The organism is Serratia proteamaculans, assembly GCF_949794035.1.
Lineage (GTDB): Bacteria > Pseudomonadota > Gammaproteobacteria > Enterobacterales > Enterobacteriaceae > Serratia > Serratia proteamaculans.
On sequence record NZ_OX461105.1, the window covers coordinates 5,048,709 to 5,106,379 of the forward strand.

Here is a 57,671-nt window from a genome sequence, read left to right on the forward strand (position 1 = left end):
ATGGCGCTATTACCTGGACGCCGAAGAGGTGCATCTGCCGCCGTTCTGGGAGCAGTACATCAGCGCCGATAACCATGTGGAAGTGATTAAAACCCAGACGCTGCCGCTGGTGATCTCGCTCAACGGGCATTCGCTGAAAGACCATATTCACGATCGGCCGCTGCCGCCGATGGTCAAGGCGAGTTCCAGCCAAAACGCCTCTATTCGCAAGGAAGAGAGCGAGCACGTCGAACTGGTGAACATCCGCAAGGAAACGCCGGAAGAACACGCACTCAATCGTCCGAACGGTATCAAGGAAGCCGCCATCATTTCGGCCGCCCTGCTGTTGCTGTTCTTCAGCCTGATCAGCCCGGTGGTGGTGATCCCCTGGATGATTGTCGTCGCCGTGCTGATGATCGCCTGGGGTTGCTGGAACCTGTTCCGCCGCCCGGCCACACGCGAACTGAAAGAAGTGCACTGCCTGCGGGGCACCCCCAAGCGTTGGGGGCTGTTTGGCGAATCCAATCAGGGGCAAATCAGCAACATTTCACTCGGCATCATCGATCTGATTTACCCGCCACACTGGCAGCCTTACGTTACCCAGGATCTGGGTAAAACCACCGACGTGGATATTTACCTTAACCGTCAGGTGCTGCGCCAGGGACGCTTCCTTTCGCTGCACGATGAGGTGAAAAACTTCCCGCTGCAGCAATGGGGTCGAAATGCGGTGCTGATGGCCAGTTCGCTTCTGGTACTGCTGCTGTTGCTGACCTACATCCCACTGAGTCTGCCGCTCAAGCTGAGCATGGCCTGGCTGCAAGGCGCACAAAAAATAGAAGTCACCAACGTGCAGGCATTGGAAGGCACAACGCTGCGCATCGGGGACACGCTGAAGGCTCAGGGCACGGGCATGTGCTATGTGCCGCCGTTAACCAGTGGCACACGCTCTTCCAGCTTTATGCCATTCGACTGCTCAGGCATTTACTGGAACAACGCGGCCCCCCTGCCGCAGCCGGAATCGGAAGTCATCGACAAGGCCTCTGCCCTGCTGGCGACGGTCAATGACCAGTTGCATCCTGACGGCACCGAACAAAAGCTCAACCCGCAGTTGGCCAGCGCGATCGAAAAATCCGGCATGATCCTGCTGGATGATTTTTCGGATATTGTACTGAAAACGCAAGATTTGTGTCAGGCAGACAATGACTGTGTCCGGCTGAAGAACGCACTGGTGAACCTGGGTAACGTCAAAAACTGGGGCACTCTGGTGAAACGCGCCAAATCTGGTTCGCTGCAAGGGGTGAACGTGTTATTGCGCCCGGTAAGTGCCGAATCGCTGGAAAGCCTGACCAAGGTGGCCGCATCCTCATTCGTCTACAGTGAAACCCGGCAGGCCGCCGCCGCACTCAACAGCCCACCGCCCGGCGGATTCCTGATCAGTAGCGATGAAGGTAAACAGCTGGTGAATCACCCGCAGCCCACGGTGCCGCTAAACGAATACAACGCGCTTGACCAATGGAATGAGCTGCAACGCCTTGCCAGTATGCTGCTGCATACGCCGTTCGAAGCGCAGGGAGTGATCACCAATATCAGCGTCGATGCCAACGGCACCCGCCATATTTCGCTGCACAGCGAGCCGGATATCATCACCCTGTGGCGTTATCTCGGCACCAGCCTGTTGCTACTGACGGTCGCCGTGGTTTTGGGTTACAACACCTGGCGACTGGTACAGCGTCGTCGCAGCAATCAGCACCGGATTACCGATATCCAGCGCTACTACGAAAGTTGCTTTAACCCGCAGTTCGCCCCGATGTCATTGCGGCCGATGCCCTGAGTCATTCGCCGGCCTGCGCCCTGTCATTTGCTTATGCTACGCTAACGCTATTATCCTTATCCTGCGGACCGCCGACGGTTCGCCAATGGAGTTTTCATGGTTCCCGAGTTTGACTGGCGTGAGATTGATACCGTACTGCTGGATATGGACGGTACCCTGCTCGATCTGGAGTTCGACAGCCACTTTTGGCTCAGCCTGGTGCCACAGGCCCTGAGCGAGCAGCGTGCCATTCCCTTCGATAAAGCGCGTGAAATTATTCACCAGGAATATCTGGCAGTACAGCACACCATGAACTGGTACTGCTTCGATTACTGGAGTGAACGGCTGGACATGGATATTTACCGCATGACCAGCGAGGTTGGCAGCCGCGCCCGCCTGCGTGAAGATACCGAGCCGTTTTTACAGGCATTACGTGCGGCGGGCCACCGGACTATTTTGTTGACCAACGCCCACCCACACAGCCTGGCGGTAAAAATTGAGCATACCGGTTTGGATCGGCACCTTGATTTATTACTTTCTACCCACACATTTGGTTATCCGAAAGAAGATCAGCGTTTGTGGCAGGCAGTGCAGCAACATACCGGTTTTGATCCGCAGCGCACGCTGTTTGTCGACGACGGTGAACCTATTCTGGATGCCGCCCGTACCTTCGGCATTCGCTACTGCCTGGGCGTGCAGAACCCGGACTCCAGCATGGCGGAGAAAACCTTCCAGCATTACCCATCGATGCGCGATTACCGCCTGTTGATACCGGCGCTGGCCAGGGGGAATTGATGAAAGGGAAAGGAAAAGCAACGGACGACGAAGCCGTTCGGCTGGACAAGTGGCTTTGGGCGGCACGTTTCTATAAGACCCGCGCACTGGCCCGGGACATGATCGACGGTGGCAAGGTGCACTACAACGGACAGCGCGGCAAGCCGAGCAAGATTGTCGAGCTTAACGCCGAGATCAAACTGCGTCAGGGAAATGAAGAACGCACGGTGATCGTGTTGGCTTTGACCAGCCAACGGCGCGGCGCCGACGAGGCGCAGCAAATGTATCAGGAAACTGAGGCCAGCATCGTCAACCGAGAGAAAGTGGCGCTCGCGCGCAAGATGAATGCGCTGACCATGCCGCATCCGGACCGCCGTCCGGACAAGAAAGAGCGGCGCGACCTGATTAAATTTAAATTTGGTGAGCAGGAATAAACCCTCACCGCAATGAGAGAAAACTATGTCTAACCATGACCAATTGCACCGTTACCTGTTTGAAAACTACGCGGTGCGCGGTGAGCTGGTTACCGTCAGCGAAACCTATCAGCAGGTTCTGAACAACCACGACTATCCGGCACCGGTAAAGAAATTGCTGGGTGAACTGCTGGTTGCCACCAGCCTGCTGACCGCAACGTTGAAGTTCGACGGCGACATCACCGTGCAGTTGCAGGGCGACGGTCCGCTGAAGCTGGCGGTGATTAACGGCAACAACCGCCAGGAAATGCGTGGCGTGGCGCGCGTACAGAGCGAAATCGCTGATGACAGCACGCTGCATCAGATGATCGGCAATGGCGTCATGGTGATCACCATCGCCCCCTCCGAAGGCGAGCGCTATCAGGGCGTGGTAGCACTGGAAGGCGAAACGCTGGCCGAGTGCCTCGAGGCTTACTTCCGCCAGTCCGAGCAGTTGCCAACCCGCCTGTTCATCCGTACCGGTGAGTCTGAAGGCCAACCGGCTGCGGGCGGCATGCTGCTGCAGGTCCTGCCGGCGCAGGACGGTAACGCCGATGATTTCGATCATCTGGTGCAACTGACCAATACGGTGAAAAGCGAAGAGCTGTTCGACCTGCCGGCCAACGAAGTGCTGTATCGCCTGTACCACCAGGAAGAAGTCACCCTGTATGAACCGCAGGACGTGATCTTCCGTTGCACCTGTTCACGCCAGCGTTGCGCTGATGCGCTGATCACCCTGCCGGCGGAAGAAGTGGCCCAAATGCTCGAGCAGGATGGCAATATTGATATGCACTGCGATTACTGCGGCAATCACTATGTGTTTGACGCCGTGGATGTTGCCGCCTTATACACGGGTAACACCGACGAAAGCGAGCAGTTGCACTAAGTAGCACCTCATATCGGCGGGCGCGCCCTGCGCCTGCCTGTTTACTCCGTTTGCACGTTTGCTTTTTTCCGTGTGCTATCTCTCAGATCGTAACGAAAAACCGACTAAAACGTTAAATATTTGATACCTATCGCGGTTACTCGCTGCTGAATCCCTACAATTGGCGCCAGAAATTCTGTGACCAAGGAGTAGTGACATGCGTGTTAAAGGTATAACCCCTCAGGATCTGGCCGCTTATGGGATTCATAACGTCGGCGAAATCGTTCACAACCCGAGTTATGACTTGCTGTTTAAGGAAGAAACAGACCCATCTCTGGAAGGTTTTGAGCGTGGGGTCGTAACCAAGCTGGGTGCTGTATCCGTCGACACCGGTATTTTTACCGGCCGTTCCCCGAAAGATAAATATATCGTCCGTGACGACATCACCCGCGACACCGTCTGGTGGGCCGATCAGGGTAAAGGCAAAAACGACAACAAACCCCTCAGCCCGGAAATCTGGGCAGACCTGAAACAGCTGGTCACCACGCAACTCTCCGGCAAACGCCTGTTTGTGGTAGATACCTTCTGCGGCGCCAACGCCGACTCCCGCCTGAAAGTCCGCTTTATTACCGAGGTCGCCTGGCAGGCGCACTTTGTTAAAAACATGTTCATTCGCCCGACCGACGAAGAACTGCAGGATTTCGAACCGGACTTCGTCGTCATGAACGGCGCCAAATGCACCAACCCGAACTGGCAGCAACAGGGCCTGAACTCGGAAAACTTTGTCGCTTTCAACCTGACCGAGCGCATGCAACTGATTGGCGGCACCTGGTACGGCGGCGAAATGAAAAAGGGTATGTTCTCCATCATGAACTACCTGCTGCCGCTGAAAGGCATCGCCTCAATGCACTGCTCGGCCAACGTGGGTGAGAAAGGCGACGTGGCGGTATTCTTCGGCCTGTCCGGCACCGGTAAAACCACCCTGTCCACCGATCCAAAACGCCAGCTGATTGGCGATGACGAGCACGGTTGGGACGACGACGGCGTGTTTAACTTCGAAGGTGGCTGCTACGCCAAAACCATCAAACTGTCTGAAGAAGCCGAGCCGGATATCTATCACGCTATCAAACGCGATGCGCTGCTGGAAAACGTCACCGTGCTGGCTGACGGCACGATAGATTTCAACGACGGTTCGAAAACCGAGAACACCCGCGTTTCCTACCCGATCTATCACATCCAGAATATCGTGAAGCCGGTATCCAAAGCGGGTCACGCCACCAAGGTGATCTTCCTGACCGCAGACGCCTTCGGCGTACTGCCGCCGGTATCTCGCCTGACCGCTAACCAGACCCAGTACCACTTCCTGTCTGGCTTTACCGCCAAACTGGCCGGTACCGAGCGCGGTGTGACCGAGCCAACGCCAACCTTCTCCGCCTGCTTCGGCGCAGCCTTCCTGTCGCTGCACCCAACGCAGTACGCCGAAGTGCTGGTGAAACGTATGCAAGCCGCTGGCGCACAGGCCTATCTGGTGAATACCGGTTGGAACGGCACGGGCAAACGCATCTCCATCAAGGATACCCGCGGTATTATCGACGCGATCCTTAGCGGTGAAATCGATAAGGCGGAAACCATTACTCTGCCGATCTTCGATTTGGCGATGCCAACCTCACTGCCAGGCGTTAACCCGGACATTCTGGATCCACGTGCCACTTATGCCAGCCTTGAGCAATGGCAAGAGAAGGCCCAGGATCTGGCCGAGCGTTTTGTCACCAACTTTGACAAATACACCGACACCCCGGCAGGTGCCGCACTGGTCAGCGCCGGTCCAAAACTGTAATACCTTCTTCTTACAGCTTCAGCTAAGGCGTGGATCCCACGCCTTTTTTTATTTTTATCGGTTGTTTTTTAATCAGCGCAAAGGGATAATAATGCAGTGCAATCATTGATAGCAAAGGAGGTTTCAATGGCTACCATAACCGTCAGAAATCTGGACGACGAAGTAAAGGAGTTGCTGCGCGTCTCGGCAGCAAAAAACGGCCATTCCATGGAGGAGGAAGCTCGAATGATTTTGAAACAGGCATTAGTGAAAAAACCACCGCGTTATGGTTTAGGCACGCGTATGCATCAACACTTTGCCGAATTGGGTGGCGTTGAGCTGGAGATCCCGCCGCGTGATAAAACACCGCCGCGGATTGTCACCTTTGACGACGACGATGACCAGGTATGATTATTCTCGATACCAATGTAGTTTCAGAATTGCTGCGTCCGGCACCCCATTACCACGTTTTAAGGTGGCTGGACCAACAAGACACCTATCAATTCTATCTGAGCGCTGTCGTAGTCGCGGAGCTATATACCGGCATAGCCTGTATGCCCTATGGCAAAAGACAGTCCGAGTTGCAAACCAATCTCGGTGTCATGCTGCATGAGGAGTTTTCGGAAAGAGTTTTGCCCTTTGATACTGGCTGCGCTCTGCAGCATGCGGAATTAATGGGTGCCAACCGCCGCCAAGGCATCGGCGTCAGCTTTCCTGACACCCAAATCGCCGCCACCTGCCTGCATTACGGTGCCACCCTGGCCACGCGCAATACCAAAGACTTTATCCATTGCGGGATTGAATTAATCGACCCCTGGCAAGCCAGCACCGGTCGGCGTCTGCATGAAGAAGCGGCGGAATACTATGTCATGAGCAGAAAACCCTGACAGGGCAATGCCACTGTCAGGGATGTCAGGCGTTATCTTTCACAGTCTGATTCCCGTTGGCCGACTCTTTCTTCTCCATCGGCAACGGAATATAAGCCCTGATCAACAACCCGCCACGTTCGCTGGTGCCAATATCCAAAGCACCGTGATGACCATCGATAATGCGCTGTACAATCGCCAGACCCAGTCCGGTTCCGCTGGTGCTACGCGCGCTGTCGCCACGGACGAACGGTTGCAACAGATGCTTTAACTCTTCCGGTTTAATGCCCGGACCGTCGTCTTCCACCTGGAACCAGCCGCGCTGCAGCTCACGTCCGCTGCTGACTTTGATCCAGCCGTTGCCATAACGCGCCGCATTCACCACCATGTTCGCCGCCGCACGCTTGATCGACAGCGGATGCACATTCATCATCAGTTCACCCGGTGCCAAAGCGGTTTCGATAACCCGCTCATAACCACTCTCGGCAGCCACCACTTCACCCAGGATGCTATTCAGATCGCTTAACTCGGTTTGCATCTCCTGGCCGGTGCGCAGATAGTCAATAAACTGCTCAATGATGGCGTTGCACTCTTCAATATCTTTATTGATCGACTCCGCCAGGTAGCCGTCTTCGGCACTCATCATCTCGGTCGCCAGACGGATGCGCGTCAACGGCGTGCGCAGATCGTGGCTGACGCCGGCCATCAGCAACGTGCGGTCATCCGCCAGTTGCTTAACGCCCGATGCCATCTGATTAAAGGCCCGTGTTACCGAACGCACTTCGGATGCGCCGTACTCACGCAGCGGCGGTGGAATAATACCCTTGCCGACCTGCAGAGCAGCATGCTCCAGCTCCACCAGCGGGCGGTTTTGGATGCGAATAAACAGCCAGGCACCGCCTATCGCCAGCAGCATAATCGCCAGGGTATAGCGGAACAGCGGCGAGAAATCGCCCTGGTGAATTTCAGTCAGCGGGACACGCACCCAGATATCCGGCTGCAGCCAGGTTTTCAGCCACACCACCGGTGAGTTTTTGTTCACTTCAACCCGGACGTCGGTGGGCCCACCAAGCTGCTGAGCCATTTGCTGGCTGAGGAATTGATAGTGCTGAGCCCAGCGCAGACCGCTCTCCTCCGCCGCCGAATTGGTATAGAGAGAAATTCCCAGTTCGCGATAGATTTCACGACGGAACGCTGGCGGCACTTCCAGCAAGGTACCATCCTCCAGTTGCAGCTTATCGGTCATCAGCATACGAACTTCGTAGGCCAATACCTTGTTGAACTGCTGCAAACTGGGCAGGATGGCGAAGTTCAGCACCACCAGATAGGTCGTCACCAAGCTGACGAACAGCAAGGTGACGATCAATAGCAGGGTTCGGGCAAACGAGCTACGCGGTGAAAAGCGCAATCGTCTCATGCCTTGCTGCCGTCCGGAACGAAGACGTAGCCAAGACCCCAAACGGTCTGGATATAACGTGGATGCGCAGGATCTTCCTCAACCATACGGCGCAGACGAGAGATCTGCACGTCGATGGAACGTTCCATTGCACTGTATTCACGGCCGCGAGCCAGGTTCATCAGCTTGTCACGCGAAAGCGGTTCACGCGGATGGCTCACCAACGCCTTCAGTACCGCGAACTCACCGCTGGTCAACGGCATAGGCTCGTCTTCGCGGAACATTTCACGGGTACCCAGGTTCAGTTTGAATTTACCAAAGGCAATTACCGCCTCTTCTTGCGAAGGGGCGCCCGGCAGTTCATTGGCCTGGCGGCGCAATACCGCACGGATACGGGCCAGCAGTTCACGCGGGTTGAACGGTTTTGGGATGTAATCATCAGCGCCGATTTCCAGGCCGACGATACGATCGACTTCTTCACCTTTGGCGGTCACCATGATGATCGGCATTGGGTTGCTTTGGCTACGCAGACGGCGGCAGATAGAAAGCCCATCTTCGCCCGGCAGCATCAGGTCCAGCACCATCAGGTGGAAGGATTCACGTGTCAGCAAGCGATCCATTTGCTCAGCGTTAGCCACGCTGCGAACCTGAAAACCCTGTTCGGTTAAATAACGCTCTAAAAGCGCGCGCAAGCGCATGTCATCATCGACGACCAGAATCTTATGATTCTCTTGCATTGTATTACTCCCAAAGGCTGTATTGCCTGACGTGAATATTGTTAAAAAACCATGCCAATTCGGACAGCGATTATTGGTATATATTCTAGTCTAAATTGTTACAAAGCTTATTCTTTTACCGAGTTATCAATATCTTTCATTCAACAAGCCAATTAATCCACTCGATATTGTCTCGTTTCGCCGGAAAAAGCGCCCTCAGCCACTCGGCAAAATGACATCACCGTCGCGGGCTGCAGGGGACTGTCGCTCAAATTAACGACGTATTTATAAGCTGATTAACCCTGACTCCGGCTATCGTACCGCCAGTCTAAGCCGGGAGTGACAATGCACCTAATGTTCTGCCGCGCATTCATCGGCGGTATTTTCATCATCGCGTTGGAACAAGCCGCGTATTTCCCCCCGTAGCCATTGATTACCGCGATCATGATGAGCGCGTTCATGCCAATACTGCATTACCGGGAAATGCGGTATTGGGAAAGGAACCGGGTAAATATTCACTTTGCCCGCGGCCTGCAGCAATTGCGCCGCTTGATGGGTCACTGTGGCGAGCAGATCCGTTTGGGCGATGATATGGGTCAGACTCAGAAAATGGCTGGTCTGTAGTTTGACGTTGCGCGCAATTCCCTGCTCTCTCATCGCCTGCTCGGCAATTTCCTGACTGCGAATGCGCAAACGGGCAGTCACGTGCTCTGCCTGTAAGAACTGCGGCAAGGACAGCGTTTCACCAATCTGCGGATGCTCCTGCCGCACCGCGCAGCAAAACCCACTGTAAAATAACCGCTGCTGATAAAAAACGGCGCGCCGCAAATCGGGAAAATAGCCGATAGCCAGATCGACCCGTCCGCTTTCCAGCGCCTCCTCCAATTGCGCCGGCGCCAGCTCATGACTGACCACCGCCATCCCTGGCGCCACCCGCGCCAGATGGTTAATCAATGGCGGCAGGAAATACTGCTCCCCGATATCCGGCATACAGAGCGTCAGCGTTCTGCGACTGGCCGCCGGATCAAAGCCCGCCGGTTGCAACACATCGTCGCGGATCATCAGCAGCACCCGTTCGACCGACGGCATCAGTTCACTGGCCCGGTCGGTCGGGCACATCTCATTATTAATTCGCACAAACATCGGATCGTCAAACAGCTGGCGCAAGCGAGCCAACGCATGGCTCACCGCCGGTTGGCTAATACCCAACATCTGCCCCGCCAGACCGACGCTGCGCTGACGAAAGATGGCGTCAAACACCACTAAAAGATTCAAATCGACGCTCTTCAAATTCATTTTTGTTATTCGGCCAATAAACCACATTCGATTGATTGATTGTAAGCAGCAGATATCCTTTCGGTACATGGAAATTTTCATTTCATTAACAAAAATGCATCACAGGAGCGGTTATGCAAACAGGTGACCAGACCCTCTCAGCCAGACCCAAAGCACTGCACTGGATCGATGGCCAATGGCAGGACTCGGCCAAACAAGGCGTCAGCATCAGCCCGGCGGATGGCTCCGAACTGGGCGAGTTTGCCGACGGCGGGGCAGAGGAAGCCGCGATGGCGATAGCCGCCGCCCAACGCGCATTTGTGCCGGCATGGAGCCGCGATCGGCACCTGCGGGCACGCTGCCTGAACCAAATGGCCGATCGGTTTGAACAACACGCGGAAACCCTGGCCCAGATCCTGGCGCAAGACAATGGTAAGCCGCTGAACGAAGCCCGCTTTGAGGTTAAGTTCATTCCCAGCAAACTGCGCTACGCCGCCGCACTGGCCCTGACAACCTATGGGCGCGCCATGGAAATTGAGCCCGGTGCCTTATCCCGGGTGCTGTACGAACCGCTGGGCGTGGTCGGGGTGATCACACCATGGAACTCGCCTGCCATTTTGACTATCCGATCGCTGGCTCCGGCGTTGGCCGCCGGCAACACTGCCGTCATCAAGCTCCCGGCTCAGACCGCCCAGGTTAACGCCGCATTCGCCCGCATTCTGGCCGAAGTCGACAGCCTGCCGCAGGGCGTGGTGAACCTGTTTACCGAAAGTGGCAGCGACGGTGCCATGTTGCTGGTCAGCAGCCCGGCGGTGCCGGCCATCAGCTTTACCGGCAGCACCCGCACCGGGCGCTCCCTGGCGGCCAACGCCATGCAACGGATCAAACGTATCTCACTGGAACTGGGCGGGAAAACGCCACATTTACTGTTCGAAGACGCCGATCTGGACCGTGCCTTGCCGATGATCGTGCGCTCACTCACCACCTTCAGCGGCCAGTTCTGCGTAACCGGCAGCCGTTTACTGGTACAGCGCGCGATCTATCCGCAGGTGCGTGCCCGCATGGCGGCGTTGCTGGAAGCGGTAAAAATCGGGCCGTCGCTGGAACCAGGCGTTGAGCTGGGGCCGTTAATTGACCGACAAAGCGTTCAGCGGGTCGATGCCATGGTCACTGCCGCACTGGCCCAGGGCGCCACTGCCGTGGTTCGCGGTGGGCCGGTAGTGGATGGCCCCTTAGCCAAAGGCGCGTTTTATCGCCCCACCCTGCTGGAAGTGCCCAACAGCGATATGGACATTGTGCAGCAGGAGGTTTTCGGGCCGGTGCTCACGCTGGAGGTGTTTGACGACGAAGCACAAGCGATCGTCTCCGCCAATCATAGCGACTACGGATTGGCCGCCAGTATTTGGTCAATGGACGCTAACCGACCGCACCGGGTCGCGCGGGAAATTCAGGCCGGCAGCGTGTGGATCAACGACTGGGCGCAAATTCACGATGAGTTCGAAGAGGGAGGATACAAGCAGAGCGGCCTGGGCCGTTTGAACGGCATCGCCTCACTGGACAGCTTTATCGAATACAAACACGTCTATCAAAATGTGGGGGTTACTGACCCACAAAGGAAGGACTAAATGAGCATCGATATTCAGCAACTGCAAAAAAAGCATCTGTTCCCGTTATGGGAGTCACTGCATGGTCTGGTTCCCGAACAACCAGAACCTCAGGCTACGCCCTATCAATGGCATTACGCCGAGGTTAAAGACGCGTTGCTGGATATCGGCTCGAAGATCGACATCGAACGTGCCGAGCGCCGCGTGCTGGTCATGGAAAACCCGTCGCTGCCACCGGGTTCATCACGCATCACCGACACGCTGTATGCCGGGATGCAAATGGTGCTGCCGGGGGAAATTGCCCCGCTGCATCGCCACACGCCCACCGCCCTGCGCTTTATTCTGGAAGCCGAGGGCGGCAACACCACGGTAGACGGCGAGCAGACCACGCTGCACCCGGGGGATTTTATCATTACCCCCTCATGGCGTTGGCACCAGCATCAAAATGACACCGATAAACCGATTTTCTGGCTCGATGGTCTGGATGCCCCACTGCTGCACTTTCTCAAGGCCGGGTTTCGGCAAGACCGCCTGCCCGCAGGCCAAACGCTGGACCCGCGCCCGGAGGGCGATGCCCTGGCCCGCTACGGCGCAGGCCTGATGCCGCTGGAGTATCGCCCGACGGGGCAGAGTCAGCCCTCGCCGATATTTAACTACCCGTATCAACGCACGCGTGAAGCATTGGAGCAACTGCAGCGCCATAGCGAGATCGACCCGGCCAATGCCATCAGTCTGCGTTACATCAACCCGGCCAACGGCGATTGGGCCATTCCGACCCTCGGCACCGTCATCACGCTGCTGCCCAAGGGGTTTACCAGCCTTTATCAGCGTGGCAATGCCAGCCAGGTACTGGTGGTGATGGAGGGGGAGCTGGAAATACGGCTGACAGGAGGGATCCACTTCCGGTTAAAACCGAAAGATATCTTTGCGCTGCCTTCATGGCTCAGCTATCGGCTGTCTGCGCCGGATGGCGATACGGTCTGTTTCAGTTTTTCCGATCGCCCGGTGCTGGAAAAACTGGGGATCTGGCGTCATGAAATCATGCCAGAAGGCTGATAACGCCTGTTTTCTCTCTCGGCCCGCTCAGTGGGCAATACCATTCCATTTCACCTTCAGAGGGCCTGTATCATGAAGATCTGCCGTTTCAATCACGACCGGATAGGGATCATCCGGCAGCAGCGGGTGTACGACATCACGCCGATGTTCCACGCCATCCCCCCCGCACACTGGCCCGCGCCGCCCGCCGACTGGATGATTAGTCATTTCCCCAGCATTGCCTCACAGTTGGACGCAAACTGGGAACGGCTGGAGAGTTATTCACTGGCGCAGGTGAACCTGAACTCGCCGGTGGCCAACCCAGGCAAACTTGTCGCCGCGCCGATCAATTACCGTGATCACATCGCCGAAGCCAATGCCGACCACCAAATCAACCATGGCAAGGTCTATACCGATATCAGCGAGTACGGTCTGTTTCTCAAGGCCAACAGCTCATTGTGCGGACCGAACGAGATCATCAACTTGCCTATTCCTGATCGACGTACCGATCCAGAGGTCGAACTGGCAGTGATCATTGGTCAACGCGCCCGGAACCTGCCCGTTGAGCAGGCCCTGGAGGTGGTGTTCGGCTACGCTATTGGCATAGACATGACCGTACGCGGTTCGGAATTTCCCTCTTTTCGTAAATCGGCCGATGGGTTTTCGGTGTTGGGTCCGTGGATTGTCACCCCTGACGAAATCGGCGATCCGAACGCGCTGGATCTCAGTATTCGGGTCAACGGCCAACTCAGGCAGCACTCCAACACCCGCCACCTGATTTATAACGTACAACGCCTGATCGCCTATGCCTCGGCGATGTTTACCCTGTGGCCGGGGGACGTGATTTATACCGGTACGCCGTCCGGCGTCTCGCAGATACAGGCCGGTGACCGTATCGAGGTCAGCATCGAGCGCATCGGTGCGATGTCGGTCACGATAGCCGACAGCACACCCTGACAAGCCCTATTTTCGATGCCTCTGGCCCCGTATCTGTCGTACACTTCGCGCTATAGGTTCCACTATTGCCACGGTAACAGGTTGTATGAGAACACCGCTGATCACCCGTGAAGGGTACGACAAACTTAAACAAGAGCTGGATTACCTCTGGCGGGAAGATCGGCCAGAGGTCACCAAAAAAGTGACCTGGGCCGCCAGCCTTGGCGACAGAAGTGAAAATGCCGATTATCAGTACAACAAGAAACGGCTGCGGGAGATCGATCGCCGCGTGCGCTACCTGACCAAATGCCTCGAGCAGTTGAAAGTCGTCGACCATTCGCCGCAGCAGGAAGGCAAAGTGTTCTTTGGTGCCTGGGTAGAGGTGGAAAACGAAGACGGTGAGATTAAACGCTTTCGCATCGTCGGCTATGACGAGATTTTTGGCCGTCGGGACTACATCTCCATCGATTCACCGATGGCCCGCGCCCTGCTGAAAAAAGAAGTGGGTGATGCCGCCACGGTCAACACCCCAGCGGGAGATGCGCTGTGGTATGTGAATGAGATCGAGTACGTAAAATAGAACTGACGACTGACAAGTCTATTATTAGGGAGAGCGTGCCGAAGGGGTCGTAGCGGGCTTGCCCCGACCAATTTGCCGGGAGCAAATTGGAACGACTTCAAGTCGGCCCGTAGGGTGGGGCACATGGATGTGCCCCATAATGGCCCCTCGGTGCGCTAGGCCCGAGTATCTCGGACTAAAATCAAACTTATAAGATTTCGGCTTTTTCCTAGCGGGCGTCCGCCGCCGCGGTACAGGCCACTTTACGTGCCCTGGCTGCCGAGAGGCGGCCCGCTTCACTGGCATTTTCCGCGCGCAATCCGTATAACTGTCCCCCTGTTTACTCACCATTATCAACAGATACCAGACATATGAATGACCCACTGAGCCGCATTATTGCAACAGAACTGCAGGCCCGGCCGGAGCAAGTTGACTCCGCCATCCGTCTGCTGGATGAAGGTAATACCGTGCCCTTTATTGCACGCTATCGTAAGGAAGTCACCGGGGGTCTGGACGATACCCAACTGCGCCAGCTGGAAACCCGCCTGGGTTATCTGCGTGAACTGGAAGACCGCCGTCAGACCATCCTTAAATCGATCGACGAGCAGGGCAAACTGACCGAACAACTGGCGGGGGCGATCACCGCCACGCAAAGCAAAACCGAACTCGAAGACCTCTACCTGCCTTACAAACCCAAGCGCCGCACCCGTGGACAGATCGCCATCGAAGCCGGTCTGGCCCCATTGGCGGACAGCCTGTGGCAGGATCCTCAGCAGCAGCCGGAAACGCTGGCCGAACGCTACGTTGACGCCGACAAAGGCGTGGCGGACGTGAAAGCCGCCCTCGACGGGGCGCGTTACATCCTGATGGAGCGCTTCGCTGAAGACGCCGCGCTGCTGGCCAAGGTTCGTAATTACCTGTGGAAGCATGCGCATCTGGTCTCCAAAGTGGTGGAAGGCAAAGAAGAAGCCGGCGCGAAATTCCGCGACTACTTCGATCACCATGAACCTATTGCCCAGGTGCCTTCACACCGTGCGCTGGCCATGTTCCGTGGCCGCAACGAAGGCGTGCTGCAACTGGCGCTGAACGCCGATCCACAGTTTGAAGAAGCTCCGCGTGAAAGCCAGGCGGAACAGATCATCATCAGCCATCTCGATCTGCGCCTGAATAACGCCCCGGCAGATGCCTGGCGCAAAGCCGTGGTCAACTGGACCTGGCGCATCAAGGTGCTGCTGCATCTGGAAACCGAACTGATGAGTACCGTGCGCGAGCGTGCGGAAGACGAAGCAATCAACGTCTTCGCCCGTAACATGCACGATCTGATGATGGCCGCACCGGCCGGCATGCGTGCGACCATGGGGCTGGATCCGGGCTTGCGTACCGGGGTGAAAGTGGCGGTGGTGGATGCCACCGGCAAACTGGTCGCCACCGACACCGTCTACCCGCATACCGGACAGACCGCCAAAGCCGCTGCCATCGTCGCGGCACTGTGCATCAAACATAAAGTGGAACTGGTGGCCATCGGCAACGGTACCGCGTCGCGTGAAACCGAGCGTTTTTACCTTGATTTGCAACAGCAGTTCGGCGAAGTCAAAGCGCAGAAAGTGATCGTCAGCGAAGCCGGTGCCTCGGTGTATTCCGCCTCCGAACTGGCGGCACTGGAATTCCCTAACCTCGACGTCTCGCTGCGTGGCGCCGTCTCTATCGCCCGCCGCCTGCAGGATCCGCTGGCCGAGCTGGTGAAAATCGATCCGAAATCCATCGGTGTCGGTCAGTACCAGCACGATGTCAGCCAAAGCCAACTGGCGAAAAAGCTGGACTCGGTGGTTGAAGACTGCGTGAACGCCGTTGGGGTCGATCTGAATACCGCCTCAGTGCCGCTGCTGGCCCGCGTGGCTGGCCTGACGCGCATGATGGCGCAGAATATCGTCACCTGGCGTGATGAGAACGGCCGTTTCAGCAACCGTGAACAGCTATTGAAAGTCAGCCGTCTGGGGCCAAAAGCCTTTGAGCAGTGCGCCGGCTTCCTGCGTATTAACCACGGCGAAAACCCACTGGATGCCTCGACCGTTCACCCGGAAACCTACCCGGTAGTCGAACGCATTCTGGCTGCCACCCACCAGGCACTGCAGGATCTGATGGGTAACCCGGCAGCGGTGCGCAGCCTTAAGGCCAGCGATTTCACCGACGAGAAGTTCGGCATGCCAACGGTGACCGACATCCTGAAGGAGCTGGAGAAACCGGGCCGCGATCCGCGCCCTGAATTCAAAACCGCCACCTTCGCTGAAGGCGTTGAAACCCTCAATGACCTGCAGCCGGGCATGATCCTGGAAGGTTCGGTAACCAACGTGACCAACTTCGGTGCCTTTGTGGATATCGGCGTGCATCAGGACGGCCTGGTACATATCTCCTCGCTGGCGGACAAGTTTGTCGAAGATCCACACACCGTGGTGAAAGCCGGCGACGTCGTCAAAGTGAAGGTGATGGAAGTGGACCTTCAGCGCAAACGCATCGCGCTGAGCATGCGTCTGGACGAGCAACCGGGGGAAGGTTCGCCGCGCCGTGGCAGCAATTCCGCCCCGGCCAAGGACAATACAAACCGGGCACCGGCCAATAAGGGTAAACCGCGCGGCGGCAACAACAACACCTCGGCAGGTAACAGCGCCATGGGTGATGCGCTGGCGGCGGCATTCGGCAAAAAATCTTAATCAGACCCTAACCCGGCTAATGGGATGCAGGGCGGAGTTCACTCCGCCCTTTCCTGACGAAATATCCCCGCGATTTTTGACCCGCCTCAATAAACCTGCATTTTTCTCTAATCTTACCAACGGCTATAACGACCCAATGTTTTAGGCCTGAAAATAGCGTTGTATCGCCATCGATTAACACCGTTATTAACATCATGTTCCCATTTCGCCATTTCCCAGAGAAACACAAATAGTTACCGCTCGTATTCAGTCGACGAGATGTTGCCAAATAAATACCAATATGGATGCTAACCGATCAAAGCTGCCGAATTTGTCGCTAATTTTTTCAAACTGGAAAAAATCACTACAATCACGTAACTGATTTAACTCACCATTCTCATTTGCGCCCCGCCAAACCGGGTGATAAAAGTAGTCCTGTCAGGCGGTCTCGATGATTAAATGTGATCGCCACAACTTTTGGTTACCAATACCCCTATTTTTTGTATTGAATACGATAATGATTCTCACTATTATTATTGTGCGTGTTCACTGCATTACCTCATGGATTGAAAACGTCGGCAGCCCGTCATATTTACCGCGGCGCTTCCTTTGGAACGTTCTTTTATCATCATCGGCCCAATAAGCTGGGCTCAGGGAAGGTTACATGCATCTTCTGCCTAAACGGTCGTATAAGATCGCCGGCTTCGCCAATGAAATCGGCCCAGCCTACCGCCAGAAACTGTTATCACTCGGCATGCTGCCGGGTTCGTCGTTTGAAGTGGTGCGCGTCGCACCACTGGGTGATCCCATAGAAATTAAAACCCGCCGCGTCAGCCTGGTGCTGCGCAGGAAAGATCTGGCCCTGATCCTGCTCGACGACCCATCCTGACGCGGAGTCGCCTTGCCTTGGCCACGCGCATCGCCTGGCCCCATTTCCCTTGACTGATATCACGCAAAATTATGAAAAAACTCACTATTGGCTTAATAGGAAATCCTAATTCCGGTAAGACTACGCTGTTTAACCAGCTGACCGGGGCGCGCCAGCGGGTCGGTAACTGGGCGGGCGTGACGGTGGAGCGTAAAGAAGGCCTGTTCACCACGCCGCAATCCCAGGTCAAACTGGTCGATCTGCCCGGCACCTACTCCCTGACCACCATCTCGGAGCAAACCTCACTCGACGAGCAGATCGCCTGCCACTACATTCTGAGCGGCGACGCCGATCTGCTGATCAACGTGGTCGACGCTTCCAACCTGGAACGCAATCTGTACCTGACGCTGCAACTGCTGGAGCTGGGTATTCCCTGCATCGTCGCGCTGAACATGCTGGATATCGCCAGAAGTCAAAAAATTGATATTGATATCGCCGCCCTGTCCGCACGCCTCGGCTGTCCGGTGGTACCGCTGATCTCCACCAAGGCCGATGGTATTGGTGTACTCAAGCAGATGATCGACAATCATCAGTTCAACGAATTGAAAGCGCTGGTGCTCTACCCGCCGGTGCTGCTGAAAGAAATGACCACGTTGAGCGATGCCATGCCACAGAACCTGCCGAGTGAGCAGCGCCGCTGGCTGGCACTGCAGATGCTGGAAGGCGATATCTACAGCCATACTCTAGCCGGCCCGGCGGCGGCCCTGCTGCCGGCAGCCAGAGAGGCACTGCGACAACAGCAACAGGAAGACCCGGCATTAGTCATCGCCGATGCGCGCTATCAGTCGATCGCCACTCTGTGTGACGCCGTCAGCAATTCGCAGCAGGCGATACCAAACCGCCTTACCGAAGCCCTGGATAAAGTGATCCTCAACCGCTGGCTGGGAGTGCCGATCTTCCTGCTGGTGATGTATCTGATGTTCCTGCTGGCAATCAACCTTGGTGGTGCGCTGCAGCCAATTTTCGATATCGGTTCTGCGGCCATCTTTATCCAGGGCATTCAATGGCTGGGTTACACCCTGCATTTCCCTGAATGGCTGACTATTTTCCTGGCACAGGGGGTCGGTGGCGGTATCAACACCGTACTGCCACTGGTGCCGCAAATCGGCATGATGTACCTGTTCCTGTCGTTCCTCGAAGACTCGGGCTACATGGCCAGGGCAGCCTTCGTGATGGATCGCCTGATGCAGGCACTCGGGTTGCCCGGGAAATCTTTCGTGCCGCTGATTGTCGGCTTTGGCTGCAACGTGCCCTCTATCATGGGCGCACGCACCCTGGATGCGCAGCGCGAACGCCTGATTACCATCATGATGGCTCCCTTCATGTCCTGCGGTGCCCGGTTGGCCATCTTCGCCGTCTTTGCCGCCGCCTTCTTCGGCCAGGATGGGGCGGGCGTGGTGTTCTCTTTGTATATGCTCGGCATTGTGGTGGCGATCCTCACCGGGTTGGTGCTGAAGTACACCATCATGCGCGGCGAAGCCTCACCCTTCGTTATGGAACTGCCGGTCTACCACGTGCCACATCTGAAAAGCCTGCTGCTGCAAACCTGGCAGCGACTGAAAGGCTTTGTCCTGCGTGCCGGTAAGGTGATCGTGATTGCCAGCATCTTCATTGGCGGCCTGAACAGCTTTTCGTTCAGCGGCAAACCGGTAGATAACATCAATGATTCCGCACTGGCGTCGGTATCCAAGGTTCTGACACCGCTGCTGCAACCGATGGGCGTGCACAATGATAACTGGCAGGCCACCGTCGGTCTGGTGACCGGCGCCATGGCGAAGGAAGTGGTGGTCGGCACCCTGAACACGCTGTACACCGCCGAACATATCAATAATACCGAATTTGATGCCGCCAACTTTAACCTGCTGGACGAACTGGGCGGAGCACTGAATACCACCTGGCAGGGGCTGAAAGACACCTTCAGCCTGAGCGTGCTGTCCAACCCGATTGAGGCCAGCAAGGGCGATGGGGAAATGGACGTCGGCTCAATGGGCGTGATGAGCAGTAAATTCGGCTCCGGGGTTTCCGCCTACAGCTACCTGATCTTCGTGTTGCTTTACGTCCCTTGCGTCTCGGTCATGGGGGCTATCGCCCGTGAATCCAGCCGCGGCTGGATGACCTTCTCCATTCTCTGGGGGCTGAATGTCGCTTACTCCCTGGCCACGCTGTTTTATCAGGTCGCCACCTTCAGCCAGCATCCGCAGTACAGCCTGACGGCAATCGCCATTGTGGTGCTGTTCAATCTGTTGATCCTGTTCGGCCTGCGTCGGGCGCGCAGCCGGGTAACAGTGCGGCTGGGCAATGCTACACCAGCAACCTGTTGCCAGGGAGCCAAGGGGGACTGTCACTGATGGCCGGCCTGCTGCAGATCCGTGATGCATTGGCGCTGCACGGCAACGTGCAGGCGCTTCAACTCAGCCGTCAGTTGGCGGCCCCGCTGCCGTTAGTGCAGGCCATGCTGGAGCGTTTAATCGCGATGGGGAAAGTGGAGCGTATCGAGCAGGATAACAGCGCCTGCCTGAGTGGCAGTTGTAAAAGCTGCCCAGAGGGCCAGGGATGCAGTACGGTGGTCTATCGTTTGAAGTCGTAAGGATCGGGGCGCGGCACAGGCGCGCCCCTGTTCAATCAATCGTTATTGCTTGTCTTTATACACGTCAGCGATAGCACTGAACTTGCCGTGCTCACGGCCAGCCAGAATTACGTAGTATTGCCCGCCTTTTTCATCAGCCAGTTTGGACAGCTCTTCTTTTGCATCCATTGGCGACGTGGTTTGTGCGGTAGTGGTTACTGTACCCACTTTCTCGTATTTACCCGGATTCTTGTCCAGATCTTCCTTGGTCAGCAGAGTCGCTGCCAGGGTGCTGAAAGACACTGAACCTACAACTAACGCGGCAATAATCATTTTCAAAGATTTCATTACAATACCTCTCAATGGATAATTTATTTATTATGAAAACTGTCCAGGGTAAGTGCGCCATAATACCGGCTGCCGTGACATCTTCTGACCTCGTTGCTTTCCCTGACGAGAGCCGTTTTCCCAGAGACGAAACGCCAAAGTAAAAAAACCGTGAACGGTTTTTTCATTTCCCAGCCAACGCAGTTACCCCCCTAAGTATCGGACAGGTTTATTTTTTATCCACTAAGCAGCTCTTTTTTTAACGCTTTATTGTGCGTTTTGGCAGCGGATCCCACTTTCGGCCACAAAGGTGCAGATAATTTCAGCGAATTCATCAGGCTGGGAAATAAATGGCGCGTGGGCCGCTTTGGCAATGATGATTGAAGACGAGTGTGGCCAACTGACGTCGAGTAACCCGGCCACCTTACGCGGCACCAATCCGTCCAGATAACCATAAACCCGCAACAAGGGCAGCGACAACTGCGTCAACGCTTGACGCAAGTCAGCCGTCCGCAATATTTCAAGCCCACCGTTCAGGACTTCAACACTTGGCGTCGGCTGGTTAAGCACCACCGACTTCAGCAAGCGGGCGTCCTGCCGTGCGCTTTCAGTTCCCAGCGTCTGTAATGCCAGAAAACGCTCTACGGTACGCTGAAAATCCTGACTCAACTGATGCTGAAAACCGCTCAGTACTTCTGGGCGGATCCCCGGCCAGTCACCCTGTGCCGTAAAGCAGGGTGAAGAGGCCACGGTGATCAGCCCACGTACCCGCTGCGGCTGCATCAGCGCTATCTGGCTGGCCACCAGCCCGCCGAGCGACCAACCCAGCCACCATGCCTGGGCCGGCGCGGCATCCAGCACGATTTCCGCCATTTGCTCGAGCGACATGGCAGCAAACCCCTGGCTGCGGCCATAACCCGGCAAATCGACCAAATGCAGGCGAAAATGCGGCGTCAGTCGCTCAAGCATGCAACTCCACACTTCTGCATTCAGTCCCCAGCCATGCAGCAGCACAAGATCGCGATCGCCTTCACCTATTGTTTGCCAGTACAACGCAGTCATCAGTTATTGTCCTTTCATTCTCATCCGTCAGGGAGGACGGCTATGCTATCAATCTGCAGCCGCTGTTGGCTATGCCGACAGCCATTACATCTTAGTCGTCAGGGTATCTGCAGCTACTGCCTGCGCCAAATGGCCGCCAAACCGCTGTGCTGTCCCCGCTGCGGGCTGCCCGCCGGCGATACGGTATTGCCCTGTGGCCGCTGCCTGCAACAGCCGCCCCCCTGGCAGGCGTTGGTGTTCGTCAGCGACTACCAGGCCCCGTTGCGCCAACTGATCAAAAAATTCAAGTTTCAGCACACGCCGGAGCTGGCACCGCTGCTGGCACGGTTAATTTTGCTAAACTGGCAACGGGCGCATCGAGAGCAATATCTGAACAGACCCGATGTGATTTTAGCAGTACCCTTACAGGCTAAACGTTGCTGGCGTCGCGGCTATAACCAGAGCGATTTGCTGGCGCGGCCGCTGGCGTACTGGCTGGGCTGCGACTATCGCCCCGCCGCCCTGAGCCGGGTGCGTAAAACCGCCCCACAGCAACGGTTGCCGGCCCGTATGCGGCGGCGTAATCTACGCGGTGCATTTCGCTGCCATGAATCTTTGGCGGGTCGACACGTCGCCCTGCTGGACGATGTGGTGACGACGGGCAGTACGGTGGCAGAAATTTCCAGGTTGTTGCAGCGGCAGGGAGTCGCATCAATACAGATTTGGTGCGTTTGCCGCACGTTGTAGTGCCAAGGCAATGGGCGTATTATAACCTAGTATAGAAGTCAACTATTTGAACTAACGAGCTAATGCCATGATTCGTATAACAGATACTGCACAGGAACACTTTGCCAAACTGCTGGCAAATCAAGAGGAAGGCACCCAAATCCGCGTATTCGTGATCAACCCGGGTACGCCTACGGCCGAATGCGGTGTCTCTTATTGCCCGCCGGACGCGGTTGAAGCGACAGACACCGAGCTGAAGTTCGAAAAGCTGTCTGCCTATATCGACGAACTGAGCAAACCTTATCTGGACGATGCCGAGATCGACTTCGTCACCGACCAACTGGGCTCGCAGCTGACGCTGAAAGCGCCAAACGCCAAAATGCGTAAAGTGGACGACAACGCACCGCTGATGGAGCGTGTTGAATACGTACTGCAGTCACAGATCAACCCACAGCTGGCAGGCCACGGCGGCCGTGTTACGCTGATGGAAATCACTGATGACAGCCTGGCGATCCTGCAGTTTGGTGGCGGCTGTAACGGGTGTTCAATGGTCGATGTGACCCTGAAGGAAGGCATCGAGAAAGAGCTGCTGCAGAAGTTCCCTGAACTGAAAGGCGTGCGCGATTTGACCGAGCACCAGCGCGGTGAGCACTCCTACTATTAATCCTCTGTTCCAGGGCCCGATGCCCCACAGCGGATAAAAAAATGCCGGATTTGGTGTGCCCAATCCGGCATTTTTACGTCAATTACCCTACCGAGACCTTGCGTCGCCGCTTGTCCAAATCCTTCAGTAACCGGTTGACCTGCTGATCGGCAAACATCTCCTCCAGCGTGTGGGTCAGTTTACGTCGCCAGTTCGGGTACTGATCGCTGGTACCGGGAATATTGACCGGATCCGCCATGTCCAGCCAGTCTTCCGGCTGCAGACCCAGCAACGCGCTGGCGCTGTCGGCGACATAACGCTGTAAGCCCCGATTAAGCAACGGGCTCATATTCAACAACGCCGCCTTTTTTCCTACCTTCTGCGGCACACAACCATAGTGGTGCAGCCCGTCCAGCAACCCCTGCTTGGCTCGCTCACGGTCGGCAAACAGCCCTTTCAGGATCTCCGCATCCGGATACAATCCCAGTTGGTTGCCCAACTGCAGGTCACCGCTTTGCCAATAACCGCGCAGCGTCGGCAGATCGTGGGTGGTGATAGTCGCCATGGCCTGCACCGGATAGGCCTGCGGTGCGCGGAAATGGTTCTCCCCGTCACGTTCGAAATACAGCACCTTATAGGAGTAGACGCCGCTGTCGCGAAGCTTGCCAACAATCTCGACCGGAACGGTACCGAGGTCTTCACCAATCACCATACAACGGTGGCGTTGGCTTTCCAGCGCCAGCACCGCTAACAGATCGTCCACCGGGTATTTCACATAGGCACCGTGAACCGCGGTTTCACCGTAGGGTATCCACCACAGACGCAGTAACGCCATCACGTGGTCAATGCGCAGTGCGCCGCAACTGGTCATATTGGCACGCAGCAGATCGATAAACGGCTGGTAGCCCCGCGCCGCCATCACATGGGGATCCATCGGCGGCAGGCCCCAGTTTTGCCCCAACGGGCCCAGAATATCCGGCGGTGCACCCACCGAGGCTTTCAGACAATAAAGCTCGCGCTCGCACCAGGTTTCCGAGCCCCCTTCCGCCACGCCGACCGCCAAATCGCGGTACAGGCCGATCGGCATCTGTTGTTGCTGGCTCTGGCGGAAACAATCGGCGAACTGGCTGGCCGCCAACCATTGCAGCCACAGGTAAAACGTCACCTGATCCTGCTGTTGCTGACAAAATTGCTTCACCGCAGCGCTGTCGCCCTGTTGATATTGCTCAGGCCAGGCCGGCCAGCCCCACAGGCTGCTGTCTTTGGCAGCCAGATGGGCATGCAGCGCATCAAAAGCAGCCTGCTGATACAGGCTGTCGCCACCGTCGAGAACAAACTGCTCAAATGCCTGACGTTGCTCGTCACCCGCTTTACGTGCCTGGAACAGCGGGAATGCCAGCTTTAGCGCCGCCAGCTTTAGCTGCGTCACCGTGCTGTAATCCACCTGCTCGCTGCTACGCGCCGCGGCCAGCTTCTTTTGCGTGGCCGGTTTCAGCCACCATTGCTGCGCGGCGTCGTTGCGTTGGAAATCCTCCACCGCGTTCACATCGATATAAATCACGTTCAGCCAACGCCGCGATGACGGGCTGTAGGGGCTGGCGCTTTCCGGATTGGCCGGATACAGCGCGTGGATCGGGTTCAGCCCGACAAAAGCGCCCCCTCGCTCACCGACCTGCTCCACCATCTGACGCAGATCGCCAAAATCACCGATACCCCAGTTACGATCGGATCGCAGGGTGTAAAGCTGGACGCAAGCGCCCCACAGCTTCTTTCCGGTCAGCAAGGCATCCGGTTCATAACAGCGTTTCGGCGCCACGATCAGTCGACACTGCCACTGCTGCTCGCCCTGCTTCAGCGTCAGTTGGTGATAACCCGGCGGTAACTCGCCCGGCAGGGTAAAGGTTTTACGCGCGCTGGCACGCCCTTGTTGCTGGCCGCCATCCTCACGCTGCAACGTCCACAGATACTCACCGCTGCCCGCCAATGGCAACGCCACCGGCGCACCCTGATAGAAGACCTTCACCGCCGGTAGCGGCGTCATTGCAGTCTCCTGTGGGGTCGTAGTGCGTCCCATGGCATCCAGCAGTCGGCGCTTGGTGTCCTCAGCGATCGCCTGCTGTTGACCGTGGGCATTAATATAATCGGCAGCGATACCCGCCTGAGCGGCCGCTTGATCGATGACCTTGCGATCCATTCGCTCTCCTTAACGCTTGGCTTGCCAGATGCGCTGCTGGTAGTCGCGGATCGAGCGATCCGAACTGAACATACCGACACGCGCGGTGTTAAGAATAGTACGACGCGTCCATTCATCACGGTCACGATAGAGTTCGTCTACCTGCTGTTGAGCTTTGCAGTAAGAAGCAAAGTCCGCCAGCACCAGGTAAGGGTCGCCCCCTTCCAGCAGACTGTGCAGCATCATGTCGAAGGCATGCTTGTCGCCATGGCTGAATGCACCACTTGCCAGTTCGTCCAGGATCGCCTTCAGGTGCTTGTCTTTCTTGCGGTAGCTGAGCGGATCATAGCCTTTCGCCAACAGCGCCTTTACCTGATCCACGGTATTGCCGAAGATAAAGATATTGTCTTCGCCCACCTGCTCGGCGATCTCCACGTTAGCACCATCCAGGGTGCCGACGGTCAGCGCGCCGTTCAACGCCAGCTTCATGTTGCCGGTGCCGGAGGCCTCTTTGCCTGCGGTCGAGATCTGCTCAGAAATATCCGCCGCCGGGATCATCAGTTCAGCGACGGACACACGGTAGTCGGGAATAAACGCCACTTTCAGTCGATCCTTCACCAGCGGATCGTTGTTGATCTTTTCCGCGGCCTGGTTGATCGCATAAATGATGTTCTTCGCCAGATAGTAGCCCGGTGCCGCTTTGGCGCCGAACAGGAAAACCCGCGGCACGATATCCAGCTGCGGGTTATCGCGCAGTTGGCGATACAGCGACAGAATGTGCAGCAGGTTCAAATGCTGGCGTTTGTATTCGTGCAGGCGTTTGATCTGCACGTCGAAAATCGCGTCCGGGTTCAGCGTCAGCCCCATCACGTCGTGCACGTAGTTGGCTAATATGACTTTGTTATCGCGTTTAATTTGCTGATAACGCTGGCGGAACGCCGCATCATCGGCATATTTCTCCAGCCCTTTCAGCGCGTCGAGATCGTTCGCCCACTCCACCTTCAGCGTTTCATCAATCAGCCCTGACAGCGCCGGGTTGCATTGCTTCAGCCAGCGACGTGGCGTGATGCCGTTGGTGACGTTATGGAATTTGTTTGGCCACAGTTGGTGGTATTCCGGGAACAGGTCCTTCACCACCAGATCGGAGTGCAACTGAGCCACGCCGTTGACCGCAAAGCCGCTGACCACGCACAGGTTAGCCATGCGCACCTGTTTGTCATGGTGCACCGCCAGTTTGGCCCATACTGCGTCGTCGCCCGGCCAGTGTTTATCCACCAGCTTTTTGAAGTTGGCGTTGATCTGCTTGATGATGGAGAAATGACGTGGCAGCAGGCTGCGCACCAGTTTCTCATCCCAGCACTCCAGCGCTTCCGGCATCAGGGTATGGTTGGTGTAGGCGAAAGTTTTGCTGGTGATCGCCCAGGCGGCATCCCAGTCCAACTGATGTTCATCCAGCAGAATGCGCAGCATTTCCGGAATGGCGATGGTCGGATGGGTGTCATTCAACTGGATCACTTCGTACTTCGGCAGGTCTTCAATTTTGCGCCCCGCCAGATGGTGCTTACGCAGAATATCGGCCACCGAACAGGCGCACTGGAAGTATTGCTGCATCAGGCGCAGGCGCTTGCCCGCCTGGTGGTTGTCATTCGGGTACAGCACCTTGGTCAACCTGGCCGCTTCTACGCCCTGCTTCTCCGCCTGCAGGAATTTGCCGTCGTTGAAATCGCTCAGGTCAAACGGATGCTGATGGGTCGCCTGCCACAGGCGCAGCGGCTGGGTCACGCCATTACGGAAGCCCAATACCGGCAGATCCCAGGCTTCGCCGCGCAGGGTAAACTCAGGACGCCACAGTTCGCGGCCATCGGCCAGTTTTTCCAGCTTCCCACCGATGCCGACATCCACCGACAGCGCCGCATTGTGACGGAACCACGGGTAGCTCTCGCGCTGCCAGTTATCCGGGGCCTCTTGCTGCTGGCCGCCGCTAAACGACTGGCGGAACAGCCCATACTGGTAATTCAGCCCGTAGCCGGTGGCCGGTTGTTCCACCGTCGCCATCGAATCCAGGAAGCAGGCCGCCAAGCGCCCCAGCCCGCCATTGCCCAACGCCGGATCGGTTTCCTGCTCCAGCAGGTCTGCCAGCTTGATATCCTGTTCCGCCAATGCCTGCTCGACGGTGTCGTACCAGCCCAGGTTAATCAGGTTGTTGGCCGTCAGGCGACCAATCAGAAACTCCATCGAAATGTAGTTCACATGGCGCAGCGGCTTACTGCTTTTGGGTGGTGCAGGCTGTGCAGCAAGCTGTTCGGCCAGTGCGCGGCTTACCGCTTCCCACCATTGGTGCTGGGTCATCTGTTGTGCAGAACTGAGGCCAAACTGTTGCCACTGACGGGTCAGTGCCGCCAGAAAAGCATCCTTTTTAAGCGTAGGCTGTGACATAAGGAAAACTCTCTATCCAGTAAGTGGGTCAAATTACCGTTATCGTGCCGGGGAGAAACAGTGAAGGCATCATCCCGCCTGGGGATTAGCTGGGGAGGAGGATTGGGGCGTAGCTAAAATTGTGATCTCAGGCACTTTTTGACTCCCTTGCATCATGCAAAAAAGCCCACCGACGAAGGCAGCGAGCACTGAGAATACGCTGAAAACTTGTGCAATGACGTTAGCATAGTTATTGCGCCGGCTATAGTGGCGCAGATTGCCAGAAATGCTTTTCTGTATCTGCGTCACCAAACCGTGCCACACCACGGCTATTCCACAAGGAATTGCCTGCAAACGTAAAAAAGTGTGATCAATAGCAATTTAACTCCAAGCCAATGCTGAACCTTGTTGCAATACGTTTAACGTTGTCAGAAGTTAGGAGGGGGATTAATTACGAGCCATAAAATAATTAGCCTCACTCCGATCCCGGCAGGCGTCACGATGAAAAAAACGCCATCGGGCAGGCCTACGGCAGCGGGAACCGCGCTTTTCACTCTGGAATACTATGCTGATCCCATCAAAACTGAGCCGCCCGGTACGGCTGCAAAATACCGTGATCCGCGATCGCCTGTTGGCCAAATTGGCCAGCGCGGCCAACTATCGTCTGACATTGGTCAATTGCCCTGCGGGATACGGAAAAACGACGCTGGTCGCACAGTGGGCGGCCGGCAAATCAGACTTAGGCTGGTACTCGCTGGATGAGAGCGACAACCAGCCCGAGCGTTTCGCCAGCTATTTGATCGCCGCCTTGCAACTCGCCAGCGGCGGCCACTGCGTGAAGAGCGAAGCGCTGAGCCAAAAGCATCAGTACGCCAGCCTGTCGGCGCTGTTTGCCCAGTTGTTTATCGAACTGTCTGACTGGCACCAGCCGCTGTACCTGGTGATTGATGACTACCACCTGATCACCAATGATGTCATTCACGAAGCCATGCGCTTTTTCCTGCGTCACCAGCCGGAAAATCTGACGCTGATCCTGCTGTCCCGTACCCTGCCCCCGCTGGGTATCGCCAACCTGCGCGTGCGCGACCAGTTACTGGAAATGGGCACGCAACAACTGGCGTTTACCCATCAGGAAGCCAAACAGTTCTTCGACTGCCGCCTGGTCGCACCAATGGAGCAACAAGACAGCAGCCGCCTGTGCGATGAGGTCGAAGGTTGGGCCACCGCGCTGCAGCTGATCGCCCTGTCTGCCCGGCAGTCTACCTCTTCCGCCCAACAGTCGGCCAAACGCCTGGCCGGGCTGAACGCCAGCCACCTGTCGGATTATCTGGTGGACGAAGTGCTGGATCACGTCGACGCCGAGGCACGCGCCTTCCTGCTGCGCTGTTCGGTATTGCGCTCCATGAACGATGCGCTGATCGTACGCCTGACCGGCGAAGACAATGGCCAGCAACGGCTGGAAGAGCTGGAGCGCCAGGGGTTGTTTATCCATCGCATGGACGACAGTGGCGAGTGGTTCTGCTTCCACCCGCTGTTCGCCACTTTCCTGCGTCAACGCTGCCAATGGGAGCTGGCCCTGGAACTGCCCGGCTTGCACCGTGCCGCCGCCGAAGGCTGGCTGGCATTGGGTTACCCGGCAGAGGCGATTCACCACGCACTGGCGGCCAGCGACGTCAGCATGCTGCGCGATATCCTGCTGCAGCACGCCTGGTCACTGTTCCATCACAGCGAATTGGCCCTGCTGGAAGAGTGTCTGAATGCACTCCCCTATGAACGGCTGATTCAAAATCCCAAGCTGGCACTGCTGCAGGCCTGGCTGGCACAGAGTCAACACCGCTACAGCGAAGTGAACACCCTGCTGGAGCGGGCCGAACAGGCGATGCGCGAGCAAAAAATTGAGGTTGACCGCACCTTGCAGGCCGAATTTGACGCCCTGCGCGCCCAGGTGGCGATCAACGCCGGTAAACCGGAAGAAGCCGAGCGCCTGGCCACCGAAGCGCTGAAGTTCCTGCCACTTTCCAGCTATTACAGCCGCATTGTCGCCACTTCGGTGACCGGCGAAGTCCATCATTGCAAGGGCGAACTGGCCCGGGCGCTGCCGATGATGCAGCAAACCGAGCAAATGGCCCGGCGTCATCAGGCATACCACTATGCGCTGTGGGCGCTGTTGCAGCAGAGCGAAATTCTGATTGCACAGGGTTTCCTGCAGGCCGCCTACGAAACACAGGACAAAGCTTTTGAGTTGGTGCGTGAACAGCATCTGGAACAGTTGCCGATGCATGAGTTCCTGCTGCGTATCCGTTCGCAGATCCTGTGGTCATGGTCACGGCTGGACGAAGCGGAAGATGCGGCCCGGGAGGGCCTGAAAATCCTGGCCAACTACCAGCCTCAGCAGCAGTTGCAATGCATCGCCATGCTGGCCAAATGTTCGCTGGCGCGTGGCGATTTGGATAACGCCAATGCGCACATGCAACGTTGCGAAGTGCTGTTGCACGGCACCCAGTACCACCGTGACTGGCTAACCAACGCCGATAAACCGCGGGTGATCCACTGGCAGATGACCGGTGATACCGCGGCGGCGGCCCAATGGTTGCGTCAGACCGAAAAACCCGGCATGGCGGACAACCACTTTATGCAGGGCCAGTGGCGCAACATTGCCCGGGTGCAAATCATGCTGGGCCAGTATGAAGAGGCCGGAGTGGTGTTGGACGAACTCAACGAAAACGCCCGCCGTCTGCGACTGGTCAGCGATCTGAACCGTAACCTGCTGCTCAGCAACCAACTTTACTGGCAGATGGAACGCAAAAGCGACGCACAAAAAGTATTGATGGAGGCGCTGTCACTGGCCAGCCGCACCGGATTTATCAGCCACTTTGTCATTGAAGGCGAAGCGATGGCGCAGCAGTTGCGCCAACTGATCCAGCTCAATACGCTGCCGGAGCTGGAAAACCACCGCGCCCAACGTATTCTGCGCGACATCAACCAACATCATCGGCATAAGTTCGCGCATTTTGACGAGAACTTCGTCGATAAGCTGTTAACGCACCCGCAGGTGCCGGAACTGATCCGCACCAGCCCGCTGACGCAGCGCGAATGGCAGGTGCTGGGGCTGATTTACTCCGGTTACAGCAACGACCAGATCGCCGGCGAGCTGGCGGTGGCGGCCACCACCATCAAAACCCACATCCGCAACCTGTACCAGAAGCTGGGCGTCGCCCACCGACAGGAAGCGGTACAGCAGGCTCAGCAATTGCTGAAGATGATGGGCTACGGCGCTTAATTTCAGGGTTCAGCCTACTGAACCCTGAGCGTTTTAACCCAGGGCTATCCTTGGCCGTAATAGGCGGCCACTCCATGTTTGCGGCTAAAATGCTTTGCCATCAAATGGTCATCAATGCGGCTAATGTCAGGGTTTATGCCACGGCTGATCCAGGCCATTTTCGCCACCTCTTCCAGCACTACGGCGTTATGCACTGCTTCATTCGGCGAGCAACCCCAACTGAATGGGCCATGCTGAAATACTATAATGCCCGGAATATGCAGCGGCTCATCACTTCCCAGGGTTTCCACAATCACCCGCCCGGTGTTCAGTTCGTACTCCCTGGCCACCTCTTCAGCCGTTAGTCCACGGGTGCAACGGATATCCCCGGAGAAATAATCGGCATGGGTGGTGCCAAAAGCAGGTATCGCTTCGCCTGCCTGCGCCCAGGCAGTAGCATGAGTCGAATGCGTATGCACAATGCCACCGATTTGCGGGTATGTCCGATACAGCTCCAGATGAGTTGGCGTGTCAGATGAGGGCCGTAAACGCCCTTCCACCACCTCACCTTGCATATTCACCACCACCATATCCGCCGCTTGCATCGTTTCGTACGGCACGCCGCTCGGTTTTATCACCATTAGTCCGTGCTCACGGTCAATACCGCTGACATTACCCCAGGTATAGGTCACCAACCGCTGTGCCGGCAGTGCCATATTGCCCGCATACACCTGTTGTTTCAGTTGTTCCAGCATCTTAAACTCCTATTGCCAGCCCGGCATTGGCCATCCTTTCGGTCACCCACATACGCGCAGCTTTGACTTCCTGCAACGAATTGACGGATTTTTCGCTCCACATCTCAATCAGATAGGGCCCACGATAACCAGTGCTCAGTAAAGTGGTGAAGCAACGCTCAAAATCCACCACGCCAGCACCAAAGGGCACATCCTTGAATACCCCCGGCAGAGTGTCTTTGACATGCACCGCGACAATGTGTCCGCTGCCAGCCATCAGTTCCATCTGAACGTCGTTATCCCACGCCGACAGATTGCCAATATCCGGATAGAGCTGAAACCACGGGTTATTGAGGTAATGAGCGTAACCCAAAGCCTTGCTGATCGAATTCATCAGCGGGTAATCCATAATTTCCATCGCTAGCGTCACCTGCGCACGGCTAGCCATTTCCACTGCCTTTTTCAACCCGTCACGAAACCGCTCGCGGGTGTTGTCATTGGCCTGCTGGTAATAAACGTCATAACCAGCCAGTTGGATCACCCGAATACCGGTATCCTGCGCCAACCGGATGGCTTTTTGCATAATTAGCATTCCCTGCGCCCTTACCGCATCATCTTCACTTCCCAAAGGAAAACGCCGGTGAGCACTCAGGCACATCGAGGGGACCCGTACACCGCTGGCGGCAACGGCGTGAACCAGCGCCAGGCGCTGCTCAGTGCTCCAGTCAAGACGTGCCAAACGGTGGTCATTCTCGTCGATCGACATTTCAACAAAGTCGAACCCCAGTTCGCCCGCGATCCGCAGACGAGCTAACCAATCCTCCCCCTGCGGCAATGCCTTTTCATAAATGCCCAACGGGACGGATTTGTGCAGCATAACCGCTCCTCAACCCCATAGCTGGGCAATAGTTCGTTTAAATTCACGCGCGGCGGCTACCGGGCTGGCGGCTTCACGGATGCTGCGCCCGGCGATAAACACGTGAATCGGAATGCCTTTAAACAACGGCAAGTCATCCAACGCCAATCCGCCGGTCACGGTCACCCTGAATCCCATATCGGACAGGCGCCTGATAGCGCCGATATCGGCTTCGCTCCATGCCACGCCCGCCGCCTGCGCATCACGGCTACGGTGATATACCACCTGCCCGATGCCTGCATCGCGCCATTCCTGCGCCTGTTCCCACGTCCAAAAGCCGGTCAGTTCGATCTGCACGTCGCCGTTAAACTCACGCGCGACCTCCAGCGCACCTTTGGTGGTGTTAATGTCGGCGCAACAAATCACCGTCACCCAATCAGCATTAGCTTCGAAACACATGCGCGACAGAATCTTGCCGGCATCGGCGATCTTGGCATCGGCCAGCACGATGCGATCCGGGTACAAGGCTTTCAGATCACGCACCGCACGTACCCCTTCCGCCACGCACAAAATGGTGCCAACTTCGATAATGTCCACCTCGTTGGCTATCAATCTGGTAGTGCGATACGCGTCATCCATCGACTGATTGTCCAGCGCCACCTGCAGCATCGGTAATGGGTTTGCCATGGTCTTCTCCTTAATGCGAATACGCTGCGGCGGCAGCGGAAGTTTGGTTAATCAGTGCCAGCACCTGCTCGGATGTATGGCAGGCACGCAGGCGATCAAAATTGGCTTGGTCTTCAAACAGATTCACCACCTGCAAAATACCGACCTCCTGATGTGTTTTGGCGTCAACCGCCGCCAGGGTGATCAGAATATCGATAGGGTCATTGTCTTCGTCACCAAATCGCACCGGCGTTTTCAGGGTCACCAGCGCGAAACCCGTTTTCAGCACGCCTTCCTCCGGTCGACCATGTGGCATCGCCAACCCCGGAGCCAGTACGAAGTAAGGGCCGAAGCGTTCAACACCTGCGATAATGGCGTCGAAGTAACGAGGTTCTACTACCCCTGCCATCACCAGTAAATCGACGCCGATTTTGACCGCTTCCCGCCAGTCTGCTGCCTCTGCCTGCAACAGAACGGAATGGTTTTGCTCCAACGAATCACTTAACTTCATTGCGTTACCTCACTGTTTCAGGTCTTGCGGAAAGTGCGAGCCGATCACCGCCATCAACTTGGGCCCGAAGTCTGCGGCTGAAAGCATATTGCGCACCCCCACCACATACTTATTGCCGCTGACGACGATTTCATCGGCCACGTGGGTAGAGGCAACAATAATGTCGGCGCCATTCAACTCGGATTTGTATTCGCCCACAGCGCAGCTGCTGACCGTATGATTGACGCCTTGCTCGCTGAGGAATTGATCGACTTTCATTTTCATGATCATGGAACTGCCTTGCCCACAACCGCATACCGCCAAAATTCGTACCGTCATGATGTACTCTCCAGTTAGTTAGCAGCCGATTCAGCCGTTTGTTTTTCTGCATCTTCCTCGGCACGCAAAGTACGACCGGCGAAGAACATATAAAGCAGCGCAATAACGATCACCACGCCCATAAACCACAGGCCAAAGCTCAGGCCCTGCATCAGCGGCGGCGCCAGAATCGACCAGTCCGCCATCCCCATCCAGGCGCTCAGTCCGGTCAATTTAATCGCCCACACGCAGCCAAAGATTTCGATCATTCCCATCACCAGGCAGATTTTCATGGCTGCGCGCCAGCCACCGAAATGGTTGGCAAATACACCTATGGTGGCGTTGGAGAAGAACATCGGGATAAATCCGGGGATGATCATGATTGAAGAGCCGATGCCAATCAGTACGCCAACGGCAATCAATTGGCCGATAGTGCCCCACATAAACCCCCAAACCACGGCGTTTGGCGCAAAGCTATAGATCGCTGCGCAATCAATCGCCAGTACCGCGCCAGGGATCAGGCGCTGTGAGATGCCGTTAAAGGCTTCAGTCAATTCCGCCACGAACATGCGCACACCCTGCACAATGATGAAGATAGCCACCGCGAACATCAGACCGGTTTGCAAAATGTAGATAGTCCAGTGGGTTTTTCCGGCCATTTGTTGCAGTGTGTCCAGGCCAAACGAACACAGAATGATGCCGAAGAACACCGTCATAACAATGGCGGTGGAAACAATGTTGTCATGGAAAATATTCAGCCAGCCCGGCAGTTTCAAATCTTCTACGCTGTCTTCTTTTTTACCCAGATACGGCGCGACTTTGCAGGCGATCCAGGACGCGAACTGCTGTTGGTGACCAATGGAGAAACCACTATTTTCAGTGACCGACTGGGTCGGTTTAAACATCATGTTGGAGGTTATTCCCCAATACAACGATGCCAGCAGCGCGCTGCACAGCACCGTAGTCCACATGCCGTAACCCATGATGTAGAAGAACACCGCGATCAGCCCCACCTGTTGAAACATGATGTGGCCGGTAAGCATGATGGTGCGAATGCCGGTAATCCGCCGCAAAAGCACATAAACAATATTGAGCGCCAACGCCAGCAACACCGCATAGCCTACCCAGCTATAGGCATCACCCATTCGCTCGATAGCCGCCATCATCGAGGCGTAAGTATCAGAAATAGCCCCGTTGATGCCATAAACGTCAGAAAGCTTTGCCACCACCGGTTTGAAGGTGCCAGTGAGAATGCCGGAACCGGCCTGCAACAACATAAAACCGATGATGGTTTTGATAGTGCCTTTAATGATCACCGCAGCACTTTTACGCAGCAGCAGATACCCCAGCAGCGTCACTAACCCCAGCAGCAACGGGGCATTGGTCATCACCTGATTGAAAAAAACGGTGAAGAGGGTGTAAAGGGTTTCCATACGGATCTCCAGATAACATTGGCTTTCAGATTGCACCTGAATGGATGTGGCCGGTTCAATCACCAGGCGTCACAGTAATGCAGGTACCTACTCACCATATCAATCACAGAGAATCACAAAAAGATCATAAGTGATTATTTGTGAACAACCTCGCAAGTTATCCGACCACGGTTTTTTCGCTTAATGATAACTCCTTTTTAATTACTTATTAATCATAAAGTTAAATAAAAATACATTCAGTCAACAACAGTGTGACAGTGATATTCATATATCAAAACCCGCTTTATCCCCCTGATCATGCTCGTTGCCACATGCAACACTTGATGCTAGATTCAGTCAAAACAAATCAATTAAAATCTAAATATGATTATATATGACCATAAAAATCACCAACACCTGACCATGAGGACTGAATCATGAGTAAAGTCACCACCATCACGCGTGAATCCTGGGTATTGAGCACCTTCCCTGAATGGGGTTCATGGCTGAATGAGGAAATAGAGCAGGAGCAAGTCGCCACCGGTACCTTCGCCATGTGGTGGCTGGGATGTACCGGCATCTGGTTGAAATCGGAAGGAAACGCCAACCTGTGTGTAGATTTTTGGTGCGGCATTGGCAAACAAAGCCACAGTAACCCGCTGATGAAAACGGGTCATCAGATGCAGCGCATGGCCGGGGTGAAAAAATTGCAGCCGAACCTGCGTACCACGCCTTTCGTCCTGGATCCGTTCGCTATCCGCCAGATCGACGCAGTGCTGGCCACCCACGATCACAATGATCATATCGATGTCAACGTCGCGGCTGCGGTGATGCAGAACTGCGCCAACGATGTGCCATTTATTGGTCCGCAAACCTGTGTCGATATCTGGGTAGGTTGGGGTGTACCGCGTGAACGATGCATCGTGGTGAAACCTGGAGATATCATCAAAATCAAAGATACTGAAATCCATGCGCTGGACGCGTTCGACCGCACCGCACTGATCACGCTACCACCAGAGCAAAAAGCTGCCGGCGTGTTGCCGGATGGCATGGATCAACGAGCGGTCAACTATCTGTTCAAAACGCCAGGCGGCAATCTGTACCACAGCGGCGACTCCCACTATTCCAACTATTTCGCCAAACACGGTAATGAACATCAGATCGACGTGGCACTCGGCTCTTATGGTGAAAACCCACGTGGTGTCACCGACAAGATGACCAGCGTCGATATTCTGCGCATGGCGGAATCACTCAATGCCAAGCTGGTGATCCCGTTCCATCATGACATCTGGTCTAATTTCCAGGCCGATCCACAAGAGATCCGCATGCTGTGGGAAATGAAAAAAGACCGACTAAAATACGGCTTCAAACCCTTCATCTGGCAAGTCGGCGGTAAATTCACCTGGCCACTGGATAAAGATAATTTCGAATATCATTATCCCCGCGGTTTTGATGATTGTTTCACCCTTGAACCCGACCTGCCGTATAAATCATTCCTATAAGCCTCCGCGCTACGGGTCTGATTCATGAAGAGTAATGCGCACTTCTGAACGGTTATGATTCAAATCATCAGCAAGTGCGCATATAATCATTGCCTGACATTTCTACTCCCGACGGAGCCTGCATGACTGAACCCCAACGCCATAATGCCATTCTCGATCTCTTACAGCGCAAGGGGCAGATTTCTGTGGCGGACGTGATTACCGCGTTTGATATTTCCCCTGCCACCGCGCGCCGTGACATAAATAAACTCAACGAAATCGGAAAATTGCGAAAAGTTCGTAACGGAGCGGAAGCCACCAGCAGCCCGCGCCCGACCTGGACGCCGCTGAACATTCATCAAACCCAACATCTGGACGAGAAAATGCGCATCGCCAAAGCGGCAGCGCAATTATGTCAGCCGGGAGAAAGTGTGGTGATTAACTGCGGCTCCACCGCCTTTCTATTGGGCCGCGAAATGAGCGGCAAAGAGGTACAGGTAATCACCAACTATCTGCCACTGGCCAATTACCTGATAGAACAGGAACATGACAGCGTGGTGATCATGGGGGGTCAATACAACAAAGCCCAATCCATTACCCTGGCACCGCAGGACGGTGATGCCACGCTATACGCTGGCCACTGGATGTTTACCAGCGGTATTGGCCTGACTGCTGATGGGTTGTATAAAACCGATATGTTGACCGCTATGGCCGAGCAAAAAATGCTTAACTACGTTGGCAAACTGGTGGTACTGGTCGACAGCAGTAAAGTTGGTCAGCGCGCCGGCATGCTGTTCAGCCGTACCGAACAAATCGACATTGTGATTACCGGCCACGAGGCCAATCCCACCATCGTGGAACAATTGCGCCTGCAGGGTATTGAAGTACAGTTGGTGTAATAAAACCACAGTATTGCTCTGGTCTTAATTGCCTCGGAGTTGGTTACAATAGCGACATTACTAATTACGAGGCAGTCGGAAGTCATGGAACAGTTTGAAGCGATCAACGTTGAGCAGGCATACAGCCGTTGGAAAGACGGCAGTGCCGCCCTGGTCGATATCCGCGATCCACAGAGTTTTGAAGCCGGGCACACGCCGGGCGCTTTTCACCTTACCAACGCCAGCCTGCAAACTTTTATGCAGCAGAATGACTTTGAGCGACCGGTGATGGTGATGTGCTACCACGGCAACAGCAGCCGCAGCGCGGCGCAATACCTGCTGCATCAGGGGTTTGACGCGGTGTACAGCATCGACGGCGGCTTTGAGGCCTGGGCGCGTCAGTACCCGCAGGACGTTGAAACCTCCGTATAATCCTTTCCCGTCCCTGCGACGGGTTCCTTTCTCGCGCCGTTAGTGAGTGTTTTTACTGGTTTTTCGCAGATCCTTTGCCTGCGCTCAGGATTTCGACGGTATAATCGGCCGTCAACGCCGTCGGGTCACCGGCGGCTAAAATCATTCACTTAGACGGAAGAGCAATGGTTAGAGTAATCGCCGTATCCAATCCCCGCCTGGCGCAGGCCTTTGTCGACTACATGACGACACAGGGCATTGAGCTTAAGGTGCACAATACCGGCGAGACGGCGGAAATCTGGCTGGCAGACGACCATCATCTGGAGCAGGTTCAGCACGAGCTGCAGCAGTTCCTGATCGACCCGCTCAACAGTCGCTATCGCGCCGCCAGCTGGCAGGCCGGTAATACCGACGCCGATCTGCACTACCAGGGCTTTTCCTACCTGCAAACCCTGCGCAGCAAAGCCGGGCCGCTGACGCTGGGCGTGATGGTGCTGTGCATTGCGGTCTATATCCTGATGCAGGCGCTGGGCGACGACACGGTGATGTACTGGCTCTCCTGGCCGCAAAACAGCAGCCAGTACCTGCAGCTGTGGCGCTGGGTCAGCCACGCTTTCCTGCATTTCTCCCTGCTGCATATCACCTTTAACCTGCTGTGGTGGTGGTATCTCGGCGGCCCGCTGGAAAAACGCCTCGGCGCCGGCAAACTATTCGTGCTGGCGGTGGTCTCGGCCTTCTTCAGCGGCTGGGCGCAGTCACTATTTAGCGGTGCCCTGTTCGGCGGCCTGTCAGGCGTGGTCTACGCGCTGATGGGTTACTGCTGGCTCAGCGGTGAAAGAGCGCCGGAACGCGGCCTGATGCTGCCGCGCGGCCTGATGGTGTTTTCAGTTCTGTGGCTGGTGGCGGGATATTTCGATATTTTAGGAATGTCGATCGCTAACGCGGCACACGTGGCCGGTTTAGTGTTAGGGTTATTGATGGCATTTTGGGACACGCGTCATCGCGCGCACAACGAACAATAACAGCCAGGTACAAGCCAGGCGTTTTATAACCGTCATACTTCAAGCTGCATCTTTGTTGGTTGCGTCCATTCACCCCAGTCACATAGTTCGCTATGCTCCTGGGGATTCACGGACTTACCGCCGCGATACGGCTCGAATTATTTAGGGTATAGGGGATTACCGTGAAGCAAACACAGCGTCATGACGCTATTATCGAGCTGGTGCGCCTGCAGGGTTATGTCAGTACGGAAGAACTGGTCGAACATTTTGACGTTAGTCCGCAAACGATTCGCCGTGATTTGAATGACCTGGCCGATCAGAACAAAATCCAACGCCACCATGGTGGGGCAGCCTTGCCTTCCAGTTCGGTCAACGCCGCATACAACGATCGTAAAGTGATGTGGTCGGAACAGAAAGCGCGTATCGCCCAACGTGTCGCCAGCCAGATCCCGGACGGGGCCACGCTGTTTATCGATATCGGTACCACACCGGAAGCGGTCGCCCATGCGCTGATGAACCACAAGAACCTGCGCGTGGTGACCAATAACCTGAACGTCGCCACCCTGCTGACCGCCAAAGAAGACTTTCGTCTGATCCTGGCCGGCGGTGAAGTCCGCACCCGCGATGGCGGTATCATGGGTGAGGCCACACTGGACTTTATCTCCCAGTTCCGCCTCGATTACGGCATTCTGGGCATCAGCGGCATCGATATGGATGGTTCGCTGCTCGAATTCGACTATCACGAAGTGCGCACCAAACGCGCAATTATCGAAAACTCACGCTGTGTGATGCTGGTTACCGACCATTCCAAATTCGGCCGCAACGCGATGGTAAACCTCGGTAATATGAACCTGATCGATTACCTGTTTACCGACCAACTGCCGCCACCGAGCGTGATGAAAATCATCGAACAGTACGACGTACAGCTCGAGCTTTGCTAAGTCTTTCCCTGGCATCTTCTCCGTTTGGGGAGGATGTTAGCGGTCATTTTTTTCTTTGTTGGCGATCTCGCGCAAAACCTCAATATTGTGCCGCTCTCCTTCAGCTTCTTTCAGACGTCGACGGCGCTGCTCAAAATCTTCAAAGGTGAGAACCGCTTTTTCATCCGCCTGTTTTTTGCTGACTGCACCGGAATGCTGCAAAACTTCACGATTGTTGAACTCTAAGAATTGATCGAGCCTGGTCTGCCAGTCGCGCAGAAAGACTTGCTGACGACGTCTCGTTTGATCTTCGGCAAAATCCAGCCACATGGTGACAACGCGATTTAATTCATCAATTTCAATTTTACTAAGGTAATTCTTGGCGATGGTGACATCAGTACGGCGCACTTCGTCATATTTAAAACTGGTCAGTCCCATATTGGGCTGGTCAACATCCACACGTGTAGCGATTAATTCGGCCGCTGTCATTCCCGTACTGGCGTAGTGCAGCTTATTCTGGATAACGCGAAAAAAATGGGTAGTCTCTTTATTTGACGGTTGATAATCCGCTGCCATGGCAAAAATATCCAATACACGCAGATAGACACGCCGTTCGCTGGAACGAATATCACGGATGCGCTCAAGCATGTCATCGAAATAATCCGGCACCACCGATTTACCGACCGGCGGATTTTTCAGACGTTCGTCATCCATCACGAAGCCTTTCACCAGGTATTCTTGCAGCGTTTGTGTCGCCCACTGGCGGAACTGAGTACCACGAGAAGAACGAACACGATAGCCAACTGCGAGGATAACACCCAGATTATAGTGGCGAATTTTCCGCTGAACCTGTCTTGTACCTTCAGTCTGAACTTGTAAGTAATCCTTACAGGTTGAACTTTGTTCAAGCTCACCTTCGTCGTAAACCGCCTTGATGTGCTGGGTCACCGCCTGCGGTGTCACCTGGTAGAGTTCAGACATCGCCGCCTGTGATAACCAAAGTGTATCCGATGCAAAACGACACTCTAAACGTACCTTGCCATCCGCTGACTGAAACAGAACAAACTCCCCATCAGGGGAAGGAGAAAGAAACGAGTTCGCCATGACAATATCCTTTATAGGGCACAGAGTTTGTGGTCTTACAACACGACGCGCTATTTGCCGCTTCTGCATCAGCACCTGTTTTTCAGCTTTAAGTCCGTGACTTTATTACATCCGACTTAGAAATATACTCTGACGATTCAAAAACTCTAGTATCTTGTAACTTCTAGATAGATAAGCATTTATTATTCATCTGGTTTATTAGTGACTCGGTTAACACACTGCTCAACGCAATGCTCGCAACCCCTTATACCCCTTCTTTTTGTATAACTACTATCATCAAACTGTTACCTCTATCACGCCTAAATGTTTTTGTTTGGTTAAGTCTTGGCTTGTTTGTTGGTTTTTGATTACAATCATGAGCGAAAACGAACATGAAAGAGCTATTTCGAACATCTGGAGGAAGTTGACGTGGAAACCAAAGACTTGATCGTTATCGGTGGCGGCATCAACGGTGCCGGCATCGCGGCCGATGCTGCCGGGCGCGGGCTGTCCGTTCTGCTACTGGAAGCGCAAGACTTGGCCTGTGCTACGTCTTCCGCCAGTTCCAAACTGATCCACGGTGGCCTGCGCTACCTGGAACACTACGAATTCCGTCTGGTGAGCGAAGCGCTGGCCGAACGTGAAGTGCTGCTGAGACTGGCACCACACATTGCCTTCCCTATGCGCTTCCGCCTGCCGCATCAGCCGCACCTGCGCCCGGCCTGGATGATCCGTATCGGCCTGTTCCTGTACGATCACCTGGGCAAACGCACCAGCCTGCCAGGCAGCAAGGGCTTGCGCTTTGGACCAGAATCGGTGCTGAAGCCTGAGTTAAAGCGCGGTTTCGAATATTCTGACTGCTGGGTCGACGATGCTCGCCTGGTGGTACTAAACGCTCAGGAAGTAGAGAAACGCGGTGGCGAAGTGCGCACCCGTACCAAAGTGACCCGCGCATGGCGTGAAAACGGCCTGTGGATGGTGGAAGCCGTCGACGTCGACAGCGGCAAAACCTTTACCTGGCGCGCCAAGGGCCTGGTGAACGCTACTGGCCCGTGGGTGAAACATTTCTTCGACGACGGCCTGAAGCTGAAATCTCCTTATGGTATTCGCCTGATCAAGGGCAGCCACATCGTGGTGCCGCGAGCACACGATCAGCCGCAATCCTATATTCTGCAGAACGAAGACCACCGTATCGTCTTCGTGATCCCATGGAATGACGAATTCTCGATCATCGGCACCACCGACGTGGAGTATCACGGCGATCCGAAAGACGTGAAGATCGACGATAACGAAATCAACTACCTGCTGAAAGTGTATAACGATCACTTCAAGAAGCAGTTGGGCCGCGACGATATCGTCTGGACTTACTCTGGTGTGCGTCCGCTGTGCGACGATGAGTCAGACTCACCGCAGGCGGTAACCCGTGACTACACGCTGGACGTACATGACGAACAGGGCAAAGCGCCGCTGCTGTCAGTGTTCGGCGGCAAGCTGACCACCTACCGCAAGCTGGCTGAGCATGCGATGGAAAAACTGGCGCATTACTACCCTGGCTGCGGCCCGGCGTGGACCAAAAACGGTTCGCTGCCAGGTGGCGACATCGGTGGCGATCGCGATAGCTACGCCGCAAAACTGCGCCGTGAGCACAGTTGGTTGCCGGAGTCCCTGGCACGCCGCTTTGCACGCACCTACGGCAGCCACAGCGAGCTGATCCTGGCCAATGCCAATAGCCTCAGCGACCTGGGCGAAGATTTCGGTCATGGCCTGCATGAAGCCGAGTTGCGCTACCTGATCGACAAAGAGTGGGTAGTGGAGTTGGATGACGCGATTTGGCGCCGTACCAAGCTGGGCATGTGGTTGGACGAAGCGCAGCAGGCACGGGTGAAAACCTGGCTGGCAGAACACGTGAAAGCGAAGACCTTGTCTCTGGCATCGTAACTCGCCAAACGTAAAAAGGGCCGGATATCCGGCCCTTTTGCATTTACAGCTTGATAGGTTTGATGTGCCAGATTTCGTCCGCATACTCCTGAATGGTGCGGTCGGAAGAGAAGTACCCCATGTTGGCGATATTCAATATTGCCCGCCGCGTCCAGTCATCCTGATTACGGTACACCTCATCCACCTTGTCCTGCGTATCCACATAGCTGCGGTAATCCGCCAGCAGTTGGTAGTGATCGCCCAGGTTAACCAGTGAATCAAACAGGTTGCTGTAGCGTTTTGGCTCCTCAGGACTGAAAACCCCGGTGGCGATCTGGGTCAGCGCCTGATGCAGCTCGGGATCCTGCTCATAGTAAAGATGCGGGTTGTAACCGTTGCGTCGCAGCTCTTCTACCTGCTCGGCGGTATTACCGAAGATAAAGATGTTCTCCTCCCCCACGTGCTCCAGCATCTCGACGTTGGCACCGTCCAGCGTGCCGATGGTCAGCGCACCGTTAAGAGCAAACTTCATGTTACTGGTGCCGGACGCCTCGGTGCCCGCCAGTGAGATCTGCTCGGAAAGATCCGCCGCCGGAATGATCATCTGCGCCAGACTGACACCGTAGTTCGGGATAAACACCACTTTCAGTTGCGTATGCACTCGCGGATCGTTGTTGATCACCTTGGCGACATCGTTGATCAAGCGGATGATCTGCTTGGCGGCGTAATAAGCCGAGGCCGCCTTGCCGGCAAAGATCACCACCCTTGGCACCCGCTCGGTTTCCGGATCCTGCAGCAGACGGTTATACAGCGTGATCACGTGCAGTACGTTGAGCAACTGCCGTTTGTACTCGTGGATACGCTTGATCTGTACGTCGAACAGCGCGTCCGGGTTGACCACCACATTCAGCGTTTTGGCGATGTAGGTAGCCAGTCGCTCCTTGTTCTGCCGTTTGGCGGCCTGCACCGCCTGCAAGAAGCTCGGGTAATCGACATTGGCCTTGATCTCGCTCAGTTGACTGAGATCGGTGCGCCAGGTCTGTCCGATGCTGTCATCCAGCACGGCGGAGAGCGGCCGGTTAGCCAGCCCCAGCCAGCGGCGCGGCGTCACCCCGTTGGTTTTATTGCAGAAGCGATCGGGGTAAATATGGGCGAAATCGGCAAACAGCGATTGCACCATCAGCTCGGAATGCAGCGCGGAAACGCCATTAACCTTGTGGCTGGCTACCACTGCCAGCCAGGCCATGCGCACCCGACGGCCATTGGTTTCATCAATGATCGACACTCGCGCCAGCAGATCGTTATCGCCCGGCGCGACCTCTTGTACATGCTTGAGGAAGTGATCGTTGATCTCGAAAATCAGCTGCAGGTGACGCGGCAGGATCCGGCCGATCATATCCAGCGGCCAGGTTTCCAACGCTTCGCTCATCAGCGTGTGGTTGGTGTAGGAGAACACCTGTTCCACCACCGCCCAGGCATCCAGCCAGCTGAATTTATGCTCGTCGATTAAGCGGTGCATCAGTTCCGGGATCGACAGCACCGGGTGGGTGTCATTCAGGTGAATGGCAATCTTGTCCACCAGGTTGTCGAAGGTCTTATGCATCGTCCAGTGGCGGTTGAGGATATCCTGCACCGTGGCCGACACCAGGAAATACTCCTGCCGCAGGCGAAGTTCGCGCCCGGAAGAGGTTGAGTCATCCGGGTACAGCACGCGCGAAACGTTTTCAGAGTGGTTTTTATCCTCAACGGCCGCAAAGTAATCGCCCTGGTTGAATTTGCCCAGGTTGATCTCATTACTGGCCTGGGCGCTCCACAACCGCAGCGTGTTGGTGGCGTCGGTATCAAAACCAGGGATCACCTGATCGTAAGCGGTGGCAATGATCTCTTCGGTTTCTACCCAGCGCGCCTTGGCGCCTTCCTGTTGGATCCGTCCGCCAAAACGCACCTTATAACGGGTGTTGTGGCGCGGGAACTCCCACGGGTTGCCATATTCCAGCCAGTAGTCTGGTGACTCCATCTGCTGACCGTTGACGATATTTTGTTTGAACATGCCGTATTCGTAGCGAATGCCGTAGCCACGACCCGGCAGCGCCAGCGTCGCCAGTGAATCAAGGAAACAGGCGGCCAGTCGCCCCAGGCCGCCGTTACCCAACCCTGGATCGTTCTCTTCCTCCAGCAACTCAGCCAGACTCATTCCCATCTCATTCAACGCGTCGTCGATATCCTGATAAATTCCCATCGACAGTAAGGCGTTGGACAGCGTACGACCGATCAGGAACTCCATCGACAGGTAATATACCTGGCGCACATCCTGTGAAAGTTGCGCACGGTTAGAACGCAGCCAGCGCTCCACCATACGGTCGCGTACCGCAAACAGCACGGCGTTCAGCCAGTCATGCTCGGTAGCGATAGCCGGGTCCTTGCCGACAATAAACATCAATTTATAGGCGATGGAGTGTTTCAGCGCTTCAACACTGACCGTGGGTGAGGTGTAACTAATCGGTAACGTCATAGTTTTTCGATCCCCTGAAGGGGGCGCATATATTCGCCCCGGAATACACGCGCCCCACTAAACATGGGCGCAGCATGCTGCGCCCCTACAACCTGCAATCGTGGGTGCCGCTGTATGTCATAACGCTTAGGATAAGCGTTGATAAAGCGACAGATATTCCTGTGCCGCGACCTGCCAGCCAAAATCCACGTTCATGGCGTGGCGCTGGACGTGACGCCAATGCTTAGGTCTGCTCCACAGCACCATGGCACGCCGGATGGCGTTACCCAGTGCGGCGGCGTCACAATCATCAAAGACAAATCCGCTGGCGCTGCCGTCGGCCAGATTCTCCAGCGCGCAGTCCACCACCGTGTCCGCCAACCCACCGGTGCGGCGCACCAGCGGCAGCGTGCCGTATTTCAGGCCATAAAGTTGGGTCAGCCCGCAGGGTTCAAAGCGGCTCGGTACCATAATCACATCCGCCCCGCCGATAATGCGGTGGGAGAAAGCCTCGTGGTAACCAATCTGCACGCCAACCTGTTCCGGATAGTCGGCGGCCGCGGCCAGAAACGCCTGCTGCAGCACCGCATCGCCGGCCCCTAACAGCGCCAGTTGGCCGCCCTGCTCCAGCAGCGCCGGCAACGCTTCCAGCACCAAGTCCAGACCTTTCTGGTGGGTCAGACGGCTGACTACCGCAAACACCGGCAGCGACTCATCGACCTTCAGCCCCATGGCTTTTTGCAGGTGCAGCTTGTTCTTGGCCTTGCTCTTCAGATCGTCCGCGTCATAACGGGCGGTCAGGCGCGGATCGTGGGACGGATCCCAAATTTTGTCATCCACACCGTTAAGAATGCCGCTCAACCGCCCCTGCCGCTGGCGTTCCTGCAACAGCCCTTCCATGCCGTAACCAAACTCCGGCCGGGTGATCTCACGTGCATAGGTCGGGCTGACGGCGGTGATATGGTCGGCGTAGAACAAACCGGCTTTCAGGAATGACATCTGGCCGTGAAACTCCAGGCCATAAATGTTGTAGAACGACGGCGGCAACCAGAGTTCCGGCACGTGATGGGGGGAGAACAACCCCTGATAGGCCAGGTTGTGCACGGTAAAAATGGAGCGCGCCGGATGGCCATTGGCCGCCAGATAGGCGCAGGCCAGCCCGGCGTGCCAGTCATGGGTGTGCACCACCTGCGGTCGCCAGTAGCGATCCAGCCCTTTGGCCAGCTCACAGGCCATCCAGCCCAGCAGGGCAAAGCGTCGGTGGTTATCGGAATAGGCATTCATCGACTGGTCGTGGTACGGGCTACCCGGTCGATCGTACAACCAAGGGGCATCGATCAGGTAGATGCCCACGCCGTGATAGGTACCGTAACGCAGACCAACCCGGCCGGCAAACGAATCGATTTCCGCCACCAGCACAGAGTCCGGTATGCCGTTGCGCACGTCAGGAAAAGCGGGCAATAGCACCCGAACATCGCCGCCTTCGGCGATCTGAGCTGCCGGTAATGCGCCAACCACGTCTGCGAGCCCCCCGGTTTTCAGCAGGGGGAACATTTCAGAACATACGTGTAAAACCTGCATTATCACTCCTGAGAATCGGCAAATTAACTCTGGAAAAGCAGGCTTGCCGCTGTTGTTAATCCCGCGTTGTGCAAGCCATCAGTCAGTCCGTTTATATGGCGGCAGGCTATCTTTCTGCCGGATACCTTAACTCACAACTTTGACAACATTTCGCGCGTGACCAACACAATGCCGCCTTCCGAACGATAAAAGCGTTTGCTGTCCTCATCGGCGTTTTCGCCAATCACCATCCCCTCGGGGATATGGCAGGCGCGGTCGATGATGCAGCGTCGCAGGCGGCAGGAGCGGCCGACGTTAACGTCCGGCAGCAATACAGTAGAGTCGATGGTACAGAACGAGTTCACCCGTACTCTTGGGAACAGCACCGAATGCACCACTACCGAACCGGAGACAATACAGCCGCCGGACACCAGCGAGTTCATGGTCATGCCGTGGCTGCCGGAGCGGTCCTGTACGAACTTGGCCGGCGGCAGCGGCTCCATATGGGTACGGATCGGCCAGGCGCGGTCATACATATCCAGCTCCGGCGTCACCGAAGCCAGATCGAGGTTGGCACGCCAGTAAGCTTCCAGCGTCCCCACGTCGCGCCAATACGGCGGCAGCTCGGGGTTGGAGGTCACACAGGACAGTGTGAACGGATGCGCCCAGGCCGCTTTCTGCGCGGTGATTTTCGGGATCAGATCCTTGCCGAAGTCATGAGTTGAACCCGGCGTCGACATGTCCTCTTCCAATAGTTTGAACAGGTAGTCGGCGTTAAAGATGTAGATCCCCATGCTGGCCAGCGACATCTCCGGGTTGCCCGGCATCGGCGGTGGATTGCTGGGTTTTTCCAGGAACTCAAGGATCAGATCGTTCTCGTCCACTTCCATCACGCCAAACTCGCTGGCCTCATCACGCGCTACCGGCAAGCAGGCAACGGTACACTGCGCCCCCTTTTCCACGTGGTCGATCAGCATGCGCGAGTAATCCATCTTGTAGATATGATCACCCGCCAGGATCACTACGTATTCGGCCTCATAACGGCGAATGATGTCCAGGTTCTGGTACACCGCATCCGCCGTGCCCTTGTACCAGTGTTCGGTACTGAGGCGTTGCTGGGCCGGCAGCAGATCGACAAATTCGTTCATCTCTTCGTTGAGGAACGACCAGCCACGCTGAATATGCTGCACCAGGGTATGAGACTGATATTGGGTGATCACACCGATACGGCGGATCCCCGAGTTCAGGCAGTTCGACAGGGCAAAATCAATGATGCGGAATTTACCGCCAAAGTGGACGGCCGGCTTGGCACGGGTTGAGGTTAAATCTTTCAAACGCGAACCGCGGCCACCGGCCAAAATCAGGGCGACGGACTTAATCGGCAGTTGGCGTGCCAACATCAGGGGGTCTTTATTTTCAAACCTAACCATAGCTGACTCCTTTTATTTTTTCTTTACCAGCACGCAAATCGAGTGCGCAGCCTGGTTCCAGGCGGGTAAAACCGCCCGCGAATCTTCCTGAGTAAAGGGGGCGACAAGCTGCCAATCGCCTGTGGGCAACGTCATCTCCACCACCTGCTGCGTGGCATTCACCACCACCAGCCAGCGTTGCGACAGGAGGATCTGCAATTGCAGTGCACCCTGCTCCCACTGTTGCGCACTGGGGGGTTGCCCCTGCACGTTCAGCCACTGCACGTTACCGTCGCCCTCCAGCCACCAGCGGTCATGCTGCAGGGCGGGAATTTGTTGGCGCAGGTGGATCAGTGCGGCGGTGTAAGCGGTGAGTGAGTCATCCGCCGTGGCCCAATCGAGCCAGGTGATAGCGTTGTCCTGACAATAGGCATTGTTGTTGCCCTGCTGGCTGTGTCCATGCTCATCGCCGGCCAGCAGCATCGGCGTACCCTGGGACAGCAACAGCGTGGCAAGCAGCACCTGCCGGCTGGCCCTACGGCGTTGCACAATGGCGTCGTCGGCAATCGGGCCTTCAACACCGTGGTTATTGCTAAAGTTACGGTCGCTGCCGTCACGGTTACCTTCACCGTTCAGTTGGTTGTGCTTGCGGTTAAAACTGACCAGATCCTGCAGGGTAAAGCCGTCATGAGCAGTCAGCATATTGATGCTGGCGTACGGCGCACGCCCGCGTTGGTTGAACAGGTCGCTGGAAGCGGCAAAACGTTGGGCGAACTGGCCCAGCGAGATATCGCCCTGCAGCCAGAAGCGGCGCATATCGTCCCGGTAATGGTCGTTCCATTCGGCAAAGCGGCCGGGAAACTCCCCCACCTGATAGCCACCGGGGCCAATATCCCAGGGTTCGGCGATCAGCTTGCAGCGTGACAGCAGGTCGTCTGCCAGCATCGCCTGGAACAGCGGCGCGTCACGATCGAACGCCGGCGTGCGACCGAGCACGCTGCCCAGATCAAAGCGGAAGCCGTCTACATGACATTCCCCCACCCAGAAACGCAGGCAATCCATCACCCAGGCCACGCCCGGTGGCTGATCCAACCGCAGTGTGTTGCCGCAGCCGGTATCGTTCACGTAGCCACCCTCGGGCGTGAGCCAGTAATAACCCGGGTTATCGATCCCTCGCAGCGACAACGTCGGCCCGTCCATGTCCAGTTCGGCGCTGTGGTTGAACACTACGTCGAGGATCACTTCAATCCCGGCCTTATGCAGTGCCTTCACCGCATCGCGGAATTCACGCAACGGCGTCATGTCGGTGCGCAGGCTGGAGTAGCGGTTATCCGGCGCATAATGCGCCAGCACGTTATAGCCCCAGTAGTTAATCAACCCCAGGCGCTGCAAGCGCGGCTCGGAGCTGTGTTGCTGCACCGGCAGCAGTTCCAGCGCGGTAATGCCAAGACGTTTGAAGTAGGCGATCATCACCGGATGACCCAGCGCGGCGAAACTGCCACGCAGCACCTGCGGGATATCCGGGTGTTGCAGGGTCAGGCCGCGCACATGCGCTTCGTAGATCACCGTTTTGCCCCACGGCGTCGCCGGTGGGCAATCATCCTGCCAGTCATAGGCTTCGTCGATCACCACGCACTTGGGCATCAGCTCCGCGCTGTCTTGCGTGTCCGGTTGGTCATAACCACCATGCAAATAGGGATCATCGGCCACCGGCCCCTCAACCGCACGGGCGGCGGGATCCAGCAGCAGCTTATTGGGGTTAAAACGCAGCCCCTGCGCAGGATCAAACGGGCCATGCACCCGGAAACCATAACGCTGGCCCGGTTTACCGCCCGGCAGATAACCGTGCCAAACATCACCGCTGCGCGCCGCCAGCGGTAGACGCTCTTCGCGCTGTTGTTCGTCAAACAGGCACAGCTCCACCCCGGTAGCATGGGCGGAATACAGGCTAAAGTTGATGCCGTTACCGTCATAATGCGCCCCGAGAGGCGCGGCGATGCCCGACGTCAGCTCAGTCATTGCACCTCCCGCAGCAGGTAGATGGTCGCCAGCGGCGGTACGGTGACGCTAATCGAATGCTCGCGGCCGTGGTTGCCTATCTGCTCGGACACCACGCGGCCCTGGTTACCGGTATTGCTGCCGTGATAGTGGTGCGAGTCGGTATTGAGAATTTCCCGGTACTCGCCGGGGCGGGAAATACCGATGCGATAGTGGTGGCGCGGCACCGGGGTAAAGTTGCTGACGGCAATCAGCTCATTGCCATGCGCATCATAGCGGGCAAAGGCAAACACCGAGTTGTCGTGGTCGTCCACCACCAGCCACTCAAAACCGTCCGGGCGATAGTCACGCTCATACAACGGCGCCTGCTGCTGATAGCAATGGTTAAGATCGCGCACCAGCCGCTGCACGCCGTGGTGCCAGTTATCCAGCCCTTCCAGCAGATGCCAGTCGAGGCTGCTGTCGAAGTTCCATTCGCGTCCCTGGGCGAACTCGCAACCCATAAACAGCAGCTTCTTGCCTGGGTGCGCCCACATAAAACCGTAGTAGGCACGCAGGTTGGCGAACTTCTGCCAGGCGTCGCCAGGCATGCGGTCGAGAATCGATTTCTTGCCGTGCACCACTTCGTCATGGGAAATCGGCAGCACGAAGTTCTCGGTGTAGGCGTACAGCATGCCGAAGGTCATCTGATTGTGATGATACTTGCGGTGCACCGGGTCGCATTGCATGTAGTTGAGCGTGTCGTGCATCCAGCCCAGATTCCATTTGTAGTGGAACCCCAGGCCATTGGACTCCGGTGGCAGCGTCACCCCCGGGTAATCGGTGGATTCTTCCGCCAAAGTCACCGCTCCGGGCCGCTCTTTGCCGACGCTGTGGTTGGTGTAACGCAGGAAGGCAATGGCCTCCAGATTCTCGTTGCCGCCGTAGTAATTCGGCACCCATTCACCGTCGGCACGGCTGTAGTCGCGGTAAATCATCGAGGCCACCGCATCGACACGCAGCGCGTCAATGCCATAGCGCTCCAGCCAGTAAAGGGCGTTGCCCGCCAGATAGTTACGCACCTCATGGCGGCCATAGTTGTAGATCAGGGTATTCCAGTCCTGATGGAAGCCTTCACGCGGGTCGGCGTATTCATACAACGCAGTGCCGTCGAAATTCGCCAGACCATAGGCATCGCTGGGGAAATGCCCAGGCACCCAGTCCAGGATCACGTTGATGCCTGCCCGGTGCGCCGCCGCGACAAAATCTTTGAAGTCGGCCGGGGTGCCGAAGCGCCGGGTCGGGGCGTACAGTCCTAACGGCTGATAACCCCAGCTTCCGTCAAACGGATGCTCGTTAATCGGCAGCAGCTCGATATGGGTGAAGCCCATGTCTTTCACGTAGCCAATTAACTGTTCCGCCAGTTCGCCATAGCTGAGCCAGAAATTATCGTCGGTGTGACGTCGCCACGAACCAAGGTGCACCTCGTAAATCGACATCGGTCGGTCAAAATCATTGGCACGCTGACGTTCCGGGGTGTTTGCTACCACCTCTGGCAGCGGCGTTACCAGCGACGCCGTATCCGGCCGCATTTGCGCCTCGAAGGCGTAAGGATCGGCCTTCAACTGGGTATTGCCGTAGCAGTCGATAATTTCGTATTTGTACAATTGCCCGGCTTTCACCCCCGGCAGGAACAGCTCCCAAATCCCGTTTTCACGCCGCAGGCGCATCGGGTGGCGGCGGCCGTCCCAGAAGTTGAACTCGCCCACCACCGAAACGCGTTGGGCATTCGGCGCCCAAACGGCAAAGCTGACGCCTTCGACCTCATCCAGCGTGGTGAGGTGGGCGCCCAGCCGCTCATACGGACGCAAATGGGTGCCTTCGGCCAACAGCCAACTGTCGATATCCTGCAGCAGGGTACCGAAACGGTAGGGATCTTCGACGGTCTGCTGATTATCTTGCCAGCGAACCTCGAATTGATAGCGGAACGGAGTTTTGCGACGCGGCACCGTCGCGCTGAAAAAGCCGCGCGGATCATCGCAGTCAAGCTGCACCAGGCGGCGGCCGGTTTGCTGCTCCAGCAACCAGACTTCGCTGGCGTCAGGCAACAGCGCACGCACCTGCAGGCCGTTATCGGCCGCATGCATACCCAGCAGGGAAAAGGGGTCGGCAGAGTTGCCGGAGAAAAGCTGATCAATCACGTCACGATCGGGAAGTACAGGCATAGTCTTCTTCCTAAGATTAAGAGCATGATTTATAAGAGGCCGCGTAGCCCATCGCCTTTCAGGTTGCAGCTGAGTTGGCTGCACCTTGAGATCCACAGGACGTAACGCTTAATCCATAGCCGTTTTGGTTATCATGCAATTCATTCGGTATCTAAAGCGTGATTGCGGTCGGTTATTGATCAATTCTCACCTTCCCGGCCCGAATTCCGCTCTTTATGCTTATTTTTAGCGCTGGTGAAAATTTATCCGCCAGCCCTTTAAGCATAGCTAATGTCGGTTAAAAACATTGCCGCATTACCAAGGAAAATTCTTCATTAAGAAAACTGCCAGCCTGACAGCGTCTTTGCGCTGCTGCCCGCATGGAGGAGTGCTGATGACCTGTGTGCTTTCTCTAGTTGGCAGCCAGTTAGTCCATAACGCGCCGAAACGGAGAAAACGGAAGAAAATAAGGCTTTTGGGGGCTGAAAGAGCTCAGCCCCCGGGAAGTACGGTTCAGGTTTACAGCAGGATACGCAGCATGCGGCGCAGCGGCTCGGCCGCACCCCACAGCAACTGGTCACCTACGGTGAACGCAGACAGATATTCCGGCCCCATATTCAGCTTGCGCAGGCGACCGACCGGCGTATTCAGCGTCCCGGTAACCGCTGCCGGCGTCAGTTCACGCATGGTCAGCTCACGGTCGTTCGGGATCACCCGCACCCAGTCATTGTGGGTCGCCAGCATCTGTTCGATTTCCGGCAGTGGGACGTCTTTTTTCAACTTCAGGGTAAACGCCTGACTATGGCAGCGCAGCGCGCCGACGCGCACGCACAAGCCGTCGACCGGGATCACCAGGCCGCTGTTGAGGATTTTGTTGGTTTCCGCCTGGCCTTTCCACTCTTCACGGCTCTGGCCGTTATCGAGCTGCTTGTCGATCCACGGGATCAGGCTGCCGGCCAATGGCACACCAAAGTTATCGGTCGGCAGCTTGCCGCTACGGGTGGCCGCCGTGACTTTACGTTCGATGTCCAGGATCGCCGAAGCCGGATCCTGCAGCTCTTTCGCCACGTCGGCGTGCAGCATGCCCATCTGGGTCAGCAGTTCACGCATGTGTCGTGCGCCGCCGCCGGAAGCCGCCTGATAGGTCGCCACAGACGCCCACTCCACCAGATCATTGGCAAACAGACCGCCCAACGACATCAGCATCAGGCTGACGGTGCAGTTGCCGCCGACAAAGGTCTTGATGCCTTTATCCAGGCCCTGCTGGATCACCGCACGGTTGACCGGATCCAGGATGATAATCGCGTCATCCTGCATACGCAGAGAAGAAGCGGCGTCGATCCAGTACCCCTGCCAGCCGCTTTCACGCAGCTTCGGGTAAATTTCGTTGGTATAATCGCCGCCCTGGCAGGTAATAATAATGTCGAGCGCGCTCAGTGCATCAACATCGTAGGCATCCTGCAGCGTGCCCTGCTGGCCGCCGAAGCTTGGCGCCGCTAAGCCGTGTTGCGAGGTGGAGAAAAAGACCGGGCGGATGGCGTCAAAATCGCGCTCTTCCGTCATGCGTTGCATGAGTACGGAGCCGACCATTCCGCGCCAACCGATGAAACCAACGTTTTTCATAATGACTGTCCTGCCTTGGAGGATGACTGCTATAAGTTGTGTGCAATATCTCCCCACCTTACAAAATGTCGGCGCAGGCGCAAAGTGAATTTATTCGATGGGAGAGCGATTCTCAGCAATCCTTCTTATATACCTGAGAGATGAGCCAACGGGTCGCCTGGCTGTAACTTGAAAGCCATAGGGTATAGGTTATTAAGCGGTCGGGATCGCCGACGCGTTTTTCAGATTCAGAGGTAATGATGATAGAGATGGTTTCGGTCACGGTATTGCTGTTTTTAATCATGGATCCACTGGGCAACTTGCCGATTTTTATGTCGGTACTCAAGCACCTGGAGCCGCGCCGCCGCCGGGTGGTGCTGATCCGCGAACTGCTGATCGCCCTGCTGTTGATGCTGATTTTCTTGTTTGCCGGTGAGAAAATTCTGGCGTTCCTTAACCTGCGCACCGAGACCGTGTCAATTTCCGGTGGGATCATTCTGTTCCTGATCGCCATCAAGATGATTTTCCCTTCGCAGGAAGGTGACAGTAGCGGGCTTTCCGCCGGTGAAGAACCCTTCCTGGTCCCGCTGGCCATCCCGTTGGTCGCCGGCCCTTCGATTCTGGCCTCGCTGATGCTGCTTTCGCACCAGTATCCAAACCAGATTTCATATCTGGTGGTGGCACTGCTGATTGCCTGGGGGATTTCCGCCGCCATTCTGCTGATGTCGAACCTGTTCCTGCGCCTGCTGGGCAGCAAAGGCGTGAGCGCGCTAGAGAGGCTGATGGGACTGATATTGGTGATGTTGTCGACCCAGATGTTCCTGGACGGTGTGCGCGCTTACATGAAGTTGTAGTGAATCTCCGGGCGCCTGTTCGGCGCCAAGAGGTCGCGGCAGCCCGGGTTACTGGGCTGCAACGCGCCGAATATAAGCCAGGGTATCTGCCACCACGCCGTCCAGCGGCTGGTCAATCTCGATCGCCTGCACGTCCGTCTCCTGCGCACCCGGTTCTTCCAGGGTGGCGAATTGGGAAACCAGCATCTGTGGCTTGAAGAAATGGCCCTTGCGCTGCTTCAAACGCTCTTCAATCACCGCCTTGTCACCCTTCAGATAGATGAAATGCAGATTGCGATTGCCTTCACGCAGACGGTCGCGATAGCTTTTTTTAAGCGCCGAACACACCAACAAAGAAACGTCGTTGGTGCGTTCCATAGCAAAGATGGCGTCATTCAACGCCGCCAACCACGGAGCACGATCGTTATCGTCCAACGCATGCCCGGCGGCCATTTTATTAATATTGGCACGCGGATGCAGGTAGTCACCGTCCAGCATCGCAGCACTGGCTTCATGGGCAACGGCGCTGGCCACCGCGGACTTACCGCTGCCTGAAACGCCCATCAAAATAAATACGTGGTGCTGTGGATTACTCATATCTCATGCCCTTATGGGATCAGATGACGCTGACAGCGTCATCAAAAGCGCCCCAAACTCAAAATGGTTTCCGACACCGCCCTGGGCACCGGAAACCTCACTATACCCAACAAATTTATACGACCGTCTTATACGACCGTCGCCAGCAGCAGACAGCCCACCAAACCACAGACTGAAATGATGGTTTCCAGCACCGACCAGGACTTGATGGTTTCCATGATGCTCAGGTTGAAGTACTCCTTGAACAACCAGAAACCCGGGTCGTTGACGTGAGAGAAAATCACGCTGCCGGAGCCGACCGCAATCACCATCAGTTCCGGGCTGACGCCGGTAGTGGCGATCAGCGGAGCTACAATGCCCCCCGCGGTGATTGCCGCCACGGTAGCCGAGCCCAACGCCAGACGCAGCGCGGCAGCAATCGACCATGCCATCAGAATTGGCGAGACGTTACTGCCTTCCATCAGCGCGGCAATGTATTTCTCTACGCCACTGTCGACCAGCACCTGCTTGAACGCACCGCCACCGCCGATGATCAACAGCATCATGGCGATAATTTTGATTGAGTCGGTGATGGTCCCCATCACTTCATCCATGGTACGGCCACGGTTCAGACCAAAGGTAAAGATGGCGATCAGCACCGCAATCAGCGTTGCCATTACCGGATCACCGAAGAACTCGGCAAAGCGCAGTACGCTGTGGCCCTTCGGCAGCACCATTTCGGCTACTGCACGCAGTGCCATCAGGATCACCGGCACCAGAGAAGTCGCAACGCTGATACCAAAGCTTGGCATTTCCGCTTCGGTGAAGATTTTTGGGTTATACAGGCCTTCCGGTACCGGCTTATCGATGCCTTTCAGAAAGCGAGCGTAAACCGGGCCGGCCAGGATCACCGTTGGAATAGCCAACAGCGTGCCGTACAGCAGGGTTTTGCCCATATCGGCATGGAAAATGGTGGCAATCGCCGTTGGGCCAGGGTGCGGCGGCAGGAAACCGTGGGTGACCGACAGCGCAGCCGCCATCGGCACACCGACATACAACAATGGCACGCGGGCAGAAGCGGCGATACTGAATACCAGCGGCAACAGCAGCACAAAGCCGACTTCATAGAACAGGGCAAAGCCGACGGTAAAACCGGTCAGCACCACTGCCCACTGAATGTGTTTCTTACCGAACTTTTCGATAAGCGTAGTGGCGATGCGCTGGGCACCACCGCAGTCCGCCAGCAGCTTGCCGAGCATGGCACCGAAGCCCATGATCAGCGCCAGGCTGCCCAGCGTGCCGCCAACGCCGGCCTTGATGGAGCCGATCACTTTATCGACTGGCATACCCTGGGTGATACCGACCGCCAGAGCAACCAGAATCAGAGAGATAAAGCCGTTCAGCTTAAAGCGAATCATCAGCAGCAGCAGCAGCGCTACGCCGCCTGCAACAATCACTAATGGCATAATTTTTCTCCAACCTTTTTATCGCAGACCTCTTTACGATAGGCCGTAAAGTGCGCGTTTGTTTTATTTTTAGGCTCTTCCCGGTGTTAGAAGACGAGCTGTAGGTGGTGCTGAGGCAAAGGTTCTATCTCGATCAATATCACCGCTCGCTCATTGTTACCGGTATCATGATACCGGTAACAACCCGATCGCCGGAACCGGGTAACGGGCTAAAATTCGCGTTCTGGGATAGAGATCAAACTTATGGGGGTAACAGGCGACAAGCTTACAGAGGGGAATGAAAACGCGCCGGACGGCGCGGTTCCAGAATTAAAATGGCTCAAACAAAGGCTTAAAACCGATCAGATGCTGCCACCGGGGATCACGGTGAAACCGACGTCAACCATACGTGGGCTGACCGTTTCACCCCGCAGTCGGGCCAGGAGACGTTCGGCGCCGATTTGCCCCATGCGTTCACGCGGCGTCAACACGCTCGCCAGCTTCGGCACCATCACCTGGCCGATATCGTGGCCGTGGAAACCGGCAATTGCCATATCTT

48 protein-coding genes (2 of these 48 cut by a window edge) are annotated in these 57,671 nt (G+C 56.1%); 25 read left to right on the forward strand and 23 right to left on the reverse strand.

The genetic code is table 11. The annotated features are described in order from the left end of the window. From QOT07_RS23545 to QOT07_RS23575, 7 genes are all read left to right on the forward strand, one after another. On the forward strand, window positions 1-1,810 hold the 3' portion of the coding sequence (locus QOT07_RS23545; RefSeq protein WP_283604000.1) for an intracellular growth attenuator family protein. It extends 323 nt beyond the left edge of the window; 1,810 of the gene's 2,133 nt are visible here — the last part of the coding sequence; its start codon lies off the left edge, out of view; its stop codon occupies window positions 1,808-1,810. A 96-nt stretch (window positions 1,811-1,906) separates the two neighbouring features. Continuing rightward, entirely contained in the window at window positions 1,907-2,584 is a 678-nt protein-coding gene (gene yrfG, locus QOT07_RS23550; protein WP_099063506.1) for a GMP/IMP nucleotidase, read from the forward strand. Then, window positions 2,584-2,997, forward strand: a complete 414-nt coding sequence (gene hslR / locus QOT07_RS23555) for a ribosome-associated heat shock protein Hsp15 (RefSeq protein ID WP_099063505.1) — start codon at window positions 2,584-2,586, stop codon at window positions 2,995-2,997. The genes yrfG and hslR overlap by 1 nt, the downstream gene beginning before the upstream one ends. 25 nt (window positions 2,998-3,022) lie before the next feature. Next, window positions 3,023-3,901, forward strand: coding sequence for an Hsp33 family molecular chaperone HslO (hslO, locus tag QOT07_RS23560; protein WP_099063504.1), 879 nt, complete (start codon window positions 3,023-3,025; stop codon window positions 3,899-3,901). Between the two features lie 196 nt (window positions 3,902-4,097). Beyond that, a complete protein-coding gene (pckA, locus tag QOT07_RS23565; protein WP_099063503.1) occupies window positions 4,098-5,717 on the forward strand; it encodes a phosphoenolpyruvate carboxykinase (ATP) in 1,620 nt (539 codons plus the stop codon). A gap of 126 nt (window positions 5,718-5,843) precedes the next feature. After that, window positions 5,844-6,107 (forward strand): FitA-like ribbon-helix-helix domain-containing protein, encoded by a 264-nt coding sequence (locus QOT07_RS23570; RefSeq protein ID WP_044554783.1) that lies wholly within the window; start codon window positions 5,844-5,846, stop codon window positions 6,105-6,107. After that, entirely contained in the window at window positions 6,104-6,583 is a 480-nt protein-coding gene (locus tag QOT07_RS23575; RefSeq protein WP_099063502.1) for a type II toxin-antitoxin system VapC family toxin, read from the forward strand. The genes QOT07_RS23570 and QOT07_RS23575 overlap by 4 nt, the downstream gene beginning before the upstream one ends. A gap of 25 nt (window positions 6,584-6,608) precedes the next feature. Here QOT07_RS23575 and envZ read toward each other — a convergent pair whose 3' ends face one another. The 3 genes from envZ to QOT07_RS23590 form a co-directional block, all read right to left on the reverse strand. Beyond that, window positions 6,609-7,979, reverse strand: a complete 1,371-nt coding sequence (gene envZ, locus QOT07_RS23580; protein ID WP_207979695.1) for a two-component system sensor histidine kinase EnvZ — start codon at window positions 7,977-7,979, stop codon at window positions 6,609-6,611. After that, entirely contained in the window at window positions 7,976-8,695 is a 720-nt protein-coding gene (gene ompR / locus QOT07_RS23585) for an osmolarity response regulator transcription factor OmpR (RefSeq protein WP_004709363.1), read from the reverse strand. Before ompR ends, envZ begins: the two co-directional genes overlap by 4 nt. Window positions 8,696-9,025: 330 nt before the next feature. Further along, window positions 9,026-9,970: a LysR family transcriptional regulator gene (locus tag QOT07_RS23590; protein ID WP_283604004.1), complete on the reverse strand. Its 945-nt coding sequence runs from the start codon at window positions 9,968-9,970 to the stop codon at window positions 9,026-9,028. Window positions 9,971-10,083: 113 nt separating this feature from the next. On the opposite strand from QOT07_RS23590, the gene QOT07_RS23595 reads away from it, so the two are divergent. The 8 genes from QOT07_RS23595 (at window position 10,084) to QOT07_RS23630 (ending at window position 20,285) form a co-directional block, all read left to right on the forward strand. Continuing rightward, the gene (locus QOT07_RS23595; protein ID WP_283604005.1) at window positions 10,084-11,574 is read left to right on the forward strand and encodes an aldehyde dehydrogenase family protein; all 1,491 of its coding nucleotides are present in this window, start codon (window positions 10,084-10,086) and stop codon (window positions 11,572-11,574) included. Beyond that, on the forward strand, window positions 11,575-12,609 hold the full coding sequence (locus QOT07_RS23600; RefSeq protein ID WP_099063499.1) for a cupin domain-containing protein: 1,035 nt from the start codon (window positions 11,575-11,577) through the stop codon (window positions 12,607-12,609). 72 nt (window positions 12,610-12,681) lie between these two features. After that, complete coding sequence (locus QOT07_RS23605; protein WP_283604007.1) at window positions 12,682-13,545, forward strand: fumarylacetoacetate hydrolase family protein; 864 nt, start codon at window positions 12,682-12,684, stop codon at window positions 13,543-13,545. Window positions 13,546-13,630: 85 nt separating this feature from the next. Beyond that, window positions 13,631-14,104: a transcription elongation factor GreB gene (gene greB, locus QOT07_RS23610; RefSeq protein WP_099063498.1), complete on the forward strand. Its 474-nt coding sequence runs from the start codon at window positions 13,631-13,633 to the stop codon at window positions 14,102-14,104. A 350-nt stretch (window positions 14,105-14,454) separates the two neighbouring features. Continuing rightward, window positions 14,455-16,791: a Tex family protein gene (locus tag QOT07_RS23615; protein WP_283604008.1), complete on the forward strand. Its 2,337-nt coding sequence runs from the start codon at window positions 14,455-14,457 to the stop codon at window positions 16,789-16,791. A gap of 643 nt (window positions 16,792-17,434) precedes the next feature. Then, a complete protein-coding gene (gene feoA, locus QOT07_RS23620; protein ID WP_085119832.1) occupies window positions 17,435-17,659 on the forward strand; it encodes a ferrous iron transporter A in 225 nt (74 codons plus the stop codon). A gap of 71 nt (window positions 17,660-17,730) precedes the next feature. Continuing rightward, window positions 17,731-20,046 (forward strand): Fe(2+) transporter permease subunit FeoB, encoded by a 2,316-nt coding sequence (feoB, locus tag QOT07_RS23625; protein WP_219017145.1) that lies wholly within the window; start codon window positions 17,731-17,733, stop codon window positions 20,044-20,046. Then, complete coding sequence (locus tag QOT07_RS23630) at window positions 20,046-20,285, forward strand: FeoC-like transcriptional regulator (RefSeq protein WP_112349132.1); 240 nt, start codon at window positions 20,046-20,048, stop codon at window positions 20,283-20,285. Before feoB ends, QOT07_RS23630 begins: the two co-directional genes overlap by 1 nt. 42 nt (window positions 20,286-20,327) lie before the next feature. Here QOT07_RS23630 and QOT07_RS23635 read toward each other — a convergent pair whose 3' ends face one another. Both QOT07_RS23635 and bioH read right to left on the reverse strand, forming a co-directional pair. Further along, window positions 20,328-20,612 (reverse strand): YdgH/BhsA/McbA-like domain containing protein, encoded by a 285-nt coding sequence (locus tag QOT07_RS23635; protein WP_099063494.1) that lies wholly within the window; start codon window positions 20,610-20,612, stop codon window positions 20,328-20,330. A gap of 246 nt (window positions 20,613-20,858) precedes the next feature. Beyond that, window positions 20,859-21,653 carry a pimeloyl-ACP methyl ester esterase BioH gene (bioH, locus tag QOT07_RS23640; RefSeq protein WP_099063493.1) on the reverse strand — a complete coding sequence of 265 codons (795 nt, stop codon included), beginning with the start codon at window positions 21,651-21,653 and terminating at the stop codon, window positions 20,859-20,861. A gap of 42 nt (window positions 21,654-21,695) precedes the next feature. Here bioH and gntX point away from each other — a divergent pair, with 42 nt between their 5' ends. Beyond that, window positions 21,696-22,379 (forward strand): DNA utilization protein GntX, encoded by a 684-nt coding sequence (gene gntX / locus QOT07_RS23645; protein ID WP_129936969.1) that lies wholly within the window; start codon window positions 21,696-21,698, stop codon window positions 22,377-22,379. 67 nt (window positions 22,380-22,446) lie between these two features. Next, window positions 22,447-23,022, forward strand: a complete 576-nt coding sequence (gene nfuA, locus QOT07_RS23650) for a Fe-S biogenesis protein NfuA (RefSeq protein WP_012147309.1) — start codon at window positions 22,447-22,449, stop codon at window positions 23,020-23,022. Window positions 23,023-23,104: 82 nt separating this feature from the next. Here nfuA and malQ read toward each other — a convergent pair whose 3' ends face one another. Together malQ and malP are read right to left on the reverse strand one after the other, a co-directional pair. Next, a complete protein-coding gene (malQ, locus tag QOT07_RS23655; RefSeq protein ID WP_219017146.1) occupies window positions 23,105-25,195 on the reverse strand; it encodes a 4-alpha-glucanotransferase in 2,091 nt (696 codons plus the stop codon). 9 nt (window positions 25,196-25,204) lie between these two features. Further along, window positions 25,205-27,610: a maltodextrin phosphorylase gene (gene malP / locus QOT07_RS23660; protein WP_207979714.1), complete on the reverse strand. Its 2,406-nt coding sequence runs from the start codon at window positions 27,608-27,610 to the stop codon at window positions 25,205-25,207. A gap of 544 nt (window positions 27,611-28,154) precedes the next feature. Between malP and malT the strand changes: the two genes are divergently transcribed. Beyond that, a complete protein-coding gene (gene malT / locus QOT07_RS23665) occupies window positions 28,155-30,869 on the forward strand; it encodes an HTH-type transcriptional regulator MalT (RefSeq protein WP_099063489.1) in 2,715 nt (904 codons plus the stop codon). 44 nt (window positions 30,870-30,913) lie between these two features. Here the strand turns inward: malT and QOT07_RS23670 are convergent, their stop codons facing one another. Genes QOT07_RS23670 through QOT07_RS23695 form a run of 6 tightly spaced genes read right to left on the reverse strand, consistent with a single transcriptional unit; the run spans window position 30,914 to window position 35,345 of the window. After that, window positions 30,914-31,600, reverse strand: a complete 687-nt coding sequence (locus QOT07_RS23670) for an L-ribulose-5-phosphate 4-epimerase (RefSeq protein ID WP_207979811.1) — start codon at window positions 31,598-31,600, stop codon at window positions 30,914-30,916. A gap of 4 nt (window positions 31,601-31,604) precedes the next feature. Continuing rightward, entirely contained in the window at window positions 31,605-32,459 is an 855-nt protein-coding gene (locus QOT07_RS23675) for an L-ribulose-5-phosphate 3-epimerase (RefSeq protein ID WP_207979716.1), read from the reverse strand. A gap of 9 nt (window positions 32,460-32,468) precedes the next feature. Then, the gene (locus QOT07_RS23680; protein ID WP_207979718.1) at window positions 32,469-33,125 is read right to left on the reverse strand and encodes a 3-keto-L-gulonate-6-phosphate decarboxylase UlaD; all 657 of its coding nucleotides are present in this window, start codon (window positions 33,123-33,125) and stop codon (window positions 32,469-32,471) included. 10 nt (window positions 33,126-33,135) lie between these two features. Next, window positions 33,136-33,615, reverse strand: coding sequence for a PTS ascorbate transporter subunit IIA (gene ulaC / locus QOT07_RS23685; protein WP_207979721.1), 480 nt, complete (start codon window positions 33,613-33,615; stop codon window positions 33,136-33,138). Window positions 33,616-33,624: 9 nt separating this feature from the next. Continuing rightward, entirely contained in the window at window positions 33,625-33,933 is a 309-nt protein-coding gene (gene ulaB / locus QOT07_RS23690; RefSeq protein WP_207979723.1) for a PTS ascorbate transporter subunit IIB, read from the reverse strand. A gap of 14 nt (window positions 33,934-33,947) precedes the next feature. After that, window positions 33,948-35,345, reverse strand: a complete 1,398-nt coding sequence (locus tag QOT07_RS23695) for a PTS ascorbate-specific subunit IIBC (protein WP_085119846.1) — start codon at window positions 35,343-35,345, stop codon at window positions 33,948-33,950. A gap of 416 nt (window positions 35,346-35,761) precedes the next feature. Between QOT07_RS23695 and ulaG the strand changes: the two genes are divergently transcribed. The 5 genes from ulaG (at window position 35,762) to QOT07_RS23720 (ending at window position 40,036) form a co-directional block, all read left to right on the forward strand. Beyond that, window positions 35,762-36,826 (forward strand): L-ascorbate 6-phosphate lactonase, encoded by a 1,065-nt coding sequence (ulaG, locus tag QOT07_RS23700; protein ID WP_207979725.1) that lies wholly within the window; start codon window positions 35,762-35,764, stop codon window positions 36,824-36,826. 122 nt (window positions 36,827-36,948) lie between these two features. Beyond that, window positions 36,949-37,704 carry an HTH-type transcriptional regulator UlaR gene (gene ulaR, locus QOT07_RS23705; protein WP_207979727.1) on the forward strand — a complete coding sequence of 252 codons (756 nt, stop codon included), beginning with the start codon at window positions 36,949-36,951 and terminating at the stop codon, window positions 37,702-37,704. 84 nt (window positions 37,705-37,788) lie between these two features. Next, the gene (gene glpE, locus QOT07_RS23710) at window positions 37,789-38,115 is read left to right on the forward strand and encodes a thiosulfate sulfurtransferase GlpE (RefSeq protein ID WP_112349138.1); all 327 of its coding nucleotides are present in this window, start codon (window positions 37,789-37,791) and stop codon (window positions 38,113-38,115) included. 164 nt (window positions 38,116-38,279) lie between these two features. After that, window positions 38,280-39,116 (forward strand): rhomboid family intramembrane serine protease GlpG, encoded by an 837-nt coding sequence (gene glpG / locus QOT07_RS23715; RefSeq protein ID WP_261260176.1) that lies wholly within the window; start codon window positions 38,280-38,282, stop codon window positions 39,114-39,116. 161 nt (window positions 39,117-39,277) lie between these two features. Then, the gene (locus QOT07_RS23720; RefSeq protein WP_020837378.1) at window positions 39,278-40,036 is read left to right on the forward strand and encodes a DeoR/GlpR family transcriptional regulator; all 759 of its coding nucleotides are present in this window, start codon (window positions 39,278-39,280) and stop codon (window positions 40,034-40,036) included. Window positions 40,037-40,072: 36 nt separating this feature from the next. Here QOT07_RS23720 and QOT07_RS23725 read toward each other — a convergent pair whose 3' ends face one another. Then, the gene (locus QOT07_RS23725) at window positions 40,073-41,119 is read right to left on the reverse strand and encodes a virulence RhuM family protein (protein ID WP_219017149.1); all 1,047 of its coding nucleotides are present in this window, start codon (window positions 41,117-41,119) and stop codon (window positions 40,073-40,075) included. Between the two features lie 408 nt (window positions 41,120-41,527). Here QOT07_RS23725 and glpD point away from each other — a divergent pair, with 408 nt between their 5' ends. Then, complete coding sequence (gene glpD / locus QOT07_RS23730) at window positions 41,528-43,036, forward strand: glycerol-3-phosphate dehydrogenase (protein ID WP_099063486.1); 1,509 nt, start codon at window positions 41,528-41,530, stop codon at window positions 43,034-43,036. A 43-nt stretch (window positions 43,037-43,079) separates the two neighbouring features. Here the strand turns inward: glpD and glgP are convergent, their stop codons facing one another. From glgP to asd, 6 genes are all read right to left on the reverse strand, one after another. Continuing rightward, entirely contained in the window at window positions 43,080-45,527 is a 2,448-nt protein-coding gene (gene glgP / locus QOT07_RS23735) for a glycogen phosphorylase (protein ID WP_099063485.1), read from the reverse strand. 126 nt (window positions 45,528-45,653) lie between these two features. After that, entirely contained in the window at window positions 45,654-47,087 is a 1,434-nt protein-coding gene (glgA, locus tag QOT07_RS23740) for a glycogen synthase GlgA (RefSeq protein ID WP_283604019.1), read from the reverse strand. A gap of 131 nt (window positions 47,088-47,218) precedes the next feature. Then, the gene (glgC, locus tag QOT07_RS23745; RefSeq protein ID WP_099063483.1) at window positions 47,219-48,496 is read right to left on the reverse strand and encodes a glucose-1-phosphate adenylyltransferase; all 1,278 of its coding nucleotides are present in this window, start codon (window positions 48,494-48,496) and stop codon (window positions 47,219-47,221) included. A gap of 12 nt (window positions 48,497-48,508) precedes the next feature. Further along, window positions 48,509-50,494 (reverse strand): glycogen debranching protein GlgX, encoded by a 1,986-nt coding sequence (gene glgX / locus QOT07_RS23750; RefSeq protein ID WP_283604021.1) that lies wholly within the window; start codon window positions 50,492-50,494, stop codon window positions 48,509-48,511. Further along, window positions 50,491-52,677: a 1,4-alpha-glucan branching protein GlgB gene (glgB, locus tag QOT07_RS23755; protein ID WP_283604022.1), complete on the reverse strand. Its 2,187-nt coding sequence runs from the start codon at window positions 52,675-52,677 to the stop codon at window positions 50,491-50,493. The genes glgX and glgB overlap by 4 nt, the downstream gene beginning before the upstream one ends. Before the next feature lie 498 nt (window positions 52,678-53,175). Beyond that, complete coding sequence (gene asd / locus QOT07_RS23760; protein ID WP_283604023.1) at window positions 53,176-54,279, reverse strand: aspartate-semialdehyde dehydrogenase; 1,104 nt, start codon at window positions 54,277-54,279, stop codon at window positions 53,176-53,178. A 239-nt stretch (window positions 54,280-54,518) separates the two neighbouring features. Here asd and QOT07_RS23765 point away from each other — a divergent pair, with 239 nt between their 5' ends. Continuing rightward, window positions 54,519-55,112: a YhgN family NAAT transporter gene (locus QOT07_RS23765; protein WP_165366405.1), complete on the forward strand. Its 594-nt coding sequence runs from the start codon at window positions 54,519-54,521 to the stop codon at window positions 55,110-55,112. Window positions 55,113-55,160: 48 nt separating this feature from the next. Here QOT07_RS23765 and gntK read toward each other — a convergent pair whose 3' ends face one another. From gntK to gntR, 3 genes are all read right to left on the reverse strand, one after another. Further along, window positions 55,161-55,688 carry a gluconokinase gene (gene gntK / locus QOT07_RS23770; RefSeq protein WP_085119867.1) on the reverse strand — a complete coding sequence of 176 codons (528 nt, stop codon included), beginning with the start codon at window positions 55,686-55,688 and terminating at the stop codon, window positions 55,161-55,163. A 128-nt stretch (window positions 55,689-55,816) separates the two neighbouring features. Continuing rightward, window positions 55,817-57,133, reverse strand: a complete 1,317-nt coding sequence (gene gntT / locus QOT07_RS23775) for a gluconate transporter (RefSeq protein WP_099063479.1) — start codon at window positions 57,131-57,133, stop codon at window positions 55,817-55,819. Window positions 57,134-57,474: 341 nt separating this feature from the next. Beyond that, window positions 57,475-57,671, reverse strand: the final stretch of a protein-coding gene (gene gntR / locus QOT07_RS23780; protein WP_099063478.1) for a gluconate operon transcriptional repressor GntR. Its footprint extends 799 nt past the window's final position; only the last 197 of its 996 coding nucleotides appear in the window; its start codon lies beyond the right edge, outside the window — the gene reads right to left on this strand; it ends in the stop codon at window positions 57,475-57,477.

Coding starts and splice junctions, on each gene's coding strand:
- QOT07_RS23675 (WP_207979716.1), bottom strand. CDS start 32,459: ATGCTGCACAAATCCGTCCCGTTGGGCATTTATGAAAAGGCATTGCCG.
- glgX (WP_283604021.1), bottom strand. CDS start 50,494: ATGACTGAGCTGACGTCGGGCATCGCCGCGCCTCTCGGGGCGCATTAT.
- glgC (WP_099063483.1), bottom strand. CDS start 48,496: ATGGTTAGGTTTGAAAATAAAGACCCCCTGATGTTGGCACGCCAACTG.
- QOT07_RS23695 (WP_085119846.1), bottom strand. CDS start 35,345: ATGGAAACCCTTTACACCCTCTTCACCGTTTTTTTCAATCAGGTGATG.
- glgA (WP_283604019.1), bottom strand. CDS start 47,087: ATGCAGGTTTTACACGTATGTTCTGAAATGTTCCCCCTGCTGAAAACC.
- gntK (WP_085119867.1), bottom strand. CDS start 55,688: ATGAGTAATCCACAGCACCACGTATTTATTTTGATGGGCGTTTCAGGC.
- QOT07_RS23575 (WP_099063502.1), top strand. CDS start 6,104: ATGATTATTCTCGATACCAATGTAGTTTCAGAATTGCTGCGTCCGGCA.
- pckA (WP_099063503.1), top strand. CDS start 4,098: ATGCGTGTTAAAGGTATAACCCCTCAGGATCTGGCCGCTTATGGGATT.
- QOT07_RS23600 (WP_099063499.1), top strand. CDS start 11,575: ATGAGCATCGATATTCAGCAACTGCAAAAAAAGCATCTGTTCCCGTTA.
- QOT07_RS23725 (WP_219017149.1), bottom strand. CDS start 41,119: ATGGCGAACTCGTTTCTTTCTCCTTCCCCTGATGGGGAGTTTGTTCTG.
- QOT07_RS23595 (WP_283604005.1), top strand. CDS start 10,084: ATGCAAACAGGTGACCAGACCCTCTCAGCCAGACCCAAAGCACTGCAC.
- hslR (WP_099063505.1), top strand. CDS start 2,584: ATGAAAGGGAAAGGAAAAGCAACGGACGACGAAGCCGTTCGGCTGGAC.
- glpE (WP_112349138.1), top strand. CDS start 37,789: ATGGAACAGTTTGAAGCGATCAACGTTGAGCAGGCATACAGCCGTTGG.
- QOT07_RS23630 (WP_112349132.1), top strand. CDS start 20,046: ATGGCCGGCCTGCTGCAGATCCGTGATGCATTGGCGCTGCACGGCAAC.
- QOT07_RS23765 (WP_165366405.1), top strand. CDS start 54,519: ATGATAGAGATGGTTTCGGTCACGGTATTGCTGTTTTTAATCATGGAT.
- yrfG (WP_099063506.1), top strand. CDS start 1,907: ATGGTTCCCGAGTTTGACTGGCGTGAGATTGATACCGTACTGCTGGAT.
- ulaC (WP_207979721.1), bottom strand. CDS start 33,615: ATGAAGTTAAGTGATTCGTTGGAGCAAAACCATTCCGTTCTGTTGCAG.
- nfuA (WP_012147309.1), top strand. CDS start 22,447: ATGATTCGTATAACAGATACTGCACAGGAACACTTTGCCAAACTGCTG.
- feoA (WP_085119832.1), top strand. CDS start 17,435: ATGCATCTTCTGCCTAAACGGTCGTATAAGATCGCCGGCTTCGCCAAT.
- envZ (WP_207979695.1), bottom strand. CDS start 7,979: ATGAGACGATTGCGCTTTTCACCGCGTAGCTCGTTTGCCCGAACCCTG.
- QOT07_RS23570 (WP_044554783.1), top strand. CDS start 5,844: ATGGCTACCATAACCGTCAGAAATCTGGACGACGAAGTAAAGGAGTTG.
- QOT07_RS23635 (WP_099063494.1), bottom strand. CDS start 20,612: ATGAAATCTTTGAAAATGATTATTGCCGCGTTAGTTGTAGGTTCAGTG.
- glgB (WP_283604022.1), bottom strand. CDS start 52,677: ATGCCTGTACTTCCCGATCGTGACGTGATTGATCAGCTTTTCTCCGGC.
- ulaG (WP_207979725.1), top strand. CDS start 35,762: ATGAGTAAAGTCACCACCATCACGCGTGAATCCTGGGTATTGAGCACC.
- asd (WP_283604023.1), bottom strand. CDS start 54,279: ATGAAAAACGTTGGTTTCATCGGTTGGCGCGGAATGGTCGGCTCCGTA.
- gntT (WP_099063479.1), bottom strand. CDS start 57,133: ATGCCATTAGTGATTGTTGCAGGCGGCGTAGCGCTGCTGCTGCTGCTG.
- QOT07_RS23615 (WP_283604008.1), top strand. CDS start 14,455: ATGAATGACCCACTGAGCCGCATTATTGCAACAGAACTGCAGGCCCGG.
- feoB (WP_219017145.1), top strand. CDS start 17,731: ATGAAAAAACTCACTATTGGCTTAATAGGAAATCCTAATTCCGGTAAG.
- malP (WP_207979714.1), bottom strand. CDS start 27,610: ATGTCACAGCCTACGCTTAAAAAGGATGCTTTTCTGGCGGCACTGACC.
- QOT07_RS23680 (WP_207979718.1), bottom strand. CDS start 33,125: ATGGCAAACCCATTACCGATGCTGCAGGTGGCGCTGGACAATCAGTCG.
- ulaB (WP_207979723.1), bottom strand. CDS start 33,933: ATGACGGTACGAATTTTGGCGGTATGCGGTTGTGGGCAAGGCAGTTCC.
- malQ (WP_219017146.1), bottom strand. CDS start 25,195: ATGGATCGCAAGGTCATCGATCAAGCGGCCGCTCAGGCGGGTATCGCT.
- glgP (WP_099063485.1), bottom strand. CDS start 45,527: ATGACGTTACCGATTAGTTACACCTCACCCACGGTCAGTGTTGAAGCG.
- gntX (WP_129936969.1), top strand. CDS start 21,696: ATGCTATCAATCTGCAGCCGCTGTTGGCTATGCCGACAGCCATTACAT.
- hslO (WP_099063504.1), top strand. CDS start 3,023: ATGTCTAACCATGACCAATTGCACCGTTACCTGTTTGAAAACTACGCG.
- bioH (WP_099063493.1), bottom strand. CDS start 21,653: ATGACTGCGTTGTACTGGCAAACAATAGGTGAAGGCGATCGCGATCTT.
- greB (WP_099063498.1), top strand. CDS start 13,631: ATGAGAACACCGCTGATCACCCGTGAAGGGTACGACAAACTTAAACAA.
- QOT07_RS23590 (WP_283604004.1), bottom strand. CDS start 9,970: ATGAATTTGAAGAGCGTCGATTTGAATCTTTTAGTGGTGTTTGACGCC.
- glpG (WP_261260176.1), top strand. CDS start 38,280: ATGGTTAGAGTAATCGCCGTATCCAATCCCCGCCTGGCGCAGGCCTTT.
- ulaR (WP_207979727.1), top strand. CDS start 36,949: ATGACTGAACCCCAACGCCATAATGCCATTCTCGATCTCTTACAGCGC.
- ompR (WP_004709363.1), bottom strand. CDS start 8,695: ATGCAAGAGAATCATAAGATTCTGGTCGTCGATGATGACATGCGCTTG.
- QOT07_RS23605 (WP_283604007.1), top strand. CDS start 12,682: ATGAAGATCTGCCGTTTCAATCACGACCGGATAGGGATCATCCGGCAG.
- malT (WP_099063489.1), top strand. CDS start 28,155: ATGCTGATCCCATCAAAACTGAGCCGCCCGGTACGGCTGCAAAATACC.